Raw genomic sequence first — 56028 nt, 5'->3', positions numbered from 1 at the left:
GCGCCAGGTCGGCCATTCCTTTTTCACATCGATAGTAGCGGTGCCGGTGAATTCCAGACCTGCCTTGCCGACACCGCAGCCATAGCGGATCGCTTTGCGTGGTTCGGTGACATAGTAAAGATAGAATGAACGGGGGGCGACCAGCAGCTGCCCGGGCAGGAACTGCTTTTTGATGCGCACGAATTGCGGTGTCGGATCATACTCGACCGCTTTCTTGGCGCTGGCGATGCCCGGCAGCAGCGTGGCCGCTGTTCCGGCCAGAAAAACTCGGCGTGTAAACATCGAAACCCTCATCAATTGACCAATGAAACCCAAGATCCAGTTTCATCATGATATGTTATTTGGTCAATTCTGGGGCAAGCATCACGCATCCGTGATGTGATCAATCGGCCACCTGAAACGGCAGCAGTTGAACAAAAGGGTGAGGAATTTCCCTCACCCTTTCAAGAGCTTATGCAAGCTGGATGTTGTCGGCGCTCTCGCGGCCGTCACGACCCGAACGCAGTTCGTACGTGACTTTCTGGTTGTCGGCCAGACCGGTCAGGCCCGAGCGTTCGACGGACGAGATGTGGACGAAGATGTCCTTGCCGCCATCTTCGGGCGCAATAAAGCCGTAGCCTTTAGTGGTGTTGAACCATTTTACGGTGCCTGCTGGCATTTCCGTGTCTCCTGTTTGGTGCTGCCCACGGAGTTGCGGCAGCCTGGCGTCGTATGTCTGTATCGATAGACTGAGCGCCGTAGAAGGAGACAGTAGGTCGAAATAGAAAAACGTTAGCACCCTGCATATGGCATTGAGGTAAGCCTGTGGCAAGAGTGGTTTGTACGGATTGTACTAGTGCCAGAGGGCAGATAGCTTGATTTGTACAAGAATCCGCTGATGGGTTTCAGGCTGATTTTGGCGATGTTTGACAGCATTCTGGGTGCTCTGGTCACCCTGTCTGTTGACGCGCGCGACGGCAGTGAAAAACCCGGATCCACACTTTCCCGGTCGGCCATGCCGAGCGGTCGCCACGTGCCACGCCTGCGCGGGAGGGTGACACTTTTTCGTCGCAGGCACGTGTTCAGGACCAGTGTCATTCTGACCGGTTCAGCGTGGGTTCCCCTCACAACTGACGGTTTTTATTCATAAATCGCTATGTTTGAAAAATTTGCGATCTGGTGCTATACTGCGTGGCAGCTGTGGGGGCGGATATGAAAGCTGTTTATACGATAACCTTGTTGTGCTGGGCAGGAGCCGCGCAGGCCCTGACTGTTCCATATGGGACAGAGGGTTTTATGCCGACCGCGCGTGAAGGCGGGCTCAAACTCTACAACATGTTCGAATTTGAACACGAGCTGAAGGCTCCGGTCTTCGCGAAAGAGAACCCGCGCCGTAATGAAAGACGTCGTCGTCTTGTCGAGCTTGGTGGACCCAAGCATTTGCCCGAGATACTGACTGAACGGACAGAGGTCGTGGAGGAATCCGGGCCTGAGTTCTGCGAGCTGTGGTGCAATGAGCCCGGGTCCGAAGAAACGCCGGTGGACGTGAACGTCTCGGCCGTGCCGCTTCCGGCCAGTTGGCTGCTGCTGCTTGGTGCGCTGACGGGGCTGTTCGGTGTCGGACGGCTGCGTGGCAACCGGTTCGGGTAAGCGCCGCGTCTGCAACCATCCTTGAATGCTGTGATATGGGACACCGGGGGTCGGTGGAGCATGCGACCTGCGGCAGTTGCCTGCAAAGGCGCGTGTTAACCACTTGGTAGTCATACCTGCGCCACCTTGCGCGCATGAGTGATTATCGCCGCGTCCGCATTCCCGGTGCCAGATATTTCTTCACGGTGTCGCTGGCCGACCGGTCATCGGACCTGTTGATCCGCGTGGCCGTACATCTGCGCGCGGTATTTGCCGAAACGCAGCGGGAGCGCCCGTGCTGGTGTGATGCGTTTGTGGTGTTGCCCGATCATCTGCACGCGGTGTGGACCTTGCCGCCGGGCGATGCGGATTATTACACGCGGCGGGGAGCGATCAAGGCGCGGTTCACCATGGGCGTGAACAAGGCAAACCGTAGGCCGGGCTTCAGCCCGGCACCCGAGCTCACGCATCTACCTGTTGTGACCTCTGGCAGATATGCCGGGCTGAAGCCCGGCCTGCGGGCAAGGGGTGATGGGTGCAAGCACCCATCCTACGCTTGATCCAAAGTGCGTTCTGGTTTGACTCTGAGAAACCCTTCCAAAGGCTTGCCTTCCAGTTGCCTGACCAACTTCCGTTTTCTGACACTCCTCAATCTAGTTCCAGTTTGTCTCGGCACGCTGTTTTCATTGACCACCCACCGTCGAATGGTTCACCTTCGAAACGAATTGCGGTACCCGCCCAGTCTATGTTGATTCCACCGAACTCAGCTTTGGCGCAATGGTTTGCTGTTAGTATATTCGCGAGCAAGTGAACCACTGGCTCTGGAAGCTCTTCTACCCCAATGGTTAATGAGAAAATTTGTTTAGACGGAGGCGAGCCGAAGATTGCACCAAAGCGCTTCCCGAGTACGTCACCCCAATACAAATTCGGATCGTCCCCGTCGAGCTCGCTGTTATTAATAGTCAGGGATTCGAACACCGCAGTCGCGTCGACTTGCCCGTCGGGAAGTGCTGGAACGAGAATTGTTTCGGCCTGTCCCGACGATCCAAGAATGGCTGAGATGAACACTGTCGCAATTATCTTTGAGAACAAAGAAAAACTCCTGATTTTGCGTTTCTTTCGCCTGTGGGTGTTTCGAGTGGTGCCGGGCTGAAGCCCGGCCTACCAGTTGGCGTGAAGGGAGCGAGCACTCAACTTACGCTTGCTAAGCTTGTTTGGATTTGTCGGTTCTCAGTAAAGTTTGGTCTCCCCAATAGGTAACCTTGGCTACTGAGCCTACTTCCAATTCGAACCAGCAGTCGGTGTATTCCGCGCCAGGAACGCTGAACGCACATCCATGCAACTGCAGCAATTCTCCATTTGTTTTGACAATTTCCACGATCCAATCTTCGGTTCGGCTGTCATCCGCGAAAAGCAGCTTGTTGGGCGAGAGAGGTCGAAGTGTCAACGAATAGTCGTATTCGCCTATGACGAAATCAATCGTTCTCTCGCCGTCCAGAAAGGGGACGTCTTCAGGTATTCTTTCCCAAGTTATTGACAAAGTTTACCGCGCAAACTTCTTATGCTTCAACCGCTTAGGCTCCAGCGCGTCTGGTCCCAACCGCCGCTTCTTATCCTCTTCGTAATCCTCGAAGTTACCCTCGAACCATTCCACATGGGCATCGCCCTCGAAGGCCAGAATATGCGTGCAAATCCGGTCGAGGAAGAAGCGGTCGTGTGAGATGACGACGGCGCAGCCAGCGAAATCGACCAGCGCGTCCTCCAGCGCACGCAGGGTTTCGACGTCGAGGTCGTTGGTGGGTTCGTCCAGCAGCAGGACGTTGCCGCCCTCTTTCAGCAGGCGGGCCATGTGGACGCGGTTGCGCTCACCGCCGGATAGCAGCGAGACCTTTTTCTGCTGGTCGCCGCCCTTGAAGTTGAAGGACGAGCAATAGGCGCGGGAATTGACCTGCGCGTCACCCAGCTGAATGATCTCGGCACCGCCGGTGATCGCCTCCCACACGGTGTCGTTGTCTTTCAGGTCGTCGCGGGACTGGTCGACATAAGACAGCTCGACCGTGTCGCCCAACGTGATGGTGCCGCTGTCGGGCTGTTCCTGACCGGTGAGCATCTTGAAGAGCGTCGATTTACCGGCACCGTTGGGGCCGATGACGCCGACGATGCCGCCGGGGGGCAGGGCGAAATCCAGCCCTTCGATCAGTTGCTTGTCGCCCATGTGCTTCGACAGGCCCTCGACCTCGATCACCTTGCCGCCGAGGCGCTGGCCGTTGGGGATGACGATCTGGGCGCGGGTCAGCTTTTCGCGTTCGGACTGTTCGGCCAGCTCGTTATAGGCGTTGATTCGGGCCTTGGATTTGGCCTGACGGGCCTTCTGGCCCTGACGCATCCATTCCAGTTCGCGTTGCAGGGTCTTCTGCTTGGATTTGTCCTCGCGGGCTTCCTGCTCCAGCCGTTTGGCTTTTTGTTCCAGCCATGCGGAGTAGTTGCCCTCGTAAGGGATGCCGCGGCCACGATCGAGTTCGAGGATCCAGCCGGTGATGTCATCGAGGAAATAACGGTCGTGGGTGACGATCAGGATGGTGCCCTTGTAGTCGATCAGGTGCTGTTGCAACCAGGCGATGGTCTCGGCGTCGAGGTGGTTGGTCGGTTCGTCGAGCAGCAGCATGTCGGGCGCTTCGAGCAGCAGCTTGCAGAGCGCCACGCGGCGTTTTTCACCGCCCGAAAGGTTGGCAATGTTGGCGTCGTCCGGCGGGCAGCGCAGTGCCTCCATCGACACGTCGATCTGGCTGTCGAGGTCCCAGAGGTTCTCGGCGTCGATCGCGTCCTGCAGGGTGGTCATTTCCTCCATCAACTCGTCCGAGTAATTCTCGGCGATCTCCATGGCAATCTCGTTGAAGCGGTCGACCTTGGCCTTTTTAGCAGCCACGCCCAGCATGACGTTTTCACGGACCGACAGGGATTCATCCAGCTGCGGTTCCTGCGGCAGGTAACCGACCTTGGCACCTTGGGCGGCCCAGGCCTCACCGGTGAAGTCGGTGTCGAGCCCGGCCATGATCTTCATCAGCGTCGATTTACCCGCGCCGTTGACGCCGACAACACCGATTTTCACGCCGGGCAGAAAGCTGAGGTGGATGTTTTCAAAGCACTTCTTGCCACCGGGATAGGTCTTGGAGACACCCTGCATGTGGTAGACATATTGATAGGCGGCCATATCGCGTCCTCTGGGTCGGGGAAATTGAGTTGGAACGCTGGATATCCGAGCGGGGCGGGCGGGGCAAGCTGGTGGTTTTGTGAATTTCGTCCCGTATCTGCATGGGCTAGGTTTGCCGGGCTGTATGAGGGGCATGAAGTGGTGGAACTGGCGGAACTTATATCAGGCTGGGCGAGGCCTGGACGGGTGGAGTGGATTGGCGTCCGGCCCGAGCGGCGGGTTGGGGTGGAGGTGGTGAGGGAGGCGGTGGTCTCGGCCGATGGGCTGGAAGGCGACCGGGGCCGTGCGGGCAAGCGGGCGGTTTCTCTGATCCAGCAGGAGCATTTGGCGGCGATTGGGTCCCATTTGGGGCGGGGGCCGGTTGCGCCCGAAATCCTGCGGCGCAATCTGGTGGTTTCGGGGATCAACCTTGCCGCGCTCAAGGGGCGTGAGGTGCAGGTGGGCGAGGCCGTTTTGCGCTTTACCGTGATCTGTGCACCGTGCAGCCGGATGGAAGAGGCGCTGGGCAAGGGCGGCTATTCTGCCGTGCGGGGGCATGGGGGATGGTGTGCCGAAGTTGTCAGGCCGGGGCGGGTTGCGCTGGGTGACGCCGTGCAACCGATTGATTGACAACGCGGCCCGGTTCTGAACATCAGCAGGTTATGGAGCGGTACGACATCCCATACGCGCGGCCCGGGCAGGTCGTTGGGCTGTTCGGCGGGTCATTCGATCCGCCGCATCGGGGCCATGTGCATGTAACGCGTGAGGCGATGAAGGCCTTTGGTCTGGATCGGGTGTGGTGGCTGGTGTCACCCGGCAATCCGTTGAAAGAGCGGGGGCCTGCGCCGATCGCGCGGCGGATGGCGGCGGCGCGGCAGGTGATGCAGCATCCGAAGGTGGATGTGACGGATATCGAGGCGCTGGTCGGCACGCGGGCGACGGCGGACACTCTGACAGCGCTCAGGCGGCTTTACCCGCAGGTGCGGTTTGTCTGGCTGATGGGCGCGGATAATCTGGCGCAGTTTCATCGCTGGAAAGACTGGCGGCTGATCATGGACACTGTGCCGGTGGGCGTGGTGGCGCGGCCGGGCGAGCGGATCTCGGCCCGGATGTCGCCTGCGGCGCGGGTTTATGCGAAGTACCGGATCGACGGGCAGGCGCGGCACCTTCTGGGGCAGGCACAGGCCCCGGCGTGGTGTTTCGTGAACGTGCCGATGATCGATGTCAGTTCGACCGAACTCCGGACGCGCGGCGAATGGGGCGCAGAAGTGTTGCCGGAATAGCCCCAACGGGCGCATAATCTAACACAGTGGTTGTGTGCTTTTGATCTGTGGGATTTTAATTCGGCTATGGCTGGTCGTTTTTCACGTCGATTGTTTCTGGGGGGATTGGGGGCGTCCTTGATCCCGGCAGCGGGCCTTGCGCAGGCGCCGCTTGTATCGCTGAGGCCGCAGGCGCGCGGGGTCATATTAAGCGGTGCCGAGCGGTTGGTGGCTGCAGCAGGCCTGAAAGGCGAAGTTGTGTTTGCGGTTGCGGATGTGGCGACCGGGGCGCAGCTGGAAGTGTTTGGTGAGGGCGCAAGTCTGCCCCCGGCCAGCGTTGGAAAGGCAATGACCGCGCTTTATGCGCTGGATGTTCTGGGGCCGGAACACCGGTTCGAGACTCGGCTGGTGGCGGATGGCCGGGTCGAGAAGGGCGTTCTGCACGGCGATTTGATTCTGGTTGGGGGCGGCGACCCGCTGCTGGATACGGATGCGCTGGCCGCGATGGCGGCCAATTTGCGCGAGGCCGGGATTATCGAAGTGCGCGGCGCGTTCAGGGTTTACGACGGGGCGTTGCCTTATGTGTTCAGCATCGATCCCGAGCAGCCGGATCACGTGGGCTATAGCCCGGCCGTCAGCGGCATTTCCCTGAACTTCAATCGCGTCCATTTCGAATGGAAACGCGCAGGGAGTGGCTATGACATAACCATGGATGCCCGCAGTGAGCGTTATGTGCCTGCAGTGGATGTCTCGGCCATGCGGGTCGAGGATCGCAGCCTGCCGATCTATACCTATCAGGCAAGCGCGCGGCAGGATCGTTGGACCGTGGCCAAGGGCGCGCTGGGCAATGGCGGGGCCCGCTGGTTGCCGGTGCGCAAGCCCGCTTTGTACGCGGGCGATGTGTTTCGCACCTTGGCGCGGTCGAACGGGATCGTTTTGAAGCGTGTTCAGGTGACACGCCAGAGCGTACGGGGTGTCGATCTTGTGGTGCATCGCAGCGACAGTTTGGACCATGTCCTGCGCGGGATGCTGAAATACTCGACCAACCTGACGGCCGAGATGGTTGGGCTGGCCGCGACCAGGGCGCGCGGTGTTGACCCGCACACCCTGGCGGAATCAGCAGCCGAGATGAACCGGTGGGCCGCCAGTCGTTTCGGCGTGACCGGGATCGCCATGGTCGATCATTCGGGACTGAGCGATGCCTCGCGCATGGTACCGGCGGATTTGGTTGCGGCCCTTGTTGCAACACAGAAGTCGGGGATGTTGCGGCCCTTGATGAAACCTTTTGCACTGACCGACCGGAACGGGCGGCCCGTCAAGAACCACCCGATCAAGGTTGATGCCAAGACAGGGACATTGAACTTTGTATCCGGGTTGGGCGGTTTCCTGACGACTGCGGACGGGGTTGATCTGGCATTCGCGATATTCACCGCTGACGTGGATCATCGCGCCACGATCCCACGCGCGCAGCGTGAGCGCCCGGACGGCGCACGCAGCTGGAACAGCAGATCGCGGAAATTGCAGCGCGCTTTGCTGGAGCGCTGGGGGTCACTTTATGGAAGCTGAAACCTGAAACGCGCCTGAAGCGGGCGTCAGACGGTATGACGCGCCCTGGCCCCGCGCTCGATCGCGGCCGCGTGCAGGCGGTCGATGTTCAGCTCGTACCGGATTTCTTCCAGCAGGCGCAGTTCGGATTCGGCCAGCGTTCCGTCAGCGGCAGCGACGTCACAGGCCAGAGCATAGGCCGTTTCGTTCAGGCGTTCGGGCAGGTTGTCCCGGATCAGGCCAAACAGCGCATCCAGCCCGTCTTCCTGTTCGAACAGGTCAAACACGATCTGCGACACGTGGCGCATCCGGTCGATGTCGTACCCGGCGAAGACCGGCAACATGTTCACGGCGACCTCGATCTTGACCAGCTCGGCAGTTCGGATGTTTTCGTCGGAGGCCGAGATCGCAACCATGATCGCCACAAGGCAATCCTGTGGGGACATCGGGTGGGGAACTTGCTCGGTCATTCGGTGCATCCTGCTTGGGGTTCGTCAATGGCGCAGGATAGAAGGGGGGCAGGGCAGGTTCAACATCTTGTTTTGCCCCAACTGTGCGGCAGGTTGAACCGGTCAGGTGTTCATAATCGCCATACCGCTGAGCAAAAGGCCCGCCCCGATCCAATAGCGCAGCCCCAGCGTTTCCCCGAAGAACAGCCACGAGGCGAGGGGGACCAAGACAAAGCTGAGGGCCATGAACGGATAGGCCTGCGACAGCGGCACATGCCTGAGGACGTAAATCCAGAGTATCGTTGCAGTGCCGTAAATCGCCAGCGCGACGAGCAAGAAAGGGTCGAGCAGGGTATGCAACAGCCCCATCGCACCGGTCGCGGTGCGACCCTCGATCCGCCCGCCAGCGAGTTTGAACAATACCTGTCCGACCGAAATCATGACAGGTGTCAGAAGCAGCCCGGTCCAGACCAGTGCTGTGGGTGCGGTTGCGCTCATGCAGCCTGATCCTTGAGGGGCTTTCCGGTGGATTCCTCGGCCGGTCGATCCTCGCAGTAATAGATGTCACGCCCGATATCCTCGCAGGTGTGAAGGCTGGGGCTGGGATGCACGGCGCGCAGAAAGCTGTGGGTGTAGGGAAAGAAATTGAAATGCGGGTTGAAGCTGTAGCGATATTCCCGTTCGCGCGGGACCACGATGATAACCCGCTTGCGCGCGACCCGGCGCAATTCAGCGATGGCACGGCGGTAATCCAGCAGATGTTCGATCACATGGGTGCAGATGACCGTGTCGAAACTGTTATCCTCAAAAGGCAGGTCTTCGATCCGGGCGGCAACATATCTGATGTTTTCGATGGCTTCAGCGTCATCGATAACGAAATCGACACCGGTCATGGCCGTGATGTCCAGGCGCAGGGCGCGGATGCGTTGCAGCAGAGCCCCGGTGCCGCAGCCGACGTCGCAGATGCTGTTGCCAACAATGTCGCTGGCGATCCGGTCAATGCAGGCGTCGGAATTGTCAGTACCATCATGCACGCGCGGGTGTTCCCGGTAGAGCGTTTCGTATTCTTCGTCCGTCAGAAAAGGCGCGCGTTCGCGGAACGCTGCCAGCCGGGTAATGTGTTCCCCCCAGACACGGCGCGCAAGCCAGTGAAAAGCGGCGCTGTCGCGAAGGATCGGCGGGACGATATCCTCGAGCACAAAGCGGATTAGGTTGCTGGTTTCGCGTCGCATCTAGTTTCCTTTGGTCCCGGGGAGGTTTCCCGGCGTCTTTCTATCGTAGCACCGCAGTGCAAACACGTGAAATATCCGGGTCAGGTCAAAGCCTGTCGCCCGTGTCTTTTATGTTTCGCGCGCCAAACCCATCTTATGAGTGTGGCTGGAGTAAGGCTTGCGGATGGAAAAACCGGTACGGGATTGCGGACGCTCCTGGCGTGGATCAGAGGCTGAGGGCGGGCAGTACAGTCATTTAGCGGCAAAACCCCGTGACAAGGCGGTTTTCCACGGGTTCCGGGCAGTTAAAACACGGGTGCTTTATTGACTCATGCTGCACTGGCACAATAGGAGGAGCCGGTCGGGTTGCGTGGTGCAGCCGCGACCGTTTCCCCAATGGAGCACATTGAAATGTCTGAACTGCGCGAAACCGCGATGTCGTCCAAGGCCTGGCCCTTTGAAGAGGCGCGCCGGTTGCTTAAACGCTATCAGAAAGGTGCTCCGGAAAAGGGGTATGTGCTGTTTGAAACCGGATACGGCCCGTCGGGCCTGCCGCATATCGGCACGTTCGGCGAGGTGGCGCGGACCACGATGGTCAAGCGCGCCTTTGAAGCGCTGTCGGATATCCCGACCAAGCTGATCTGTTTTTCGGACGATCTGGACGGGATGCGCAAGGTTCCCAGCAACGTGCCGAACCCCGAGGCGCTGGAAGAGCATTTGCAGCGCCCGCTGACCTCGGTTCCTGATCCGTTTGGCGAATTTGACAGCTTTGGCGAACACAACAACGCGATGTTGCGCCGGTTCCTTGATACCTTCGGGTTCGAATACGAGTTCTACTCGGCACGCGACTTTTATCGCTCGGGCCAGTTCGACGAGATTCTGAAGCGTGCGGTTGAACGCTACGACGACGTGATGGCCATCATGTTGAAAAGCCTGCGGGAAGAACGCCAGCAGACCTATTCGATCTTCCTGCCGATCCACCCGGAAACCGGGCGGGTTCTGTATGTGCCGATGAAAAAGGTCTGCGCCGAAACCTATACCGTTACCTTCGATGATGAAGACGGCAAGGAATGGACCGTTCCCGTGACCGGTGGCAACGTGAAGCTGCAATGGAAGCCGGATTTCGGGGCGCGCTGGGCGGCACTGGGCGTTGATTTCGAGATGTACGGCAAGGAACACGCGACCAACGAAAAGATCTATGACGGGATCTGCCGGGCCTTGGGTGGCCGCGCGCCCGAGCATTTCAGCTATGAGCTGTTTCTGGACGAGAACGGACAGAAGATTTCGAAATCGTCGGGCAATGGTGTGTCGATTGACGAATGGCTGACCTATGCGCCGACCGAGTCGCTGGCTTATTTCATGTACCAAAAGCCCAAGACGGCCAAGCGGATGCATTTCGACGTGATCCCGAAAGCCTATGATGAGTATCATCAGCAGCTGCGCGCCTATCCGGGGCAGGACCTGAAGGCACAGTTGAACAACCCGGTCTGGCATATTCACGGCGGCGACGTCCCTGAATCGACCCTGATCGTTCCCTTTGCGATGCTGCTGAATCTGGCATCGGTTTCCGGTGCCGAAGACAAGGAGGCGCTGTGGGGCTTTATTCGCCGCTATGCGCCCGAGGCAACGGCAGAGAGCCATCCCGATCTGGACAAGGCTGCTGGTTTCGCCGTGCGGTACTTCAACGATTTCGTCAAGCCGACGCGCAAGCATCGCGCGCCGACGGATCAGGAGCGCGAGGCGCTGGAAGCTCTGAAAGCGGCGCTTGAGGCGTATGATGGCCCGACCGAGGATGAAGCGTTGCAATCGGTGGTCTATGCCATCGGCCGCGAGCGGTTTGATCCAATGAAAGGATGGTTCTCGGCGCTTTATGAGGTGCTGCTGGGGGCCTCGCAAGGGCCGCGCTTCGGGGGTTTTATCGCGCTTTACGGCGTGCCCGAGACCATCGCGCTGATCGACAAGGCACTGGCCGGAGAGCTGGTCTGATTTGACCTGAACCGGCATGGGGCTATCCTTGGCACAGGAGGTGGCCCCATGCGTCGATTATTGCTTGCATTATCCCTGAGCGCCGGGCTGGCGTCGGGCGCGTTTGCGCAGAGTGCCGAGATCGAGGCCAATATCGCGGCGCAGATACAGGCCTTCCGGGCGGATGACTTTGCGACCGCCTTCACCTTTGCCAGCCCCAGCATCCAGCGTCTGTTTCGAAACCCCGACAATTTCGGCGCGATGGTGCGCAATGGCTATCCCATGGTCTGGCGTCCTGCCGATGTGCGTTTTCTGGAACTGCGCGAGGTTGATGGCGCGCTGTGGCAGAAGGTGATGATTACGGACGGTAACGGGCGGGTGCATCTTCTGGACTATCAGATGATCCCGCTGACGGAAGGCTGGAAGATCAACGGGGTGCAACTGTTGGGTGCCGCTGACCCTGCGGCCTGAGGCAACACCACCGTCACGGTGATATGAGCCGTGATTAATTCCTTTTCGATATCCAGACTGTCGCGTTCGGGGCGGACCTGAACACGGGGTTTGGACGCGTCGCCGGATTTGCGCGACGCGATTGGGAAAGGGTTTTCAATGAACAAGGCAATCACCGACGGCATCGTGTTCATGCCGCCTCAATTCGCGAATGGTCTGACGGTTTGGTCTGCAGGGGACGGAACACCCGGATCGCCCACATATGGCGGGTCCGGCACGGGCGTATTTGTTCCGGCGGATGCGGATTTTGCCGGTTGTCTTGAAATCCTGAAGGTCAACACAACGCAGCAATTGCGTTACATGGGGCAGACGCCGATTCTGCCCGGTTGCTATTTGCAGATCAAAGCCCGGGTCAAGGCGATCAGTGGCCCGTTGCCGTCGGTGCGTATTGCAGCCTGGGCCGGTGGCGCGGGTGATGTGCACGTAGCCGGTGTTGTGGAGCAAGGGCCGGCCACCCAGCTGTCGGGCTATGGCACGATTCACGAGATCACCGCGATTGTCGGCACCGGCCAGCGCCCGGGCGTGGACATGCCCTGGGGGCTGGCCGCCCTTTACGGGCATTTCGGCCTGGATATCGAAGGGGCCAACGGCGCGCTGGTGCGCGTCGATGATCTTGAGATCACCGATGTCACCGGGTTCTTTCTGCGCGAGATGATCAGCCTGGTCGACGTACGCGACTTTGGTGCGGTTGGTGACGGTGTGACGGATGACTCGGTTGCGTTTGAGGCGGCGGATCAGGCCGCCGGTGGCCGCCGGGTCTTTGTTCCGCAAGGCACCTATCACCTTGCGGAGAACACCAGCATCGATGCGGAGATTGAATTCGAAGGCACCGTCACCATGCCGGATGACAAGATGCTGTTGCTGACCAAGGATTTCCATCTGCCCGCATATATCGAGGCGTTCGGAGATGAGGAGCTGGCCTTCAAGAAGGCGTTTCAGGCGCTGCTGAACAATTCGGACCACGATTCGCTGGATCTGGGCGGGCGCAAGATTTCCGTTTCCGCGCCGATCGACATGGCCGCTGCGGTTCCCAACAAGCAAAGCGGCTTTTCCACGCGGCGCGTGATCCGCAACGGGCAGTTCGATGTCAAAAGCGGAACCGCCTGGGACACAGAAACCTTCACCTCTGTCGCCACCTATGACCCCCTGGACAAGACACGTCTGACCAATGTCGCCAATGTGGCCAATATTCCCGTGGGATCGCTGGTTGAGGGCAGTGGTGTCGGGCGTGAGGTTTACGTGCGCTCGAAGAACATAGGCGCCGGTGAGATGACCCTGAGCGCGCCCATCTATGACGCCGCCGGTACCCAGACCTTTACCTTTCAGTCGTTCAAATACCTGCTGGATTTCAGCGGTTTCGATACGTTGCGGAAGTTCGGCATGGAGCAGATCGAGTTTCAGTGCAACAGCCGGTGCAGCGGCATTCGTCTGGCGGCCTCGGGCAGTACGTTTTCGTTGAAAGACTGTTTTATCAGTCGCCCGAAGGATCGGGGCCTGACCTCGACCGCGACGGGGTGCAAGGGACTGCTGATCGACAATTGCCAGTTCCTGTCCTCAGAAGAGGCGCTCGACGTGACGGACCGGAACTCCATCGGGCTGAACACCAACTCGAACGATGTGAAGCTGCGTCACAATCAGGCGGTGCGGTTCAAGCATTTTGCCGTTCTGGGCGGTGGCACCAATTTGGTTCTGGGCAACCATTTCTTTCAGGGCGACGGCATCCCGCAGGGGGTCCGTACCGCAGGGCTGATCATGATCGGCACCTACAACACCTCGACCATTGCCGAGAACTATGTCGACAACTGCTTTATCGAATGGACCAATGAACGGGATGCGGCGCCCACCTATACCAGCGGGTTTTCGTTCAGTTCGATGAGCATCACGGACAATATCTTTTTCTCGAGCGATGCACCGGCCTGGTTCAGCTATATCATCATCCGCCCCTATGGTGCTGGCCATTACCTGAATGGCGTGACGGTGACCGGCAACAAGTTCCGCGCCACCAGCGGTTCGATCGATCGGGCGGAACGGGTCGATACATCTTTTGCCGATCTGGACAATAACAGGCATTCGAACGTGACCTACGAGAACAATACCTATCACGGGATTGCCAAGAGATCATCGAACCCGCTGCGCGTCCGCAGCCAGCAGAACTCGGTCGCGAATGTCTGGTCTGTTTCGGCAAACGGGGAATTGCCATTTGGCGGCAAGGCGCGCGGCTGCGATGGGGTCACTGCCATCGGGTCGCTGACCGGGGTGTTCAACAACCTTGTCTATTCGGCCCCTCATGTTTTGACCGAACAAGGGATCAGTGGCGACAGTCTTATTCTGCGCTGGCCGGATCACCTGAAAGGCGAAGTCTCGGTCACGATGCGCATGGAGCGTTGAAGCAGCGGCTGGCCGCCCATTTCGGGTGGCCAGCCGCCTGACAAACGGGCGCAGAAAAGCGCGGATTGGCGCAGCGGCAAGGAAATAGGCGACGTTTTAATCTGATGTGCTAGGCTTGGGGAAAGAAATGGAGAATCCCGATGCCGAAAATCGCCAAAAACGCCAATGTTCAGACAGTTATCACCACGTTTGAAATGACGCCCGGCACCTGTCAGGACCTTTTGGAGGCGCTGACCGACGCCTATTCCGAGTTCATCTCGAAGCAGCCCGGCTTTGTTTCTGCCGGGCTTCATGTGAATGATGCGCAAACCCGGATTGCCAACTATTCGCAATGGCAACGCCGCGAGGATTTCCTGGCCATGCTGCGGACCGCCGAGATGCGCGACCGCAACCGCAAGATCAACGAGCTGTGCAAGAGCTTTGAGCCGGTCATGTATGACGTTGCAGAGACATTTGGCTCTACCTGACCTGAATCAAAGCCTGCCGTACATGTCTGTTTCAAAGTAAGCCTGCAAAACGGAGGCGCATGCTATGTATCACAACATTCTCGTTCCGATCTCTTTCGATGCTGAAAGAGACACGTCCGGGCCGTTGAAACTGGCCCGGGTTCTGGCCACGCCGGACGCGCAGGTCACATTGCTGCATGTGGTTGAGCATATTCCAAATTATGCAATCTCGTACATGCCGTCCGAATATCTGACCGAGGCCCGAAAGGCGATTCAGTCAGAGCTTGATACGCTGGCGTCGCAATTGCCGAATGCCACGGGCGTCGTGATCGAAGGGCATTCCGGCCGGACCATTCTGGACTGGGCCGAGGCGCATCACCCGGACCTGATCATCGTGGCCTCGCACCGGCCGGGGATGCAGGATCTGCTGCTGGGATCCACCGCGTCCCATATTGTGCGCCACGCCCCTTGCGCGGTGCATGTGGTCCGGTGACGGTCGGACATCACTGACAGTAAGCCGCGTTGTGCCTGTGCGGGCGGCGGTTTCGGGCCGGGCCAGATTTTTTGAACCCGGTGGAACTGTGTTGCCTCGGCTTTGCCACATATTGCCCTTATGGGTCTGGGCATGTTGTTCAAGAAACCAACGCAGGAAGCACCTGACCTGAACCCGCGCTCGGCCAAACGACACCAGCGCGCCGAGGCGGCGCGGCGGCAGGCGCTGTCCCCGCTGAGGATACTGGTCATGGTTCTGCTGCTGCCGCTGACGACCGCGCTGATTGCCACGGGCGTCTTTCTGCGCACCTCGGGCTATGAGCGGGACGAGGCGGTGATCCACCTGATCGCGCTGGCGGGATGTGATGCGACACAGGCCATGGGGATCGGTCCATTCCGCGCTGGGCAGCCGGGATATCATGAGCGCAACGACCCGGATGGTGACGGGGTGGCCTGCGGGTATGCCGAGCTGGAGCTGCCGCGCGCGACCACCGTGCAGGCGCAAGACCAGCTGAAGCCGCGCGAACGGTCGGTGGGAAGCGCCAAGTTCGTGCGCCCCTGAATTCGGGGGAAGGGTTTAGCCTTTCATCGCCTGTAGCAGTTCCAACAACCCTTTGCGGTCGTCGTCACTGGCATAATCGCCGGTGGCCAGCCGTTCGGCGATTCGCAGGCGCAGGCGTTCCTGTTGGGTGCGGACCTCTTCCCCGGCGGTTTCGGCCAGCGTCTTCATGATCACCGCCACGGCCTGTTGGCGCTTGGTGGTGGGGTTGGCGATATAATCGACAAGGCTCTGCTGGCCGGAATCGAGGATGTTTTCGGCCAGATCGCGCAGTTGGTCACCATTGGGCAGCAGCGGGGCGGGGGCCTGTTCGGGGGGCAGGATTTCCGGCAGGTTGCGTGGAACCTCGGCCAGAGCGTTCGCGCCATCGACAAAGGCTTCGGTGATCATCCGCGTGATCTTGATCGCGCGCGGGTCCTTGAACAGGGCCGAGGCGATGGCCACGCCGTAATCGGTATAGACCCACGGATTGACCCGCCGCCCGCCGCGGCCTTTGGGTTTTGAGATCACATTCTGTGATTGCAAATCGGCAACCTCGGCATCGGTCAGCTGAAAGCGGTAGCCTTCGAACAGGTCGGTGTTTCGCGAGACGGCCTGATTGAAGGCGCTGACGGATTTTCCGTAGAACTGCGCCAGATCCTCGGCCAGCACCACACGGGTGCCGCGCACCCTGTGAATGGCGTTTTGCACCTCATGCGCGCTGGGCAGGTTTTTCGGGTTCGTCATGGCAGCCGTTTGGAATCACAATTTGTGATTTCAAACGTGGAGGAGGGTGGGGCGGGGTGCAAGGGTGGAGTGTGGGGATCTCCTTGCCCAAAACCTGATAAACCGCGTGCTCAGCCGGGCGTATTGCGCAGATAGGCAAAGCGATAGGCAAGCGCGACGCCGCCCGCGCCGCCGACAATATTACCGATCGTGACCCAGAAGAGGTTGCCCATGGCCGCGCCCAAACCGAAATCGGCGCCGGCAAGCGCGCCCTGCGGCAGCAGGTACATATTGGCGACCGAATGTTCGAGCCCCAAGAGGACAAACGCCGCAATGGGCCAGAGTACTGCCATGATCTTGCCCGCCACCGATCTGGCCGCAAAGCTCAGCCAGACGGCAAGGCAGACCAACGCGTTGCACAGAACGCCGCGCGCAAAGGCTTGGGTGGCCGAGAGGTCGGCCTTGCCATTTGCGATTGCTGATGCGGTGGCCCCCATGGGCCCGTCCAGCAAGCCGGTTGCAGCGAAGGCCAGAGCCAGCGCGATGGCCCCGACCAAATTCCCAAGGTACACGAGGCCCCAGTTGCGCAGCAGGGCGCGCGGCGAGATTTTCCGATCCACCGCCGCGATGGTCATCAGGGCGTTTCCGGTGAACAGCTCGGCCCCGCCGACGACCACAAGGATCAGGCCCAGCGAGAACACGACGCCACCCAGAAACCGGGCCGGTCCAAACCCCGGGTCAACGCCGGTCATGACCATGGTGAAGGCGGCCCCGCCGAAGCCGATGAACACGCCCGCGAGTATCGCCAGAGTCAGCGTCTGGCCGACCGTGAGATGTGCCTTGGCAACGCCAGCGGTTTCAACCAGTTCAGCGATCTGGGCGGGTTTGTAGGCGTCTATGCCGGTTGGGTTCTGTGTTTGCATGGGACCCACTTTGCCGACGCATTCGCGTTCCGACATTGATTGGGATCAAGCACCCATCGGTGCAAAAACAACCGCACTGGGGGTGAGGCTGCAACCCTGAAGGGACAGCCGCCCGGATGCAGTGCGGTGTATGGTTGAAAATCGGCGCAAATCGCCGGTATCAATGCGAGATTTCGGACCGTCGTGCTAGGGTACGCGCGGCGGGGCCGTTCCGGCCGTGATACATGGCAATTTTGCCAGACGACGGAGGAAAGTGATGTTTGCACGAATTACCCAATACAAAATGAAGCCCGGTACGCGCGAGGCGGCAACGGCGAAGATGAATGAATTGAAATCCGACATCATGGGTATGCCCGGCATGCACAGTTTTACCAATGTGATGAACGAGGATGGTTCAGGCTATGTGATCTCGGTGGTCGAAAGCGAGGCGACCTCGAACGCAAACGCGCCCAAAGTGGCAGAGCTGTGGGGCCATTTCGCTGAATTCATGGAAGGCCCGCCGACGCCGGTTGGGTACGACGTGATTGCCCATTGGGATAAGGGGTAACAGTTAGGGCGGGGGCTACCCGCCCATTTTCTTACTCAGCCTTTAGTGTGAGGGATGGGGTTTCACCCCATCACGCGAACTGCGCCTCGGAGTGATGAATTAGAGACCCCATCATTATAACTGCTAAACACACTCATCCTACCGCATTAACCTGTCAGAGCACGAAGGTCTGCCGCTAAGGTTTGTGCCTCCGAAACCAAGGAGTTTAGCGATTCGAGTTCTTTTTCATACAATGCTATTAGTTCCTGCACTGATAGGTTTTTGAGGAACAGCTCGCTACCTAAATCACTAAATCCCGCCTCTGTAGCTGCCAAATTGACATAGAAAACAACGACGCGTTTTGCGTGTTCGCCAAGAATGCCAATGTCCGCTTGGTGGAGGCGATAGATGCTATTCAATTCGCCAGGACCATGTTCATTCGCTCGGTTATCAAGGCGTATAAAGTCTAGTTCTTTTTGAGGTTCAGGCTCTGTCAGACCGATGATGTGTTGGATTGCTTGTCCCCTCCAATCTCTTCTTTTTTCAATCTCAACAATCGCTTCCAGTTCACTTGCTATTGCAGCGGCGACTCTGGAAACATTGCGGGCTTGGATATCGGATGTCCGAGACTTGGAGAATTTGTGGGAGAGCCAGCTACCTATCGCTGTTCCTAGCAACCCACCGCCAAATCCCATCAGAGCAACAATAAGTTCAATCGACATAAAAGATGCTACCTCTTCCTCCGCTTCACATTCCCACCCCTTTGCCCCGGCCGTCCAGCCGTTGAGCGTCCGCGCGTTTTCACGGCGTCTTCCGAGGCTTTCTCGACCGCCCATTGGCGGGCCATGGGGTCGTCGGCGATGGCCAGGTCGACCGCTTCCAGACGTTTGATTTCATCCCGGATGTTGGCGGCCTCTTCGAATTCCAGATTCTCGGCGGCTTTGCGCATCTGGTCGCGCAGCCCGTTCAGGTGCGCCTCGAGGTTGGCGCCGTGCATCGGTTTGTCGATGGTGGCGGTGACGCGGTTCATGTCCACGTCGCCCTCATAAAGCCCGGCCAGAACATCCTCGACATTCTTTTTCACGGTCGCGGGCGTGATACCGTGTTCCTCGTTATAGGCCATCTGCTTGGCGCGGCGGCGGTCGGTTTCGGCCAGCGCGCGTTCCATCGAACCGGTGATCTTGTCGGCATACATGATCACCCGGCCCTCGGCGTTGCGCGCGGCGCGGCCGATGGTCTGGACCAGCGAGGTCTCGGACCGCAGAAAGCCTTCCTTGTCGGCGTCCAGAATGGCGACCAGCCCGCATTCGGGAATGTCGAGCCCTTCACGCAGCAGGTTGATGCCGACCAGCACGTCGAAGGCGCCCAGACGCAGGTCGCGCAGAATCTCGATGCGTTCCAGCGTGTCGATATCGGAATGCATGTAGCGGACCTTGATACCCTGTTCGTGCAGGTATTCGGTCAGATCTTCGGCCATGCGTTTGGTCAGCGTCGTGACCAATGTGCGATAGCCATCGGCGGCGACCTTGCGCACCTCGTCCAGCAGGTCGTCGACCTGCATCGACACGGGGCGGATTTCGACCTGCGGGTCCAGCAGGCCGGTGGGGCGGATCACCTGTTCGGTGAAGACACCGCCGGTCTGGTCCAGCTCCCACGCGGCGGGGGTGGCCGAGACGAAGACGGATTGCGGGCGCATGGCATCCCATTCCTCGAACTTCAAAGGCCGGTTGTCCATGCAGGACGGCAGGCGGAACCCGTGTTCGGCCAGCGTGAACTTGCGCCGATAGTCGCCCCGGTACATGCCGCCGATCTGCGGTACGCTGACATGGGATTCGTCGGCAAAGACGATGGCGTTGTCGGGGATGAATTCGAACAGGGTCGGGGGCGGCTCGCCCGGTGCGCGGCCGGTCAGATAGCGCGAATAGTTCTCGATCCCGTTGCAGACGCCGGTGGCCTCGAGCATTTCCAGATCGAAATTGGTGCGCTGTTCCAGCCGCTGCGCCTCGAGCAGTTTGCCTTCGCCGACCAGCTGGTCGAGGCGCATCCGCAGTTCTTTTTTGATTCCGATGATCGCCTGCTGCATCGTCGGTTTCGGCGTCACATAGTGGGAATTCGCATAGACCCGGATATGGTCCATCGTGTCGGTCTTTTCGCCGGTCAGCGGGTCGAATTCGGTGACCTGTTCCAGTTCCTCGCCGAAGAAGGACAGTTTCCAGGCGCGGTCTTCAAGGTGGGCGGGCCAGATTTCCAGACTGTCGCCCCGCACCCGGAACGAGCCGCGCTGAAACCCCTGATCGTTGCGGCGGTATTGCTGGGCCACCAGATCGGCCATCACCTGCCGCTGGTCGTATTCGTGACCGACCTTCAGATCCTGCGTCATCGCCCCGTAGGTTTCGACCGAACCGATACCGTAGATGCACGACACCGAGGCGACGATGATCACGTCATCGCGTTCCAGCAGCGCCCGCGTGGCCGAGTGGCGCATCCGGTCGATCTGTTCGTTGATCTGCGATTCTTTCTCGATGTAGGTGTCAGAGCGCGGCACATAAGCTTCGGGTTGGTAATAGTCGTAGTAGGACACGAAATATTCCACCGAGTTTTCGGGGAAGAAGCCCTTGAATTCACCGTATAGCTGCGCGGCGAGCGTTTTGTTGGGGGCCAGGATGATGGCGGGGCGCTGGGTTTCCTCGATCACCTTGGCCATGGTGAAGGTCTTGCCCGTTCCGGTCGCGCCCAGCAGCACCTGATCGCGTTCCCCGTCCAGCACGCCGCCCGCCAATTCCTTGATCGCCGTGGGCTGATCGCCCGCCGGATTGAATTCGGTATGCATCACGAATTGCCTGCCGCCTTCCAGTTTCAGGCGGGCGCGCACGTCTTCGGCGGTCAATTGGGTCTTGTCGGAATGGGCGTATGGCATAGGCAGGCTCCGGGCGTCAGGCCCTTACATTTGTTCTTATTTTGTCCAACTGCAAGGGCCGATCCGAATTCATTGCGCGCAATGCGGTCTGAGACTGTGCGGGGGTGAGATGGTGTAATGTTCTTGCGTTTGTTTGGCGCGATCCTATCCCAGCCTGATGACAGTTTCTGGCATGAGCTCGCGGGCGAGGGCCGCGACAATTGCAATCTTGCCCCCGGGCGCGCTCTGACGCATAAACGGGCTCAGCCAAGTGAGTACGGAGAGGCGACATGCGCGCACGGATTTACCAGCCCGCAAGAAATGCGATGACCTCGGGGATGGCCAAGACCCGCAAATGGGTTCTGGAATACGCCCCGGCCTCGGCGCGCGAGGTTGATCCGCTGATGGGCTGGACGTCGTCCAGCGACACGCAGGCTCAGGTGCGCCTGAAGTTCGACACGAGGGAAGAGGCGCTGGATTATGCCAAGGCCCACGGTATCGATGCTGAGGTCAGCGAGCCGCACAAGCGCAAACCCAATCTGCGTGCGCGGGGCTATGGCGAGAATTTCGCAACCGACCGGCGTGCCCCCTGGACGCACTGAATGATCGAAATCCGCGAGGCTGACCCGACATCGGACGTATTACGCCCGATTGTCGAGGCGCATTTTGCCCATGGCGAAACTGCGGGACCTGCGGAAAGCAACCACACGATGGACGCCGAAGCATTGGCTGGCCCGGGGGTGCGATTCTGGGCCATTTTTGACGGACAGCAGCCATTGGGATGCGGTGCGCTGAAAGCGCTGCCCGATGGAACCGCCGAAGTGAAATCGGTGCATATTCTGGCGCAGGCAAGAGGGCGCGGGCTGGCGCACGTGCTGATGACGCATCTGGCTGAACAGGCTGGCGCAGAGGGGTGCGAGGCTTTGGTTCTTGAGACCGGGGCGAGCCATCTTCGCGAATATGATGCCGCCCGCAAGCTGTATGAGTCGCTGGGCTATTCCTATTGCGGGCCAATCTTTGGGTATGTTGACGATCCCAACAGCGCATTCATGCGCTTGCCTCTTGAACCCCGCGGGTAAAAACCGCAAGAAGGGCGCAGCGGTCCCTTAGCTCAACTGGATAGAGCAGCTGACTTCTAATCAGCAGGTTGAGGGTTCGAGTCCTTCAGGGATCGCCATTGTCAAACCAGATCAATACCGGACATGCGCCTGCTTTGGTCGGCGCGATGTGATCTTGTGGCTGTTTGGTGTGGTATGAGGGGCTGGACGAGGGGGTCATGCCAGCCCCTCTAAGGGGTCACAGAGTGGTAGTATGTGTTCCTTAAGTACAATCTAACGTGATTCACCGGGCGGCGATATTGGGGGATTCCCGTAGGCTGGCATTTGCGCGGAAAATGCGTGTCGGGCGGGGTAATCCTGTTGAGATCAGACCGGGTTCTTGCGCGGTATTCGCGTTGAGGCTGCGGGAGCCGCTGGCAAAACCGGGGGCGATGCAAAAAATATATTGCAACCGGTTGCAAAGAAAATCATTGTTACGCACAACAACAAGATTCGGGAGAGCTGCATGTTGAGGGTCGGATTGCTGGGTGCCGGGCGTATTGGGCGTGTTCATGCGCAGGCCATATCTTCCCATCCGGGGAGCAGGTTGTGTGCCGTATCCGATGCGCTGCCCGAAGCGGCAGCCAGCCTGGCGCGTGAATATGGGGCCGAGGCACGCAGTTCAGAAGAAATAATCGCTGATCCCGAGATTGACGCGGTTCTGATTGCAACGCCGACGGATACGCATTCCGACCTGATCGAGGCGGCCACGGGCGCTGGCAAAGCCGTTCTGTGCGAAAAGCCCGTCGATCTGAGCCTTCAGAGGGCGCAAGACTGTCTGACAGCCGTCGCGGGGCGCGGCAAACCTGTCATGATCGGGTTTAACCGGCGGTTCGATCCTAATTTTGCAGCTTTGAAGGCCGGTTTGGACGCAGGTGAAATCGGCAAGGCCGAACTGTTGTCGATCACGTCATTTGACCCGGCACCGCCTCCGGTCAGCTATGTAAAAGTGTCCGGAGGACTGTTTCGGGACATGATGATCCACGATTTTGACATGGCGAACTTTCTGATGGGGGATGTGCCTCAGACCGTCACGGCGGTGGGATCGTCGCTTGTGGATGCGGAGATCGGCGCGGCAGGCGATGTGGATACGGCTGTGGTCACAATGACTTACGCAGACGGCCGGATTGCGGTCATCAAGAACTCGCGCCGGGCGGCCTATGGCTATGATCAGCGGGTCGAGGTGCTGGGTTCGGAAGGGTTGTTGCAGGCGCATAACATGCTGGAAAACACCGTCGTGAAATCGACGGCAGATGGCGTTGTGGGCGCAAAGCCGACTTATTTCTTTCTGGAACGCTACATGCCGGCCTATCGCGTGGAATGGGCCGCATTTGTTGATGCCGTCAGCGGCGGTTCCAACGTTCCCGTCACGTTGCAGGATGGTGTGGCGGCGCTGGCGATGGCCGAGGCCGCGACCCTGTCAGCGCAGACGGGAAAGCCCGTCCGGATGGAGGAAATTTTGAAACCGGTTGCAAAATGACCAAAATTCTTCAAACTAACGACAGCTCGGCCCTGCGCCGCAGCCACTGAGATTCGGCACAGCCGGATGATTGGGGCCGGTACCCCAACAGAAGATCAGACTGAACCAATGGGAGGAAACTGAAATGAAGAAATTCGTTAAAGGTGCACTTGCCGCGGGGGCACTGGCCCTGGCTACACCCGCTCTTGCGCAGGACATCGTGGTCGTATCGCATGGCCAGGCCAATGACGCATTCTGGAACGTCGTGAAGAACGGTGTTGAACAGGCTGGCAAGGATGTCGGTGTGAATGTGGAATACCGCGCACCGGAAACCTTCGACATGGTGGCCATGTCGCAGCTGATCGACGCTGCGGTGAACCAGGAACCTGATGGCCTGATCGTTTCGATCCCGGATGCGGATGCGCTTGGCCCGTCAATCGAACGTGCCGTTGCCGCAGGCATCCCGGTGATCTCGATCAACTCGGGGTCGGATGTGTCGAAACAGCTGGGTGCGTTGCTGCACGTGGGTCAGGACGAGTTTGACGCCGGGAAAGCTGCGGGTGAACAACTGGCTTCGATGGGGGGCAAAACCGCGATCTGTGTGAACCACGAAGTGGGCAACGTTGCGCTGGACCTGCGTTGCGCAGGTTTCGCGGAAGGCTTTGGCGGTAATGTCGAAGTTCTGCCGACCTCGAACGATCCGTCGGAAATCGAGTCGAAGGTCTCGGCTGCTCTTGCTGCTAACGAAGCCGTCGATACGGTTATGGCGCTGGGTGCAAGCTCGGCCGGTGAGCCGACTGTTGCCGCTGTCAAAGCGTCGGGCCGTGATGTGAACGTTGCATCCTTCGACCTGTCGGCCAACTTCCTGCAATCGATTGCGGATGGCGACGCGGCCTTTGCCATTGACCAGCAGCAGTATCTGCAAGGGTACCTGTCGGTGAACTTCATGGGCCTGCACGCCAAATACGGCCTGATGCCCGGTGGCAACGTTCCTTCGGGTCCGAACCTGATCACTCAGGACAAGGCCGCGCAGGTGATCGAGCTGTCCGCGCAGGGCATCCGCTGATCCATACCGCAACCTGAACTAAACGGGGCGGCGCGGTGGCGCCGCTCCCACCCAAGTGGGAGGAAACGATGAGTGACTCAGCGCAAATCGCCGGGGACGAAAGGGTCAAGAAAGAACCTTTCATGACCAAGCTCATGAAACGGCCCGAACTCGGTGCGATGGCCGGTGTCGTTCTGGTGGTCATCTTCTTTGCCATCACAGCAGACGATTCGATGTTTACCCTGGCCGGGGTCATGAATTTCATGACACCTGCGGCACAGCTGGGCATTCTAGCAATCGGTGCGGCCCTTCTGATGATCGGTGGTGAGTTTGATCTGTCCATCGGATCGATGGTGGCGTTTGCGGGCCTGTTCTTCGGCGTCTGCGTGGTGACATGGCATCTGCCACTGATCATTGCGATCCCCATGACATTTGTATTCGCGGCATTCGTCGGAGCAGTGAACGGCAATATCGTCATAAGATCTGGCCTGCCGTCCTTTATCGTGACGCTGGCTTTCCTGTTCATTCTGCGTGGCTTGTCCCTTGTTGGCCTCAAAGCGGCGACCGGAGGGTCGACCCAGTTGCGCGGTGTGCGTGACGTGGTTGAAAACGACTGGCTGGCGCCGTTCTTTTCGGGCGAAGCCTTTGGCAGCCTGTTTGCCTGGCTGGCGGCCAATGGCATGATTGACACCTTCAAAAGCGGAGCACCCAAGGTGCCCGGCGTTCCGGTCGAAATCCTGTGGTTCATCGTGCTGGCATTGGCCGCCACCTATGTGTTGCTGCGAACCCCGGCGGGGAACTGGATTTTCGCGGCGGGCGGTGACAGCACTGCGGCATCGAATTCCGGTGTTCCCGTGAGCAAGATCAAGGTGTCTCTGTTCATGCTGACTGCCTGTTGCGCTGCACTGGTGGCCATCATTACGGTGATCGACGCGGGCTCGACCGACGCACGGCGTGGTTTCCAGAAAGAATTCGAGGCGATCATCGCTGCCGTGATCGGGGGCTGTCTGCTGACGGGCGGATATGGCTCGGCCATCGGGGCGTTCTTTGGTTCGATCATCTTTGGCATGGTTGTCATCGGACTGACCTATACGGATTTCGATCAGGACTGGTTCCAGGTGTTCCTGGGCGCAATGCTGCTGATTGCCGTTCTGTTCAACAACGCGATCCGCAAACGCGTAACCGGGGAGCGCTGATATGACCGAAGATACCAAGTTCCACCACGGCGATGCGGCGGGCGATCAGGCCCCCATCGTGGAAATGAAGGATATCGAGAAGCACTTTGGCAACATCATCGCATTGGCGGGCGTCAGTTTCGACGTCAAACCGGGTGAATGCCACTGCCTGCTGGGCGATAACGGCGCGGGCAAGTCGACCTTCATCAAGACCATGTCCGGGGTACATAAACCCACCAAGGGCGAGATCTTTTTCGAGGGCAAGCCGTTGCATTTTGACACTCCGCGGGATGCGATGGAGGCAGGCATTGCGACCGTGTTCCAGGATCTGGCGATGATCCCGCTGATGAGCGTCACGCGCAACTTTTTCATGGGGCGCGAGCCGACCAAGGGTAAGGGTCTGCTGAAACGGTTCGATGTTGAACACGCGAATGAGGTCTGCATGGAAGAGATGCGCAAGATGGGCATCAACCTGCGCGGGCCGGATCAGGCTGTTGGCACCTTGTCTGGGGGGGAACGGCAGACCGTTGCCATTGCCCGCGCCGTGTATTTTGGTGCCAAGATCCTGATCTTGGACGAGCCGACCTCGGCCCTTGGTGTGCGCCAGACTTCGAACGTTCTGGCCACCATCGACAAGGTGCGCAGTCAGGGCGTCGGCGTGGTTTTCATCAGCCACAACGTGCGTCACGCGCTGGCGGTGGGTGACAGGTTCACCGTTTTGAACCGGGGCAAGACGCTGGGCACAGCAACGCGTGGCGAGATCACGCCAGAGCAGTTGCAGGACCTGATGGCAGGCGGTCAGGAAATGGCCGAGCTAGAAGGATCGCTGGGCGGTACGGTTTAAAGTACAGAACTTGGATGCCCCAATGGGGCATCCATCGGGCGGTGGCACGTGACGCCACTCTGTTTTCAGGCTTTGATACAAAAGCTGGCACCTTCGCAAATGAGAAAACCCGCAGGCCGCCAAAGGCGGAGCTGAGTTGAAAGGGATCATGATGAGCAAGACAGTCCGACTGACCGCGGCGCAGGCTCTGGTGCGCTATCTGGGCGCGCAGATGAACGAGGCCGGAGAGCCCTTTATCGCAGGTGTCTGGGCGATCTTCGGCCATGGCAACGTGGCCGGTCTGGGCGAGGCGTTGCACGGTGTGAAAGACAGCCTGCCCACCTATCGCGGTCATAATGAGCAGACCATGGCACATTGCGCGATTGCCTATGCTAAGCAGTTGGGGCGCAGGCGGGCGATGGCGGTCACTTCGTCCATCGGGCCGGGGGCCACCAACATGGTCACCGCTGCGGCGCTGGCCCATGTGAACCGCCTGCCGGTTTTGTTGCTGCCCGGTGACGTGTTCGCCACGCGTGGTCCCGACCCGGTTTTGCAGCAACCCGAAGTGTTCTCGGACGGAACCATCAGCGCGAATGACTGTTTCAGACCGGTCAGCCGCTATTTCGACCGCATCACCCGGCCGGAGCACCTGTTGACGGCGCTGCCGCGCGCCTTCCGCACGATGACGGACCCGGCGGATTGCGGTCCGGTGACGCTGGCCTTTTGTCAGGATGTGCAGGCCGAGGCTTATGACTATCCCGAAAGCTTTTTTGAGCCGCGCGTCTGGTATCAGCGCCGAATTCGTCCGGATGAGGGTGAACTGACACGGGCCGTGGCCGCGATTAAGGCAGCCAAGCGCTCTGTAATCGTGGCCGGGGGCGGTGTGCATTATTCGGACGCGACCGCCGCTTTGCAGCGCTTTGCCGAGGCGCACAATGTGCCGGTGGCCGAGACGCAGGCAGGTAAATCCGCGCTGGCCTGGGATCATCCGCTGAACCTTGGTCCGATTGGCGTCACCGGCGGTGAGCCTGCCAACGATATCTGCGCCGAGGCGGATCTTGTGCTGGGCGTCGGCACCCGTTTTCAGGATTTCACCACCGGGTCTTGGGGATTGTTCGCGAACCCAGAGCGGGAATTGATCAGCCTGAACACCGCCGCCTATGACGCGGCAAAGCACGGCGCGATGCCGCTGCAGTCTGACGCCCGCGTTGGGCTGGGTGAACTGAGCGACGCGTTGGGCGGTTACCGCGCGCCTGATATGCCTGCAACGCTGAAGTCGGAATGGTTTGCCAAGGTCGACGCATTGACCGACGCGCCCGCAGACAGCAATGCGCTGCCCACGGATATGCAGGTAATTGGTGCCGTGCAGCGGGCGGCCAATGAAAACACCGTTGCCATGTGTGCCGCGGGCACGATGCCGGGTGAGTTGCACAAGCTGTGGAAGGCACCGCGCTCCGGTGCCTATCATATGGAATATGGCTTCAGCTGCATGGGGTATGAGATCGCCGGTGCGATGGGCATCAAGATGGCCCAGCCCGACCGCGACGTGATCTGCTTTACCGGCGACGGTACTTACATGATGGCGAACTCGGAAATGGCGACGGCGGCGATGATGGGGATTTCGTTCACCGTTGTGGTCACCGACAATCGCGGCTTTGGCTGCATCAACCGTTTGCAGATGGGAACCGGCGGGGCCGAGTTTAACAACCTGCTGGATCACGCAATCGGCGGCGAAAATTCGGTGATCGACTTTGCCAAACATGCCGAAGCAATGGGGGCGACCGCGCTCAAGGTCAGCTCGATCACCGAGCTTGAGGAGGCACTGGCCAAGCGAAGTGACATCAAAGGCCCCTATGTGGTGGTGATCGACACCGATCCCTACCCATCGACCGAATATGGCGGAACGTGGTGGGAAGTGGCGGTGCCCGAGGTCAGCATCCGTCCGGAAGTAAACGAAAAACGTGCGGCCTATGAGGTCGCCATCAAGGAAAGAAACACGAAATGAGCGTGAAGATCGGTATCTCTCCGATTGCCTGGCAGAATGACGATCTGCCGGACCTGACCGCAGCCTACACGATGGAGCAGGCGCTGAAAGAAGCGCGCGAGATCGGCTATACCGGTGTTGAACGGGGCCAGCGGATGCCCGGCGACACCGAAGGGTTGCGCGCCTATCTGGACGCAAACGACATCGCGCTGTGTGGCGGTTGGTGTTCGGGCAGTACTCTGGTCAATGACCTTGAGGCCGAGATCGCCATCGTGCGCGAGCAGGTGGAACAATTTGTTGCGCTGAACAGCCCCTGCATTGTTTACGCCGAGTGTTCAAATACCGTTCAGGGGCAGATCGGAACACCGGTCAATGACCGCCCGAAGCTGTCCAAAGACGAGGTTCTGGCCTATGCGGGCAAGCTGACCGAGCTTGCCAAATGGATGGCAGATCAGGGTATGCCGGTGGCCTATCACCATCATATGGGCACGATCATCGAAAGCGAAGAGGATGTGAACTGGCTGATGCAAGGTTCAGGCCCCGAGCTGAAGCTGTGTTTCGATACGGGTCACTTGCTGTTTGGCGGTGGCGACGTGATGGCCACGCTGAACCGTTGGGGCGACCGGGTGCATCACGTGCATTTCAAGGACATCCGCCCAGACATCGTGCAGGACACGCGCGAGAACAATCGCAGCTTTCTGGATGCCGTAATTGCCGGCGCATTCACCGTGCCGGGTGATGGCTGCATCGACTTTCAGGCCGTAGCCAACGCGTTGAAAGCAATGGATTACAGCGGCTGGATCGTGGTCGAGGCAGAGCAGGACCCCGCCAAGGCGCCGCCCTATGAGTACTCCAAATTGGGCTATGACCACATCGTCGAGGTTTGCGGCAAGGCAGGGTTGGAGATCACCGTTTAATCACCGCCCCTCGGGGCAACACCGAAGCCATGAAAGAGGAGTTTGTCATGGTACATCAAGACCTTGGATATGTCGGCTATTTTGACCGGGAATCCTGTGATCTGGATGAATTCAAGGTGTTGACTTCGCAAAACCTGACAACCGGTGCGGTTCCTCATGCCGCATCGGTGCAAAAGAACGTTCCGATCTATGATATGCACGCTCTGCGCCCGGCGCTGGAGAAGGCAGATCAAAGAAAAGCGCTGCTGGCGGAATGGGCAGGCGTGTTGGACAAATCTGCGGGTGTGATCGTTCTAAAAGGCGCATTTGCGGATACGTCCGTGATCGACCGGGCGACGGCTGTGTTCCAGCAGATCATCGTGGAAGAACGTCAGGGCGGGGCCGGAGAAGGCGACCACTTCGCGGCCTCGGGCGCGAATGACCGGATATGGAACGCATTGCAGAAACAGTGCTTGCGCGACCCCGAGGGCTTTGCACTCTATTTCGGGAATGTGGCCATTGCAGCGGCTTGCGAGGCGTGGCTGGGGCCGAACTATCAAATGACCGCGCAAATCAATCAGGTGCGCCCCGGCGGCAAGGCACAGCAGGCGCATCGGGATTACCATCTGGGCTTTCAAACCGCCGACAGCGCCGCCCGGTATCCGGCCCATGCCCATCTGGTGACGGCCTCGCTGACCTTGCAAGGCGCGGTTGCGCATTGTGACATGCCCGTGGAAAGCGGCCCAACCAAACTGTTGCCGTTTTCGCAGCTTTACGCGCCGGGATATCTGGCCTTTCACGATGCGGCACACCGGGCGTTTTTTGAAGAGAAATACATTCAGTTGCCCCTTGCGAAGGGGGATGCGGTGTTCTTCAACCCGGCGCTGTTCCACGCTGCCGGGGAAAACAGCAGTACGGATATTCAGCGGATGGCGAACCTGTTGCAGGTCTCATCCGCTTTTGGCCGCGCGATGGAGATGGTTGACCGGCAGTCCATGTCGCAGGCGGTGTTTCCGTCGCTGGTCGCCCTGAAACAACGCGGGGCGCTGAGTGCGGCAGAGCTGAATGCGGCGATTGCCGCAACGGCTGAGGGCTATCCGTTCCCGACAAATCTGGACACCGACCCGCCGATTGGTGGCAATGCGCCTGAAAGCCAGGCCGGCATATTGCACCGGGCCGTATCGGAAGGGTGGGCCGAGGCCCGACTGTCCGAGGCGCTTTCGGCCCTGCAAGCACGGCAAGCGGCCTGAGGGCGATACAGGCGGGCCGTTTAGGCCAGTCCAATAAGGAGAACAAGAATGGCAGATCTGCTGAAGAAGCCTATTGGAACCCGTGGCAAGGTACATGACATCACCCCGGACAGTGCCGGATGGCGATATGTGGGTTTTGGGCTCTATCATCTGCAAGCAGGCGACAGGGCGGCCGAGGCGACAGGAGACCGCGAAGTCATTCTGGTGATGGTCGAAGGAAAGGCGCGGATCACCGGGGCTGGGCAGGACTGGGGCGTGTTGGGCGGTCGGATGAACGTGTTCGAAAAGACACCGCCGCATAGCCTGTATCTGCCCAACGGAACCGAGTGGGAGGCTGTGGCGGAAACCGATTGTGTTGTGGCGGTCTGCTCGGCCCCGGGCAAGGGCGGCCACAAAGCGCGCCGGATTGGGCCGGATGGCATCACCCTGACCGAACGCGGCAAGGGCGTGAATACGCGATATATCAACAATATCGCGATGGAGAACGAGGATTATGCCGACAGTCTGCTGGTGACCGAGGTCTTTACGCCCAATGGGCACTGGTCCTCTTACCCCAGTCATCGACATGATGAGGATGATTTTCCCCGCATCACCTATCTGGAAGAGACGTATTATCACCGCCTCAACCCGGCCAACGGGTTCGGAATTCAGCGGGTCTATACCGATGATGGCCAGTTGGATGAGACGATGGCTGTCTCCGATGGCGATGTTGTGACTGTTCCGCGCGGCCATCACCCTTGCGGCGCGCCCTATGGGTTTGAGATGTATTACCTGAACGTCATGGCGGGCCCCCTGCGCAAATGGCGGTTTGCCCTGGCCCCTGAGGTCGAATGGATCATGGAGCGTGACGGATGAGCCAAGACTTCGCCAATTACCCTAGCCTTGCGGGCAAAACGGTTATCATCACGGGCGGGGCCGGGGGAATTGGTGCGGAAACCGTTCGCGCCTTTGCCGCGCAAGGGGCGAAGGTCGGGTTTCTGGATATCAATGCGGATGCGGGCCTTGCTCTGCTTGCGGAACTGGACGGTGAACACGCCTTTGCGCAATGTGACCTGCGCGATATCGAAGGGATGCGGGCCGCGCTGGAGCAACTGGTCGAGGAGTTGGGCGAGGCGGATGTGCTGGTCAACAACGCCGCCCAGGATGACCGTCACGACTGGCGCGAGGTGACGCCGGACTATTGGGATGAGCGGATGGCGACCAATATCCGCCATATGTTCTTTGCCATTCAGGCTGTGGCCCCGGGTATGATCGCCAAGGGCTCAGGTTCGATCATCAATATCGGATCGAATTCCTGGTGGGAGGCCGGGGCAGGTTTTCCGGCCTATGCCACCGCCAAATCGGCGGTGCATGGCCTGACCCGCACCATGGCGCGCGAATTGGGCGATCACCGCATTCGTGTGAACACGGTGGTGCCGGGCTGGATCATGACCGAGCGCCAGAAGAACCTCTGGGTTACGCCCGAAGCGCTGGCCAAACAGGTCGACCGCCAATGCCTGCCCGATCCGATTGAGCCTGTCTATGTCGCGCGCATGGTGCTGTTTCTGGCCTCGGATGACGCTGCCATGTGCAGCGCGGGCAACTTCATGGTCGAGGGGGGGTCGATCTGAGGACGAAAGCGCGCGTCAACGTTGCGGCGGCGCGCCAAAGGCACGGATGACCATGCGCGCGGCGGCTTCGACCGGATCGTGGGTTTCTTTCAGGATGGTCACGCGGTCAAACCGTTCGGGATCGCGATTGACAGCGTCTCGCAGGGCATTGCCGAAGGCCATGCGCAGCTCGGTCCCGATGTTGAACTTGCAGATTGAGGTTTCGCGGGCCAACTTCATACGCTGATCTACCGGCACACCCGATCCGCCATGAATGACCAGAGGCACTGTGGTCAAGGCGTCGATCTCGGCGATGCGGGCTTCGTCCAGACCGCCTTCCTTGTTTTGTTGCAGGTGGACGTTGCCGACCGATATCGCCATGGCATCCACACCGCTTTCACGTGCGAACTGGGCGGCTTCTGCCGGGTCGGTGCCGTTTGATCCTTCACCGCCCGAGTACCCGACAAAACCAATCTCGCCTTCGCAGGAAATCCCTGCCGCATGGGCCATCTCGGCAATTGCGGCGGTTTCATCGATGTTTTGCTGCAGGGGTTTGCGCGACCCGTCGAACATCAGGGACGTAAAACCGCTGTCGAGCGCGATCTTGCAGTCTTCGAACGTATAGCCGTGATCCAGATGCGCAACGACCGGAACCGAAGCGTTTTCGGCGAGATGCCGGAACATCTTGCCCAGTACAGGCAGCGGAGTGTGGTCGCGGCAGCTGGGTCCGGCTTGCAGGATCACGGGCGCATTCTCGGCCTCGGCCGCGGCCACATAGGCGCGCATATCTTCCCAGCCGAGTGTGACCAGCCCGCCTACGGCATAGCCCTGTTCATAAGCGGGTTGCAGGACGTCTTTCAGCGTGACGAGGGTCATTTGAATTTCGCAATCATGTCTTTGATGCCGGGAATGGTTTCGATCTGATAGGCATGTGTGGGCTGGAAATACTGCACCAGAGAACGCTGGGTCAGGCCGCCGAGAATGGTGAAATAATACATCTCGTACCCCGGCAAAACGCAGCAGGGGTGATAGCCCTTGTCGATGCAAACGGTCGATCCATCCACGATGTGATAGGCGTCACCCGGCTGGTTATCTTCGCGCTGCAACATCTGAAGGCCCGAGCCCCAGTTGGGCTTGAACCGGAAATTATAGGTCTCATCGTGGCGGGTTTCGTCCGGCAGGCGGTTGGTGTCATGCTTGTGGCTGGGAAAGCCCGACCAGCCGCCCTGACCGACGGTGAACAGCTCGCTCACCAATAGGCGGCCGACCTTGTCGTGGTGCTTTTGGCCAAGGATGTGTTTGATTTTGCGGTGAGTTTTGGTGTCGTCGCTGCCATATTGCACAAGGTCGTGTTCGCGCACATCGAACGGGTCCAGCACCTTGTCATATTTCGCACCGGCAATGAACACTTCGGTCGCGTCAGAAAGGCAGACCATCTGCACCTTTGCGCCGACGGGTACGTAGACGCCCTCGGGCTCGCCATCCCAGACATCTTCGCCCCGGTTGCCCAGCCTGGGGAAGGAAACGCCTTCGACATCCACATCGACGCTGCCGGTTGCAGGGACGATGCAGGTCTCGTAGCCCGGCACCCGGTATTCGAACGCCTCGCCTTTTTTCAGTTTGACGATGTTGAAATAGTTCAGCGGAACGGTCGGATCGCCGGCGTCAACGATGGGCTTGTTCTGATTGTCATGGGGCGCGATATGCATGGGATACTCCTATGTGGTCAGACCGGAGTGAGAGGCGAGGAACGCGTTCAGTTCGGGGGTCGTGGGCATAGCGGGGGCGCAGCCGGGTTTGGATACGACAATAGATGCGCAGGCGGAACCGCGCATCACCGAGTCTTTCAGCGAGTGCCCCGCCGCGATCGAAGCCAGAAGCCCTGCCATGAAACTGTCACCGGCCCCGACGGGCTTGATAGCGTCCACTGGGTAGATCCCGGTTTTGATTTCTTGCCCATCCGCCAGCGTCACGGCGCCTTTTTCGCCCATCTTGTAAATGACGACCCGGCCCGGTTTTTTGGCGAGGTCCTGTGCCTTGGCAAAGCCCTTTTCCAGACCTCCGGCCATGAAGCCGAACTCTTCATCATTGCCGACAATCAGGTCACTGGCTTCGCCCGCACGGGACAGAACGTCAGCGGCAATTTCCGGCGAAGGCCAGCTGTAGGGGCGGTAATCAACATCGAAAATGATCGGAAGACCAGCTTTGCGCGCATTTTCAAACCCTCGGAACGTGGCGCTGCGCGAGGGTTCGGATGCAAAGACGGTGCCAGCCGAAATCAAGGCCGAGAAGGATGAGTAATCAACCCTGTCCACATCCGCGTCAGTAACCTGAAAATCGACCGCTCCGTTGCGGTAGATGACATTCTGAAAGTTCTCGGTCCGGCTTTCATACAGGGCCAGAGAGGTGCGATACTCGCCCCCCAACACGCGGATATAAGAGGTATCTACCCCGTAATGTTGCAACCGGTTGAGGCAGAACCGACCAATTGCATCGTCCGAGATGGAGGTGATCAAGGATGCCTGGCTGCCCAGCTTGACCAGACCGGCACAGATATTCGCGGACGAGCCGCCAAGATCGGCATGGAACGTATCGGCCTCTTCGCTTTTGACACCGACCGGGCCTGCGTAAAGGTCCATACCCGCACGCCCCAGAACGGCAAAGCGGTTTCCTTTGATACCGTCTATCAAAGCGCTCACGTCATGTCCTCCGGCAAAGTGGGTGGGCAAAGTTTGGACCTTGCGTTGAATCGATTCACACGATACTGATTTTGCAACCGGTTGCAAACACAATGTGCGAGGCCATGGCAGATGCCTGAAATCGGAGTGGGAATCGTGGGTGGCGGTTATATGGGCAAGGCCCATTCCGTCGCGATGTCGGCCGTCGGAGCGGTGTTCAACACGGCGTTGCGCCCCCGGCTTGAGGTCATCTGCGCGTCGAGCCCGGACAGTGCCGAACGCTACCGGGCGGCCTATGGATTTCAGCGGGCAACCGATGACTGGCGCATGTTGGTTGAAGACCCCAAGGCCGAGGCAATCGTGATCGCCTCGCCTCAGTCAACACATCGTCAGATTGCCGAAGCGGCTTTTGCCTTGGGCAAACCGGTCTTGTGCGAGAAACCACTGGGCGCATCGCTTGAAGACAGTCGGGCGATGGTTGCCGCGGCTGAGGCTTCGGGGGCGGTGAACATGGTGGGGTTCAACTATATCCGCACACCCGCCAGCCAATATGCCCGCCAGTTGATTGCAGATGGCGCGATTGGTGACATCACGTGGTTCCGGGGCGAACATACCGAGGATTTCTATGCAGATCCGCAGGCCCCGGCCACCTGGCGCACCACCGGTATGGCCAACGGCACAACCGGCGATCTTGCCCCGCATATGGTCAACGGCGCATTGGCCTTGGTCGGGCCCATTGCGCAGGTGATGGCCGATGTTGAGACCGTTCACAAAACCCGCCCCGGTGGTGCGGTAACAAATGACGACCATGCCCAGATGATGTGCCGGTTCGAAAACGGGGTCATGGGAAGCCTGTATTTCAGCCGCGTCGCGACGGGGCGGAAAATGGGCTATGCCTATGAAATATCAGGTACAAAAGGCGCGCTCCGGTTCGATCAGGAGGACCAGAATGCGCTGTGGCTGTACAAGCGCGAAGGGCCCGAAGCCGCGCGCGGGTTCACCAAGATCCTGACTGGCCCCGCGCACCCGGATTATGAGCCCTTCTGTCAGGGTCCGGGTCACGGAACCGGCTATCAGGATCAGATCATCATCGAGGCCAAGGACTTTTTACAGGCCATCCATACCGGCGAGGCGATCTGGCCCACGTTCCGCGACGGGCATGAGGTCAACCGCGTGCTGGCCGCTGCGCTGGCCTCGTCCGATCAGCGGCAGTGGCAGGACATCAGCGATTTCTGATCGCTCTACATGACAATTCCAATGAGAGACAATGACCATGGCTAAGTTGAGATGGGGCATGATCGGGGGTGGTGAAGGCAGCCAGATTGGCCCCGCGCACCGCTTGGGGGCACAGGCTGACGGGCTGTTTGAATTTGCAGCTGGCGCGCTGGATCACCGGCCCGACGTGGGCCGCGAATACGCGCAGCGATTGGGTGTTGCTGCCGATCGTGCCTATGGCGACTGGCAAGAGATGCTGGCGGGCGAAAAAGACCGCGAGGATCGGATTGATCTGGTAACCATCGCGACGCCCAATTCGACCCATTTTGAGATTACCAAGGCCTATCTTGAGGCAGGCTTTAACGTGTTGTGCGAAAAGCCGATGACCATGACGGTTGAAGAGGGCGAAGAGATTGTGCGCGTGGCCGAAGCCTCGGGCAGGATCTGTGCAGTGAACTACTGTTATTCCGCCTATCCGATGGTGCGTCAGGCCCGTGCGATGGTGCGCGCAGGCGATATCGGCAAGGTGCGTCTGGTGGTGACCAATTTCAGCCACGGCCATCATGGCGACGCCACAGATGCGGATAACCCGCGCGTGCGCTGGCGCTATGACCCTGCGACGGCCGGGGTTTCAGGGCAGTTTGCCGATTGCGGCATCCATGCGTTGCACATGGCCAGTTTCATCTGTGACGATCAGGTGAAAACCCTGTCTGCCGACATGGCCTCGACCATCGTCAGCCGTGAGCTGGAAGATGATGCAATGATCAACTTCCGGATGGAGGGCGGCACGGTTGGACGCCTTTGGACGTCATCAGTGGCGATCGGGCGGCAGCATGGCTTTGACATTCAGGTCTTTGGCGAAACCGGTGGGCTGCGGTGGGCGTCCGAACAGCCCAATCAGTTGATCTATACTCCGGTCGGCGGGCGTACTCAGATCATCGAAAAGGGTGAGGGCGGTCTGCACGACGAGGTGCAACGCCTGTCGCGTGTCGCCATTGCGCACCCCGAGGGTTTTCCGCTGGCGGTCGCCAACATCTATTGCGATCTGGCGGATGCGATCCGTGGTGAAAGACGCGACGGTCTGCCCGGTGCGGCAGATGGGCTGCGGTCCATTGCGGCCGTCCACGCGGCTGTTGCGTCGGGCAAGGCCGATGGCGCATGGCAGGACGCGCGCCCGCCGATGTTTCGCTGATCAGGGGCGGGGCCGCAATGTGCCCCGTTCGATCACGCGGCAGGGGAAAATGCGGGCCTCGGGATAGCGCTGAGGCTCTTTCAGCATCTCAACGACCAGATCGACGGATGAAGTGATGATCTGTTTGATCGGCTGGTGGATCGTTGTCAAGTTAACGCTTTCCCAGCGCGACATCTCCATGTCGTTCAGACCGATGATTCCAATGTCCTGACCCGGTTTCAGCCCGTGATCGGCCAGTGCGGACAATGCGCCAACAGACAGGATGTCATCGCCGCAGAAATACGCCTCGGACGGGGTGTTGGCCAACAGGCGCAACATTTCGGCGCGGCCGGCCTCGAAGGAATAAGCCCCTGCGAAACAATGGCTTACTTCGATATCGGGGTGGTCTGCCAGTTCTTCCATGAACCCGCGATACCGGTCAAGTGCCGAGGTTGCATCTTCGGGCCCGCCCAGATAGCCGAGACGCTTGTATCCGCGCGCCAAAAGCTCGCGCGCGGCCATGCGCCCGCATTCGACGTTGTCGATTCCCACCACATGCACTTCGGGCGAGGTGGCCGAGCGGCCAAATGTATGCACCACCGGTACGCCCGCATCGTGGAACGCCTTGGCAAAGCTGGGCGGCAGCGTCGAAGACGCAACGATCGCCGCGTCAACCGAATACTGGCGCAGCATGCGGACCGAGTTTGCGGGCTCGGTCTCGTCCGTCAGGTTCACAATCAAAGGGCGTAGCCCGCGTTCCTGCAAGGCGCGGGTGAACTGATCGAACACCTCAAGAAAAATAGGGTTGTGAAAGTTGTTCGAAATCAACCCGATCAGTTTGGTGCGCCCGGTTGTCAGGGACGAGGCGAGGGCATTGGGGCTGTAGCCAAGCTCTCGCGCGGCCTTTTCAACTTTACTGCGTGTTTTTGCAGAGACCGAGGCGCCTTCGGTGAAGGTGCGCGACACCGCAGATCGCGATACGCCAGCCAAGGCGGCGACGTCTTTCAGGGTCACGCTCACGCAGTGCGGCTCCGGTCGTTGATGGTCAGAGATATCAAGGTGTTTTGCATCAGAGCTTCATTATGCACCATCGCAAAAGTCTTGCAACCGGTTGCAGGTCGCACTTGGCGGACGAGATCATCGACAGCCACCTATGTTTATGAGCGAATGGCGGGAAAGGAAAGACCGGTACGGGCGACAGTTTTCGCAAGAAACACCAAGGATCGAACGCTACCGGTTACACTCCTAAAATCTTAGCGAAAGGCAGGACATTCCTCCATCCAGCTTTGCGCAGTCGATGTTGTCGATTTCAACGACCTCATACCCTTCACGATCTAACATCTCAGCTGTGCGTGGGAAGCCAGCGGCCATCAGCACCAGATTGTTGAAGCGGATCGCATTGGCGGCAGCTTCCTCTCCGTCCGCAACATGCAGCACCCGGTAGCCCTCGAAACAGCCCGAGGCATCCAGCCGTCGGGTCGACAGTATTGTTTCGGCGTCCATCAGTGAACAATCTGTCTTGAAATGTAAGACGCCCTCGGGCGTGAACACCTCGCGCAGTTTGTGCCCCCACTCCGAGGTGATTTTCGCCAGCTCGGCGACACCTTCCGCGTCGGTACGGTCTGACCGGCCCACCAGAATTTCGCGACCGGTAACAAGGATATCTCCACCCTCGATATGGCCGGGGCCCTGGATTTCCAGAACCGTATCGTAGCAGCCGTGAAGGGTCGGTGCCATTTCAGCCACTTCACCCATCCGCGAAGGTGCGCCAGGTCGCATCAGTATCGCACCTTGCGGCAGGCAAAGGGCTGTATCCTCAACAAATTGTGCGTCGGGAAACGCGTTCAGGGGATCCAGTTCGATTACCTCGGCCCCGGTGCTTCTCAGTGCTGCCACATATGCCTTATGCGCCGCTGTCATCCCGTCGAAATCCGGGTTTCCGATATCTTCTGCACGCAACCCGCCTGCAATAGTCGGAGCCGGACGGCGGGTGATGGCGCGGGAAAACTCAAAGGTTGGGTCTGACATGTTTCAATCTTTCTGAGCTGCGAATTTCGGAGTGGTGACTTCGATCATTACCGGCCCGTTCTGGGCGGCAGTTTGGCGCAATGCCTGCGCGACAGCCTGCGGTTCAGCTGGAACCGAAGCGAATGGAATGCCGTATGACTTGGCCGTTGCTGAAAAATCGGGAGGCGAGGGATCACATCCTATGACTGTTACGCCCGCATCCTGCATTGACGTGGCGATTTCCTGGTATCCGTGATTGTTCCAGATCACGAAGGTGACCGGCAGGTCTTCGTCGACTGCGGCCAAAATTTCAGGCAGAGAAAACTGCGCGCCTCCATCGCCCGCGATGCATATCACACGTGCTGTGGGATCGGCGACCGAAGCGCCGATGGCTGCGGGGATTCCATAGCCCAGTGCGCCGTACCCAGTTGCCGCGTTAAACCAGCCTCCGGCCCGGTCGTGGTCGTAGAAAAGATTGCCGGCATAGATCGGTTGGGTGGAATCTCCGACCATTAGCGCGTTCGGGAGCGCAGAACGCATTGCGTTGAGGATTTCCACCTGTTTGCGATAGTCCGGACCAATCTCCGCCCAGGCGGCGTCACGTGTTTTGCCTGCACGTTCCGTACCGTCGCTTTGCTTTGGCTTGTGCGATAAAGCGTCAACCAGCGCTGATACAGCCAAGTTGACGTCACCTTGAATGATGAGCGCTGCCTCATGTCGCGTCAGTTGCTCGCTGCATCGATCAACCCGTATCAACCCTGACATTTCAGCAATTTGGCCGGTGGCATACATATCATAGTCGGTTGGCCCCAACTCAGTTCCCAGTGCAAGGATGCAATTGGCGCTTTCTATCAAGCCGCGTACCGCGTTCAGGCTGGGGCTGGCCGGAACGGTCAGTGGATGCCTGTGCATCAGGCCGCGCGCGTTGACGGTTTGCACCACGGGGGCATCCAGAGCTTCGGCCAGTGCCTGCAATCCAGCCTCTGCATGCTTTGCGCCGCCGCCCGCCAGAATGACAACGTTCTTCGCTTTGGCCAGTTGCTTTGCGGCTTGGGTGATTAAAGCCGGGTCAATCGGTGAGACCGAGACAGGCGGTTCGACCGGTGTTTCCTGATAATCTGAAGCTGCGATATCCAACGGAACTTCGATATGCACCGGTCCGGATCGACCGTTGGCGAGGGTGTGGAACACGCGGTCCAAGACCGGGTCCAGAGCGTTGGTGGCGGAAACTTGTTCGGACAGCAACGCAACGGTCCTGGCCAGTCCCAACTGGTCTGGCAATTCATGCAGATGCCCTAAACCCCTGCCAAGAGATGCGGTTTTGTTGACACCGGACACCACCAGCATCGGTATTGAATCCGCGCGGGCCTGCGCCATCGGCGTCAATGTATTGGTCAATCCAGGCCCGGTGATCACAAAGGCCACACCCGGTTTGCCTGACACGCGCGCATAGCCGTCGGCCATAAACCCTGCACCCTGTTCGTGTCTGGGTGTAACGTGACGAATGCCCGAGCCTGCAAGCCCGCGGTAAAGCTCGACCGTATGAACGCCCGGAATTCCGAACACGCAGGTCACATCCTTTTGGCGAAGCCTTGCAACCAATGCTTCGCCCACGGTCATTTCACTCATGCAACCTCGCGTGATTTTCTGTTGGCGTGATCGATGAGGCGGGACACCGCAGTGGCAAAGTCGGTGTCACTGATCGTCAGGGCCACTCGCACCCAGTCTTTCAAGCTGTCCCCAAAGGCGGATCCCGGCATGACAGCCACCCCGGTCTGCAACAAGTCCCAGGCATAGGCTTCGCCGTCCAGCCCGGTGGCGGAGACGTTGATCATCGCGAACATTCCCGCCTGAGGCCGGTGAACGGTCAGATCCGTTTCTGCTTCGAGGCGATCAGCCAAAAGCGTGGCGCGCGCTGAAAAACGGGCGGCCATGCCGGAGGCAACCTCGGACCCGTCGCGGATCGCCTTTTCAGTCATATCGGCGATAAAGGGCTGATTGCCGAAAAGCATGGTCTCGGAATAGGGCAGTAGCGCTTCGCAAAACGCGGCTGGCCCGACACACCAGCCACTGCGGAACCCCGGCGCGGCATGTGATTTCGAGATGGATGATACGCCTATGACACGATCCGCCAGTTCCGGGTCTGCCAGTGGCGACACAAATCTGGCCCCGTCAAAGATCAGTTCTTCATAGACCTCGTCCGAGATAATCCACAAATCATGCGCAATCGCGAGCTGTCCGATCTCGGTTAACTCCTCGGCGGTCAGGATCGCGCCCGTTGGGTTGTGTGGCGTTGTCAGAAGAATGGCGCGGCTGCGCGGTGTTACGCGTGCGGCGATATCTTTGGCCTGCATGCGAAACCCGTGTTCCGGGCGCAGAGGTACGGGCACCATTTCCGCCCCGGAAGCACGCACGACCCCTTCGTAGGTTGCATACATCGGATCACCGACCAGAACTTCGTCACCGGCCTCGGCAACGCCGGCCATGGCAGCGAACAGTGCGGTCTGCGTTCCGGGAAAGCACAGAAAATTCTCGGGCCCGAAAACACGTCCGCGGGAAGCCGAGTAACGGGCGGAAAGCGCGTCAAGCAAGCCAGCTTCGCCACGGCCATTGGAGTAGCCCGTTCGCTGGGCCCGCAGTGAGGTTACGGTGGCTTCGACCAGCGCGTCCGACACCGGCACGTCCGGTTCACCTATCGTCATTTCGACGATGTCCGCTCCGGCCTTGATAAGGTCGCGCGCTTTCAGATGTACGCCCCATTTGGCGCCACCCAAGCCCGCTAACCGTTCTGTCACAGATGTGGTCTTCATGGTTGTTCCACCTCTTTGATCAATGGGATACCGACGATAGCACTGACGGAATCTAATCCGATCTGCGCCAATTGACCTTCGGAAAATTCATCTGGAAGCGCACCGCCTTCCAGCCAAAGACCATCGATAACCGCGTTGCAGGCAATGGCCAGTTGCACGGCTTGCGGCGTGGTGACTGGACGTCCGGTTTCTTGCAATGCGGCGACGATCAGCTTTTCAAGCTGATCCCGGAAATAGTTATAGGTTTGCTGGTGGATGCGTTGCATTTTCGGATCACGCTGCACCTTGTTCAGGAAGCCGGCCCACAAGGCCACAGCGCTTGGATCAACGATTGGCGGTCGCAGCGACGCATCAACGAAGTTGGTCAACTGAGATACTGCGCTGCCTTTCCCTGACGACGCAGCTGTCTGATCGGTCAGCGTATTCATGTGATGTTCGTACGCAGCCTGAACCAGTTCCTCCTTGGATGAGAAATAGTGCCGGATCAGCCCTTGGGTCACGTTCGCGCGGGCCGCGATCTGACGCACAGTGGCACCCCGAACGCCCATCTCGGCAATCAGGTCCAAAGTCGCCAGGATCAGCGCCTCGCGCCGAAACTCGGCAGATTCACGTGTAAATTTACGGCTGTCGTCCTGCACGTCCGGGCCATCCATGGTACGGAATTATTATACACTTGCATAATTGCGAGATTCGAGGCTTACTGCAAGCTGAAATCAGAAGATTCTTGGATATGGACACAGCCAAAGCAGCAACACCCGCACGCGAAGCAACCACGTCTGAAGAGGCGATAAGGGTTGAGGACCTGCACAAGTCTTTCGGCACGCTGGAGGTTTTGAAAGGTGTCTCGCTGACAGCAAGCAAGGGCGATGTCGTTGCAATCATCGGGGGCTCAGGCTCGGGCAAATCCACGATGCTGCGCTGTATCAACTTTCTGGAAACACCAAGCTCGGGAAAGATCACGATCGGCGGTGAGCTGGTTGAAATGCATGCCGACGGCAGCCCCTCGAACCGCCGCCAGATTGAACGTATCCGTACACGGCTGGCGATGGTTTTCCAGCAGTTCAACCTGTGGACACACCGTACGCTTCTGGAAAACGTGATCGAAGTGCCGGTGCATGTCCTCAAGGTGCCGAAGGCAGAGGCTATCGCGCGGGCGCATGAACTGCTCAAGAGGGTGGGCCTCGGCGACAAGGCCGACACCTATCCGGCCTATCTGTCAGGCGGTCAGCAACAGCGCGCTGCCATCGCACGCGCGCTTGCGGTGGATCCTTCCGTAATGCTTTTCGATGAGCCAACTTCAGCGCTTGATCCAGAGCTTGTAGGCGAAGTTCTGACCGTAATCCGGGATCTTGCAGCGGAAGGGCGCACAATGCTGCTTGTGACCCACGAAATGAAATTTGCGCGCGAAGTCGCGAACCACGTCGTCTATCTTTTCGAGGGCCGCATTGAAGAGCAAGGCCCACCTGCCGAGGTCTTCGGAAATCCAAAGTCAGAGCGATTGAAGCAGTTCCTTAGCTCGGTCGCCTGATCCAGAAAAACAACATAATGAACCAAAGGGAGTAACAAAATGAACGTCAAAAAACTGCTCGCGTCCGGTCTCGCCGCCGCTGTCCTTTCGGCTGGTGTTGCCAGTGCAGAAGAGGTCAAGATCGGCATCGCGGCCGAGCCTTATCCGCCCTTCGCGTCGCTGGACAGCTCAGGCAACTGGGTTGGTTGGGAGATCGATGTCATCAATGCAGTTTGCGCTGCCGCGGAACTTGACTGTGTTATCACACCGGTGGCCTGGGACGGTATCATCCCCTCGCTGACCGGACAGCAGATCGACGCCATCATGGCCTCGATGTCGATCACCGAGGAACGGTTGAAAACCATTGATTTCAGCGATCCTTACTATAACACACCTGCGGTTATCGTTGCCGATAAATCGATGGATATTGAAGCAACTCCGGAATCGCTGGCGGGTAAAGTCATTGGCATTCAGGCTTCGACGATCCACCAAGCCTATGCGCAGGAATACTTCAAGGATTCCGAACTGCGCGTCTATCAAACTCAGGATGAGGCCAATCAGGACCTGTTTGCCGGTCGGATCGACGCCACACAAGCTGACAGCATTGCGATGGCCGATTTTGTGAATTCGGATGCCGGTGCTTGCTGCGAAATCAAAGGTGCCGTGAAGGACGATCCAGCCATTTTGGGGCGTGGTGTCGGTGCGGGCGTCCGTAAAGGGCAGGATGACCTGCTTGCGGCGTTGAACAAGGGCATCGCGGCAATTCTTGCCGATGGCACGCACGAGAAGATCACGTCGAACTATTTCTCGACCAGCATCTACTAAGCCGTTGCCGTGACCGGATTTCTGGAATCACTAGGTTTGGCGCAGAGCGCAGAGCTTTTGTCGCTCTCGCCACCGGGGTGGGGGGCCAATCTGCTACGCGGATTGTCCCACTCCTTGCAGATCGCTTTTGGCGCATATGCACTGGGCCTCGTGATCGGATTGTTCGGAGCCTATGGCAAACTTTACGGCGGGAAGGTCACGCGCGACCTTCTTGCCATTTACACGACCGTGATCCGGGCCGTGCCGGAACTGGTCCTGATCCTAATCCTGTATTACGTGGGATCCGATATTATCAACAAAATATCTGCTGCCATGGGTGGTGGCCGGGTTGAGATCAACGGCGTTGCCGCAGGCATTTGGGTGCTGGGCGTCGTTCAGGGCGCGTATGCGACCGAGATTCTGCGCGGCGCCATTCAGGCGGTTCCGCCCGGTCAGATCGAAGCGGCGAAATCCTACGGAATGCCGGCCTTCATGACCATGCGGCGCGTCACGATCCCCGCCATGATGAGCTTCGCCGTACCTGGTCTGGCCAACCTGTGGCTGATTGCAACCAAAGACACAGCATTGCTGGCTGTAGTCGGTTTTAACGAGCTGACGTTGGAAACGCGCCAGGCGGCCAGCAGCACGCGGGCCTACTTCACCTTTTTCTTGGCGGCGGGCTTCCTTTATCTGATGGTTACGCTGTTTTCGGGTGGGATCTTTGCGCGGATTGAGAAATGGGCCCGTCGCGGCCAACCCGCTCTGAACGGAGGCAGCAGATGATCGACCTCAGATCTCTGATGCAACCTCATCGTATCGTGATGATGCTGATCTTTGCCGGGATCGTGGTTTGGTGCGCGATGACATTGCGGTGGGACTGGATACCCAATTATGCGCCGCTTGCATTGCAGGGAATCTGGACCACGCTCTGGCTGCTGGTTGTCACGATCGTTCTTGGTTTTTTACTGGCTGTACCCCTTGGGTTAGCGCAGGCAGTTGGGCCATGGTACCTTGCGGCACCCGCAAAGGCGTTCTGTACCATCATTCGCGGCACGCCGCTGCTTTTGCAGCTTTGGCTGCTGTATTATGGCCTCGGCTCTCTGTTTCCGCAGTTTCCATGGATACGATCGTCTGATCTTTGGCCGTACTTGCGTCAGGCTTGGCCCTATGCGGTCCTGGCGTTGACACTTTCTTATGCGGGTTACGAAGGTGAGGTCATGCGCGGAGCCTTCAAGGGCGTTGCCAAAGGACAGCTGGAGGCGGCCAAGGCGTTTGGTATGCCAAGGCTGACGATGTTTCGCCGTATCTGGTTACCACAGGCAATCCGCAATGTTCTGCCGACTTTGGGTGGTGAAACCATCCTGCAATTAAAGGCAACACCACTGGTCGCCACAATAACCGTGGTTGATATCTATGCCGTGTCGTCACGTGTGCGCGCCGATACGTTTATCGTCTACGAACCGCTTATCCTGTTGGCCGTATTCTACATTCTCGTAGCGGGTGTAATTGCCTTGGTTTTCCACTGGCTGGAGGTGAAGGTTCTGGGAACCGGACGCCGCAATGGGCCCATCGGATAGTTCTAGCAAGAAGCCGAAGGAAACTTGCTCTGCGATTAGCGAAGCGGTTATTCGATGAATTGCTCCTAGCGACCGAGATTGCAGGCTTAAGCGTAAAACAGGTGTTTGAAACGGGATCAGAAAGGTTGATTTCGTTCGCGATCCGTAAATTCAACGCGTTTGTGGTACAGCATCTAGGGTAGCTGCACGACAAGAGGGCATGATTGCCAGCGCGGCCATAGGTGAGAGGAACCGTTTGGCGCGATTATTGGCCAGCGACACAATTTGCGTGGTGCTAAGACAAGAGTCTCAACATCAATGCCGATCGGGTACTACCACTTTGGTTGTCTTACGTTGGTAGAATATTGTGGTTCATCCTGAACAAATTGGTGGGATCGTACTTTCCTTTGATCCTGGAAAGTTTTTCGCCGTTCACACCATAAGCGCCGGTCATGTGATCGGCTTGGTCTTCAGGCATGAAGTTCACATAGGCACTGCCTGTTGAGTATGGTTTCATCTGTTCGTACAGCTGGCGTGCCCACCCGATGCAGGTGTCATCCTTGTCAGGGTCCTCCCATCGTGTGTGGACATTCATAATGAAATGCGCAGATCTTTGCGGGTAGGCGGTAGAAGCAGGCTCAACGCGGGCCATCGCGCCACCGACATGAGCAATGAAAACCTCGCAAGCGGGATCAGGAAGAGTGGAAATCGCGTCCAGCAGGTCCGTGATGGCGGCCGGGGGCAACGTATTGAAGTCATGACTTTTCCAATAGTTGCGGACGCCCGGCGACAACAGGGGATCAAACGCCGCCTGCCAATCCACGAACCTGTGCGGTGAAATGACATCCACAATCGGCTCACCCAGCGCGCGCAAGGCCGACATCGCTTTTTCACCCTCATCCATCGGGCCGCTATAGCACGCCGCGAAAATCAGCACCTCGCGCCCGTGCCAATCTTCCGGCAGGAACGGGAGTGGCGGCGCTTTTCGCATCACGCTCCAGACGGTGAGCTCATCGGGGGAAGTGTCTGCAATGGCCACAAACGCGGAAAGCAGCTCTGGTGCCTTTTCGATCGGGTGCACGATCAGGCCGGACAGGATATCGGGCCCAAGATCATGCAACTGGAATTCGAATGAGGTGACGACACCGAAGTTTCCGCCACCACCACGAATGGCCCAGAAAAGTTCCGGGTGGCTCGTGGAAGAGGTGGTGACAATCGCGCCATCCGCCGTCACGACTTCTGCCGACAGAAGGTTGTCGATCGTCATGCCGAATTTCCGCGTCGTCCAGCCAAAACCACCACCCAAGGTCAGCCCTGCGATGCCGGTTGTCGAGTTGATGCCTGTGGGGACAACAAGACCATGGGCCTGTGTTTCGCGATCAACGTCTCCAAGCAACGCACCGGGTGCAACGCGGACAGTTTTGCGGGCAGGGTCCACGTGAACCGAACGCATCTGGGACAGATCCAGCATGACGGCCTTGTCCGCGACGGCGTGCCCTGCAATCTGGTGTCCACCTGATCGAACGGTCATCATGAGGCCTGCTTGTCGGACGAAGTTTATTGCCTTCTGGACATCGCTTGCCCCCAACGCACGGATCACGAAGGCGGGGTAACGCTCGAACATGCTGTTCCAGGTAATCCTGGCTTCTTCATATTCCGGGGTCCCCGGCAGGTAGACCCCTCCGCGCAGTGAGGCATCAAGCGCGTCCAAATCGCCTTGATCCACAGTCGCGATACGTCCGTCGAGTGCTTTCAGGTCAAACATGCTTAGGCCTCCCTTGTTTCAGGAAAGGTTTCGCGCACGGCTGCCTCGTGAGTTTGTTATTGCCCTGAGAAGGGGATACTTGGTTGTGGGGGAAAGCTGGTCGTCAGGCAAATAGTCCCGGATCGATCCGATCTACCGGCGTGATGACATCGGCAGGAATGTTTAGACGCTCGGCCGCTTTTCGCAGGCTTTCTTCATCCGGGGCTTCGTAAAGGCAGTATGTTTTGCGCTTATCTGCGCTGAGGAAGGAAAAGATCCATTCAATGCCGACTTCGTCGTTGATTTCTTTGATGTGAATTTTGTCGTTGTCGCTGATATTCAGCTGTTCCGCAAAATTTCGTTCAATGATGTATCGTGGCATTATGCCCCCCAAGCATTTTCCGGACCTTAACTGGCTACCCCTTCGAGCTTTGACTTAAGGGAAACCATACTCAATTTCTGTGATATTGCCAACGCTTCCCCTTCCAGTTGAAACGCCAGTTCCAAATCGCTGGGGCGGCCCTGTTGTCTGAGTGCTGATGCATACGCTGCCTTGGAATGCGCAATCCAAGGTGGGCAATTCATCCGCGTGTCAATCTCGATGGCTTTCCGGAACATCTTCCCGGCAATTTCCCAGTCTTTCAGCACCGTTGCCAGTCTCCCCAAGCGTCTGGCTGCGGCACCTGTGCAGACTGTGGTTGCCCCTGCGGTGATCGTCAGGTCTTCGTAAGGTTGCAGCATACTGTAAAGCGTCTGGGCATGACCCGGATGCCCGACAGCCACGCAGATGTCAGCAAGATAGGACAGAGTTGTTGAATACATGGCATCTGGCGGTAGGTCGAAGCCGTTTTCCGCCATTTCATTCAGTATTCTTTCAGCCGGTTCCGTGTATCCCAGTTCGGCTGCGATAAGGCCAAAACCCGGCTTCCACGAGATGTCTTCGGGGCTGTCGGTCATCAGTTTCTTGATCACAGGCGCGACCTCGTGCAGGCGGTTCTGCTCGCGGCGGATGGTAAACATCTGAACGCCGAAAACGCCCTCGACATGTTCGCCGTGCGTTTTTCGACCGATCTTGACCGCTTCAGTGGCGTGCTTTTCAGCCTGAACAAAGTCGCCGTCCATGATTGCAACCATGGCGCGTGCGTGTTTTTGAACCCAATAGAGTTGCAGATGATTGTCCTTTTCGGAAATCGCTGTCAGCAATTCGAGTGAGTTGTCCAACAGGTCGCGGTCGGCCATTTCAGCGCCGACAAACAGGCTGAGCGTCCGGTCGCGGCCCTGATCAATACTGCCAAGGTGTTCCGCTACCTGATGCATGGCGTCCAGGTTTTCACGCCAATGTCGTGCCTCTTGCCCGTTGCGCGCAACGAATGGCGCCCCAAAATGCATCATCATTACCGAAAACTGGGATTTATGATCCCCAAGCTTCGCCGCCAGTTCCATGGATTGCTGACCAAAGCGGGTGCCTACGGAAAACTGGCCGACAAACATATACGCCCGCGCAAGTTGGCTCATCAACCGGCACCGCCTGACTTCGTCATTGTCAGACAGGTCTTTTAGCGCCTTTTCACAAAGGTCAATCGCTTCGTGATGTCGCTTGCTCGTCATCATGCACGAGTCAGCAAAATGATTGGCTGCATCGGCTGCCAGCTCCACATCGTGGAGTTTCTGGGCAGCGGTAGATGCACTTTTCAGAACCGCTATCGCCTCGGACAACTGACCCTGGCTGTCATGGCTGCGGCCAACCAGGATCATGCCCCTGACCATTTCCGGGCAGGTTTCCGAGTTCAGCTGCTTAGCCGCTTTGAGCGTCTCCTGCGCATTAGTCATCGCTTCCTGGCTCGCTGACCGGGCCAACGCCATTTCAGCCGCAGCTTCCCATTTGTCGAATGCGGCGCGCCATTCTTCTGCTTCTGACAGATGGCGGGCCACCAGCTCGGGCCGGCGTTCGATTTCAGCAGATCGCATCGCGATCAGTGCGCGGGCAACGTCTGAATGTTGCTGCCTGCGGGTAGAGCTTAACATGGATTGATATGCCGTATCGCGGATAAGGGCATGGCGGAACACGAAATGCCCGCGGTTGTTTCCGCTTTCAAAGATCAGTCCCGTTCGCGACAGTTCTTCGAGGCGAAGATTGATATCTGCGCGTTCCAGCCCCATCGCGGCACTTAACAAATCTGGTTCAAATTCCCGCCCAATGACTGACCCCGTCAACGCGACCTGTTTGGCCTCGGGCGAAACTGCATCAAGCCGCGCCATCAAGGCGCCCTTCAGCGACGATGGTATGCGGACTTGTCCCTGCTCATCTGCATTCACGATCGCCTGGGTCAATTCTTCGACAAACAGGGGCACACCGTCAGTCTTTTCGATGATCGTCGCGATCAAGGCATCGTCCGGGTCCTTGCCAGTGATATTGCGGACCAGATCCGAGACATCAGCAGAACCGAACCGGCGCAGCAGGAGTGTTTGAACATGCGTGTCCCCGTCATCGCGGGCCAGGTCCCACCCGGGTCTGTGGGTCATCAGGATCATCAGGGGAAGATCGGTGCAAATCGCCTTGAACCGCTCCAGCAGGGCTTGCGTCGAGGGATCGATCCAATGTGCATCCTCAACACACAGAATAACCGGGCGCACGCTTGCCCGGACCTGCACCGTATGGATCAGGGTTTGGATCGTTATGTCGCGTTGCTCCTGCGGCGACATCTCGAGAACTTCACGAGCCAGTGCGCTGCGCGGCGCGACCAGCGCTGCAAAGACAGGCAGAACCTGTTCCCAGTCCAGACCTTCCCGGCCTTCCAGCAGCTTCCTGACATGCTCCAGAATTTGATTGTCATCAAAATCCGGTTCAACACCTGCATCCTGCGAGATTCGCTGGGTGACCGGATGAAAGGGGCTGCTGGTCAGATAGGGAGAGCAGTTCAGCCTTATCACATCGGCCTGTCCGGTTGCCGTGACATCCGCAAGAAACCCCTCAGTCAGGCGCGATTTTCCTATTCCCGCCTCACCCGACAGCAGAACCACCTCACCATTACCGCTTTGGGCGCGCTGCCACGATTGCAACAGGATACCCTTTTCGTAGTCCCGGCCAATCATGGTACTGTCGGCGTCATCCTTGTACGACGCGCGAAACCGGCTTTCCGCGCTGCGTTCCGATACGACCTTCAACAAGGTCCGAGGGTCTTTGAACCCCTTCAATTGAGTTGATCCAAGGGTCTCGAACTCGAATATCCGGTGCAAGGCGGCTTCGGTTTCTTCCGCAGACAAAACCACCGAGTTCGGCAGGCCGTGTTCCTGTATCCGCGCCGCCAGATTGACCGCCGGCCCGGTCATGGCACCTTCCTCGTACGAGTTTTCGCCGATCGTGTCGCCGACCACGACATCGCCGCTCGCGATACCCAGTCTGACCGACAAACGCTCACCGTCAGGAGTGTTGAGCTCTTCAACCCGGTGGACGCACTCAAGCCCCGCCTTTATTGCGCGAATGGCGTGATCTTCGTAGGCTGTTGGCCAGCCGAAAAACACAAGAAGACCGTCGCCAAGGTATTTCGCAACATAGCCACCATACCTGCTCACTGCCCCCGCGACGGTATCCTGATAGTTCTGTAGCAGATCCCGCATGTCTTCGGGATCAAAACGGTTGGTCAGCTCTGTCGAGCCGACCAGATCCGCAAACAAGACTGTCAGATGACGCCGTTCAGCCGCGGGCGCGATGGGCTTTTTCGTCGGTGCAGCTTCGCCCTGCACGACATCAACGGCGGATGGCCGAGTATTCTCGCGGGTGGGCTCTCCTGCGGCAGGCGCTGATGAAGACAGGTGACTAGAGCCAGCCAAATCCTGAACTGCCGCAAGGATGATCTTTCGGTGACCAAGACTTACCCCAAGCTCTTTCAGGTCGTCGCCTGTCAGCAGTGGCAGAACCCGCGCATCAATGTCGTTTACCGCAAAAACATCTGCGTACTGACCCAGTCCGAGGTCGTTAAGCCACGTGTCCATTTCATCCGACATATTCGGATCATGCTGAGATACGCGTCACTAATCAAGAAAACGCTATTTAAACTGCCGGGCGATCAATGCGCAGCGGACACGGTTTCATGCGCAGCATAGCAATAGATGCCAGTCGCGTAAGACCTTGATACACTGTGGGGAAAGGATGGTGGGTGATGAGAGACTCGAACTCCCGACATCTTCGGTGTAAACGAAGCGCTCTACCAACTGAGCTAATCACCCGTGACGCTGCATGTAGCCAAGCCAGCGGGCGTGCGCAAGAGGGTCTGTGAGATTTTTATTCCGCGATGGGTTGCGGATAGGAAATGCCGCCCCCATCAACGCGTGCCTGGGGTGACCACAGGTTGACGAGGCTGGCCGGGGTGGGTTGCCAGCGCCTGATCTGGATCAGCGGGTGTAAAAGATCAAAGGCGCTTGCAAGCGCCCTATGGCCTCCGATATGCCCGAAGAGACTGCAACTTTCCGGTCGGGAGCACACATGATCCTACCCTTCGCCTGCCGTATCTGGATGGTGGCACTGGTCCTTGGCGCATTTGTGCTGGCTCCGGTCCGAGCCGGGGCAGAAGGGGTTTTGGTTTTTGCCGCAGCCAGCCTCAAGACCGCTTTGGACGAAATCGCGACGGAATACACAGAGCGGACGGGTCACGATGTCACCGTGTCCTACGCAGCGTCTTCAGTGCTGGCGCGTCAGATTCAGCAGGGTGCGCCTGCGGACATTTTCATCTCTGCCAATGCCGACTGGATGGATTATCTGGAACAGCAGGGCTTGTTGCAGCCTGGGACACGGTCGGATTTGCTGGGCAACAGTCTGGTTCTGATCGGCGCTGCGGGGCGTCCTGTTCTGGGTGACATTCGGGTGGTTCATGACCTCAGGGCCGAGCTGGGCGAAGGCTTTCTGGCCATGGCGCTGGTCGATGCGGTGCCCGCCGGTATCTACGGCAAGGCGGCTTTGCAGGGGCAGAACCAGTGGGAGGCGGTGCAGGACCGAGTGGCACAAACCGACAATGTGCGCGCTGCGCTGGCCCTTGTGGCAACGGGTGCCGCGCCTCTGGGGATCGTTTATCGATCGGATGCGCAGGCGGAACAGCGGGTCAGTGTTGTGGCCAGTTTTCCCACCGACCTGCACCCTCCGATCATCTATCCGGCGGCGATGACAGGTAATGCCACAGGTGCGGCGCGGGCTTTTCTGGATCATCTGCACGGCGATGCGGCTTTGGCAATTTTTCAGGAGCAGGGATTTTCCCTGCCGGGCGGGTGATCGCGTTGGAGTGGTTGGGCCCCGCTGAAGCTGAAGCGCTGAAGCTGTCGCTGCGCGTGTCGTTCTGGGCGACGCTGGCCACTTTGCCGTTCGGCATTTTTGTTGCCTACATTCTGGCCCGCTGGCGGTTCCCCGGGCGGCAGGTTCTGAATGGTCTGGTGCATTTGCCTTTGATCCTGCCGCCGGTAGTGACGGGGTATCTGCTGTTGCTGACTTTCGGCATTCAGGGGCCGTTGGGGCGGTTTTTGGCCGAGTTCGGCATTGTGGTCGCCTTTCGCTGGACTGGGGCCGCGCTGGCCGCAGGTATCATGGCGTTTCCGCTGATGGTCCGGGCGATACGTCTGTCGATCGAGGCGGTTGACCCGAAGCTGGAACAGGCTGGGGCGACGCTGGGGGCGTCGCGGCCTATGGTGTTTCTGACCGTAACCTTGCCGATGATCCTGCCCGGTGTCATCGCCGGGGCCATTCTGGCCTTTGCCAAGGCCATGGGTGAGTTTGGGGCCACGATTACATTCGTGTCGAATATTCCGGGACAGACGCAGACATTGCCATCGGCTGTTTACGCCTTTTTGCAGGTACCGGGGGGCGAGGCTGCTGCAACAAGGCTGGTCCTGATCTCGATCGTCATCGCCATGGGCGCGTTGCTGCTGTCGGAATATGTGGGACGGCGCGCCGCCGCGCGGGTGGCCGGATCATGAGCCTGTCTGTTCGTTTGCACCATCAGCTGCCGGGGATCGATCTGGAGGTTAGTTTTGACGCCCCACCCGGTGTGACCGTGCTGTTCGGGCGCTCCGGGTCGGGCAAGACCACAATTGTCAACGCGGTGGCCGGATTGCTGCGGCCGCGCGCGGGCAGGGTGGCCGTGGATGACTGGGTGTTGTTTGACACCGATAGAGGGCATTGGCTGCCGCCGCACCGGAGGCGGTTGGGCTATATTTTTCAGGAGGGGCGGTTATTCCCGCATCTGACCGTGCGCCAGAACCTTGCCTATGGCCGCTGGTTCGCCCCCAAAAGCGCGCGGCGTGAAGATCCGGAAAAGGTCATCGAGATGCTGGGGATCGGCCACCTTCTGAACCGCCGTCCAGCCGGGTTGTCAGGGGGCGAAAAACAGCGCGTGTCGATTGGCAGGGCGTTGCTGGCCAGCCCGCGACTAATCCTTGCAGATGAACCGCTTGCGGCGCTGGACGAGGCCCGCAAGGCGGAGATCCTGCCCTATTTCGAGCGTCTCAGGGATGAGGTGTCTGTCCCGATCCTGTATGTGACCCACTCGGCCGACGAGGTGGCCCGTCTGGCCACATCGGTTGTCGCTTTGCAGGATGGCAGGGTCGTCCGCCACGGCCCCGCGTCCGAGGTTCTGTCTGACCCGACTGTGGCACCGGCAGGTGTGCGCGCGATCGGTGCCGTGCTGGAGGTGCAGGTGCTGAAGCACCACACCGACGGGTTGACCGAGCTGAACGCAAATGGCGCGCGTCTGTTTCTGCCACGTATCGGGCAGGAAGTCGGCACGCATCTGCGAATTCGCATTCCAGCGCAAGAGGTGATCCTGTCCGTCCAAAAGCCCGAGGGTCTGTCGGCATTGAACGTGCTCAGCGGGACGGTCGACTCGATCCGGTCGGGCGAAGGTCCCGGTGCGATCGTGTCGGTCAGGACACCGGCAGGGACTGTTCTGGCGCGGGTCACGCGCCGGTCGGTTGCGGCGTTGAACTTGCAGCCGGGCAGCACATGCCATGCCGTGATCAAGACGGTTGCGCTGGCCCCGCAGAATGTCGGTGGCCGCATCGGGAACGGCACCTGACCTCAGGCAAGTGCGCGGGCTTCGTGTTCCAGCAGGATAAGGCGCGCGGCGCGTCCAAACCCCTGATAGCCAGAGGAGGGACGGTCGGGAAATATTGCGGCCAGTTCCTGAAGCGCGTCGGATGAAAGTGTATGTAGCGCCTCTTCCCCCAGAAACAGGCTTTCTGCTTGTGCTCCATCCGCCGAAAGGATTTCGTGCCGATCCAGCAGGATGTGCAAATACTCGACCGTTTCAACCGAGGTATCGAGCCCTATTCCAGGCCATCGGCACAGGTGCTTGGCGGCAACCAGCGCTTCAGCGGTTCCGAAAAGCAGCTCAACCCAGGGGCCCTTCACCAGAATACGGTGCTGCTGAGACACCAGCAGGTCTCGCGCGGGGGTGTTAGGCCCCAGACTGCCTGCCGAGATGCGAACGGGCCGTATCGCAGGTTCGGTGCGCAATCGGTCGGGCGGGATCGTGCTGCTTTCGATCCAACGAACAGGTTGCAACCCGTGATCGGCTGTCGCCACCTTGTCCCCGACGTTCAGGGACTCGATGGCACGGGGACCGTCCTCAGCCTCGATCAGGGTTCCAGCTGCGAAACAGGCGCCTTCGATCCTTATGACCACTTCGACCGGATCCGGAGAGCCGGTAAACGGAAGTGTGACAGGACCGGTTTGCGTTGTCCCTGAGACGCTGATGAAGAAGGAGTCAAAGACAACTTCACCATTGTCGAGGCTGTCGAAATACGTCGGATCGACCGTATAGGTCCACTCTCCGGTATTTGGGTCTATCGTCGCGGTGCCGTTGGCAGGAGGTGTCGCAATCGTCCAGGTTTGGGTCAGCGGCGTGAAGTTTCCGTTGTTCAGGGTGGGTTGCCCCATCGCCACATTGGGTGGGGACCCGGTCACGTCGCCGGTCAATTCACCAGTGATCGGAACTGAAACCAACTAGACCTCGCCTTGTTGCAACACCCGCTCAAATTCCTTTTTTCGGTACAGGCGCATATGAACCTCGCCTGCTTCGTCCCGCGTCCATTCGACAATCCGGTTGCGTGTCATGTCGCTGTCCATTCGGTTGGTGCGCACGCGCGGATGCGGGATCTCTTGCTTGAGGATATCAACAATCTGACTGGTCTGTCCAAACGGCGCGACAAGGTCGATGATCCAAAAGGATGACCCGCTGGTAAAATCCTTGTCCGTCAGAGAGGTTTCTTTCACCGCATAGCGATACTCGGCCTCGGGGCTGAGACCGGCAAAAGTGACAAATCCGCGGGGAAAGCCATTCTGTCTGAAGATCTGGTATTGGCCTATTTTGTTGAAAAACTCGGGCTTGATCGGTTGGTAAGTTGCTGATTCAATTCTTCCTAAAGGGAGGGATCAGCCATGATGGGACCGAGACAGGAAGCGCAAGCGTCGCTGTTTTACGAGTTCTCGCTGGAGGATCATGTCCCGCAAGACCACCTTTTGCGCTCGATTGACCGGTTCGTCGATCTGGGCAGCATTC

General features: G+C 58.9%; 56 protein-coding genes and 2 tRNA genes (1 of these 58 only partly in view). 33 read left to right on the top strand and 25 right to left on the bottom strand.

All coding sequences use genetic code 11. The annotated features are described in order from the left end of the window. Together ACR0BK_RS07105 and ACR0BK_RS07100 are read right to left on the bottom strand one after the other, a co-directional pair. Positions 1-282, bottom strand: the 5' portion of a protein-coding gene (locus ACR0BK_RS07105) for a L,D-transpeptidase (protein WP_209506382.1). It extends 273 nt beyond the left edge of the window; only the first 282 of its 555 coding nucleotides appear in the window; the start codon lies at positions 280-282; the stop codon falls past the left edge of the window. A gap of 169 nt (positions 283-451) precedes the next feature. Further along, positions 452-658 (bottom strand): cold-shock protein, encoded by a 207-nt coding sequence (locus ACR0BK_RS07100; protein ID WP_209506380.1) that lies wholly within the window; start codon positions 656-658, stop codon positions 452-454. A 533-nt stretch (positions 659-1191) separates the two neighbouring features. On the opposite strand from ACR0BK_RS07100, the gene ACR0BK_RS07095 reads away from it, so the two are divergent. Continuing rightward, positions 1192-1629 carry a hypothetical protein gene (locus tag ACR0BK_RS07095; protein WP_480518543.1) on the top strand — a complete coding sequence of 146 codons (438 nt, stop codon included), beginning with the start codon at positions 1192-1194 and terminating at the stop codon, positions 1627-1629. 134 nt (positions 1630-1763) lie between these two features. Next, positions 1764-2168, top strand: coding sequence for an REP-associated tyrosine transposase (locus ACR0BK_RS07090; RefSeq protein WP_480518545.1), 405 nt, complete (start codon positions 1764-1766; stop codon positions 2166-2168). A gap of 88 nt (positions 2169-2256) precedes the next feature. Here the strand turns inward: ACR0BK_RS07090 and ACR0BK_RS07085 are convergent, their stop codons facing one another. Further along, positions 2257-2700, bottom strand: coding sequence for a hypothetical protein (locus ACR0BK_RS07085; RefSeq protein WP_480554173.1), 444 nt, complete (start codon positions 2698-2700; stop codon positions 2257-2259). A 451-nt stretch (positions 2701-3151) separates the two neighbouring features. Beyond that, positions 3152-4819: an energy-dependent translational throttle protein EttA gene (ettA, locus tag ACR0BK_RS07080; RefSeq protein ID WP_480518551.1), complete on the bottom strand. Its 1668-nt coding sequence runs from the start codon at positions 4817-4819 to the stop codon at positions 3152-3154. Between the two features lie 234 nt (positions 4820-5053). Between ettA and ACR0BK_RS07075 the strand changes: the two genes are divergently transcribed. The 3 genes from ACR0BK_RS07075 (at position 5054) to dacB (ending at position 7626) form a co-directional block, all read left to right on the top strand. Continuing rightward, positions 5054-5428 (top strand): MOSC domain-containing protein, encoded by a 375-nt coding sequence (locus ACR0BK_RS07075; RefSeq protein ID WP_480554172.1) that lies wholly within the window; start codon positions 5054-5056, stop codon positions 5426-5428. Between the two features lie 32 nt (positions 5429-5460). Then, positions 5461-6081, top strand: coding sequence for a nicotinate-nucleotide adenylyltransferase (locus ACR0BK_RS07070; protein WP_209507910.1), 621 nt, complete (start codon positions 5461-5463; stop codon positions 6079-6081). A gap of 66 nt (positions 6082-6147) precedes the next feature. Beyond that, a complete protein-coding gene (gene dacB / locus ACR0BK_RS07065; RefSeq protein ID WP_480554171.1) occupies positions 6148-7626 on the top strand; it encodes a D-alanyl-D-alanine carboxypeptidase/D-alanyl-D-alanine endopeptidase in 1479 nt (492 codons plus the stop codon). 26 nt (positions 7627-7652) lie between these two features. Here dacB and ACR0BK_RS07060 read toward each other — a convergent pair whose 3' ends face one another. The 3 genes from ACR0BK_RS07060 to ACR0BK_RS07050 all read right to left on the bottom strand — a co-directional run bounded on the left by ACR0BK_RS07060 (position 7653) and on the right by ACR0BK_RS07050 (position 9286). After that, the gene (locus ACR0BK_RS07060; RefSeq protein ID WP_480518559.1) at positions 7653-8075 is read right to left on the bottom strand and encodes a tellurite resistance TerB family protein; all 423 of its coding nucleotides are present in this window, start codon (positions 8073-8075) and stop codon (positions 7653-7655) included. A gap of 102 nt (positions 8076-8177) precedes the next feature. Further along, complete coding sequence (locus ACR0BK_RS07055) at positions 8178-8552, bottom strand: EamA family transporter (RefSeq protein ID WP_480475244.1); 375 nt, start codon at positions 8550-8552, stop codon at positions 8178-8180. Continuing rightward, the gene (locus ACR0BK_RS07050) at positions 8549-9286 is read right to left on the bottom strand and encodes a class I SAM-dependent methyltransferase (RefSeq protein WP_480518561.1); all 738 of its coding nucleotides are present in this window, start codon (positions 9284-9286) and stop codon (positions 8549-8551) included. The genes ACR0BK_RS07055 and ACR0BK_RS07050 overlap by 4 nt, the downstream gene beginning before the upstream one ends. Before the next feature lie 390 nt (positions 9287-9676). On the opposite strand from ACR0BK_RS07050, the gene ACR0BK_RS07045 reads away from it, so the two are divergent. From ACR0BK_RS07045 to ACR0BK_RS07020, 6 genes are all read left to right on the top strand, one after another. Next, the gene (locus ACR0BK_RS07045) at positions 9677-11251 is read left to right on the top strand and encodes a lysine--tRNA ligase (RefSeq protein ID WP_480475248.1); all 1575 of its coding nucleotides are present in this window, start codon (positions 9677-9679) and stop codon (positions 11249-11251) included. 48 nt (positions 11252-11299) lie between these two features. Next, positions 11300-11701, top strand: coding sequence for a DUF4864 domain-containing protein (locus ACR0BK_RS07040; protein WP_480475250.1), 402 nt, complete (start codon positions 11300-11302; stop codon positions 11699-11701). 138 nt (positions 11702-11839) lie between these two features. Beyond that, positions 11840-14128, top strand: coding sequence for a glycosyl hydrolase family 28-related protein (locus ACR0BK_RS07035; RefSeq protein ID WP_480554170.1), 2289 nt, complete (start codon positions 11840-11842; stop codon positions 14126-14128). Positions 14129-14268: 140 nt separating this feature from the next. Further along, on the top strand, positions 14269-14595 hold the full coding sequence (locus ACR0BK_RS07030; protein ID WP_480554169.1) for an antibiotic biosynthesis monooxygenase family protein: 327 nt from the start codon (positions 14269-14271) through the stop codon (positions 14593-14595). A gap of 64 nt (positions 14596-14659) precedes the next feature. Further along, on the top strand, positions 14660-15067 hold the full coding sequence (locus ACR0BK_RS07025; RefSeq protein WP_480475256.1) for a universal stress protein: 408 nt from the start codon (positions 14660-14662) through the stop codon (positions 15065-15067). A 102-nt stretch (positions 15068-15169) separates the two neighbouring features. Next, entirely contained in the window at positions 15170-15628 is a 459-nt protein-coding gene (locus tag ACR0BK_RS07020) for an excalibur calcium-binding domain-containing protein (RefSeq protein WP_480554168.1), read from the top strand. 15 nt (positions 15629-15643) lie between these two features. Here ACR0BK_RS07020 and ACR0BK_RS07015 read toward each other — a convergent pair whose 3' ends face one another. Both ACR0BK_RS07015 and ACR0BK_RS07010 read right to left on the bottom strand, forming a co-directional pair. After that, a complete protein-coding gene (locus tag ACR0BK_RS07015; RefSeq protein WP_480545946.1) occupies positions 15644-16351 on the bottom strand; it encodes an ORF6N domain-containing protein in 708 nt (235 codons plus the stop codon). 110 nt (positions 16352-16461) lie between these two features. After that, positions 16462-17289: a formate/nitrite transporter family protein gene (locus ACR0BK_RS07010; RefSeq protein WP_480554167.1), complete on the bottom strand. Its 828-nt coding sequence runs from the start codon at positions 17287-17289 to the stop codon at positions 16462-16464. Between the two features lie 220 nt (positions 17290-17509). On the opposite strand from ACR0BK_RS07010, the gene ACR0BK_RS07005 reads away from it, so the two are divergent. Then, entirely contained in the window at positions 17510-17800 is a 291-nt protein-coding gene (locus tag ACR0BK_RS07005; RefSeq protein WP_209507883.1) for an antibiotic biosynthesis monooxygenase family protein, read from the top strand. Between the two features lie 146 nt (positions 17801-17946). Here ACR0BK_RS07005 and ACR0BK_RS07000 read toward each other — a convergent pair whose 3' ends face one another. Both ACR0BK_RS07000 and uvrB read right to left on the bottom strand, forming a co-directional pair. Continuing rightward, positions 17947-18501, bottom strand: coding sequence for a hypothetical protein (locus ACR0BK_RS07000; protein ID WP_480554166.1), 555 nt, complete (start codon positions 18499-18501; stop codon positions 17947-17949). 8 nt (positions 18502-18509) lie between these two features. After that, positions 18510-20696, bottom strand: coding sequence for an excinuclease ABC subunit UvrB (gene uvrB / locus ACR0BK_RS06995; protein ID WP_480554165.1), 2187 nt, complete (start codon positions 20694-20696; stop codon positions 18510-18512). 269 nt (positions 20697-20965) lie between these two features. Here uvrB and ACR0BK_RS06990 point away from each other — a divergent pair, with 269 nt between their 5' ends. From ACR0BK_RS06990 to ACR0BK_RS06935, 12 genes are all read left to right on the top strand, one after another. After that, positions 20966-21277 carry an ETC complex I subunit gene (locus ACR0BK_RS06990; RefSeq protein WP_480518575.1) on the top strand — a complete coding sequence of 104 codons (312 nt, stop codon included), beginning with the start codon at positions 20966-20968 and terminating at the stop codon, positions 21275-21277. Then, a complete protein-coding gene (locus tag ACR0BK_RS06985) occupies positions 21278-21754 on the top strand; it encodes a GNAT family N-acetyltransferase (protein ID WP_480518577.1) in 477 nt (158 codons plus the stop codon). Positions 21755-21775: 21 nt separating this feature from the next. Continuing rightward, positions 21776-21852: transfer RNA gene (locus ACR0BK_RS06980), tRNA-Arg, on the top strand. A 386-nt stretch (positions 21853-22238) separates the two neighbouring features. Continuing rightward, the gene (gene iolG / locus ACR0BK_RS06975; protein WP_480554164.1) at positions 22239-23252 is read left to right on the top strand and encodes an inositol 2-dehydrogenase; all 1014 of its coding nucleotides are present in this window, start codon (positions 22239-22241) and stop codon (positions 23250-23252) included. Between the two features lie 124 nt (positions 23253-23376). Continuing rightward, positions 23377-24297: a sugar ABC transporter substrate-binding protein gene (locus ACR0BK_RS06970; protein WP_267364100.1), complete on the top strand. Its 921-nt coding sequence runs from the start codon at positions 23377-23379 to the stop codon at positions 24295-24297. A 68-nt stretch (positions 24298-24365) separates the two neighbouring features. Further along, on the top strand, positions 24366-25472 hold the full coding sequence (locus ACR0BK_RS06965; protein ID WP_480475272.1) for an ABC transporter permease: 1107 nt from the start codon (positions 24366-24368) through the stop codon (positions 25470-25472). A 1-nt stretch (position 25473) separates the two neighbouring features. Further along, entirely contained in the window at positions 25474-26295 is an 822-nt protein-coding gene (locus ACR0BK_RS06960) for an ATP-binding cassette domain-containing protein (RefSeq protein ID WP_480475274.1), read from the top strand. 151 nt (positions 26296-26446) lie between these two features. Beyond that, a complete protein-coding gene (gene iolD, locus ACR0BK_RS06955) occupies positions 26447-28279 on the top strand; it encodes a 3D-(3,5/4)-trihydroxycyclohexane-1,2-dione acylhydrolase (decyclizing) (RefSeq protein ID WP_480554163.1) in 1833 nt (610 codons plus the stop codon). Further along, positions 28276-29175, top strand: a complete 900-nt coding sequence (iolE, locus tag ACR0BK_RS06950) for a myo-inosose-2 dehydratase (protein ID WP_480518582.1) — start codon at positions 28276-28278, stop codon at positions 29173-29175. Before iolD ends, iolE begins: the two co-directional genes overlap by 4 nt. A gap of 47 nt (positions 29176-29222) precedes the next feature. Further along, a complete protein-coding gene (locus ACR0BK_RS06945) occupies positions 29223-30404 on the top strand; it encodes a phytanoyl-CoA dioxygenase family protein (RefSeq protein WP_480554162.1) in 1182 nt (393 codons plus the stop codon). Between the two features lie 48 nt (positions 30405-30452). Further along, positions 30453-31259, top strand: a complete 807-nt coding sequence (gene iolB, locus ACR0BK_RS06940; RefSeq protein WP_480554161.1) for a 5-deoxy-glucuronate isomerase — start codon at positions 30453-30455, stop codon at positions 31257-31259. Then, entirely contained in the window at positions 31256-32014 is a 759-nt protein-coding gene (locus tag ACR0BK_RS06935; RefSeq protein WP_480518589.1) for an SDR family NAD(P)-dependent oxidoreductase, read from the top strand. Before iolB ends, ACR0BK_RS06935 begins: the two co-directional genes overlap by 4 nt. A gap of 15 nt (positions 32015-32029) precedes the next feature. Here ACR0BK_RS06935 and ACR0BK_RS06930 read toward each other — a convergent pair whose 3' ends face one another. The 3 genes from ACR0BK_RS06930 to iolC are packed head-to-tail and all read right to left on the bottom strand — an operon-like array spanning position 32030 to position 34692. After that, positions 32030-32869 carry a class II fructose-bisphosphate aldolase gene (locus ACR0BK_RS06930; RefSeq protein WP_480518591.1) on the bottom strand — a complete coding sequence of 280 codons (840 nt, stop codon included), beginning with the start codon at positions 32867-32869 and terminating at the stop codon, positions 32030-32032. Continuing rightward, entirely contained in the window at positions 32866-33702 is an 837-nt protein-coding gene (locus ACR0BK_RS06925) for a 5-deoxy-glucuronate isomerase (protein ID WP_480518593.1), read from the bottom strand. Before ACR0BK_RS06925 ends, ACR0BK_RS06930 begins: the two co-directional genes overlap by 4 nt. A 9-nt stretch (positions 33703-33711) precedes the next feature. Beyond that, entirely contained in the window at positions 33712-34692 is a 981-nt protein-coding gene (gene iolC, locus ACR0BK_RS06920; RefSeq protein WP_480554160.1) for a 5-dehydro-2-deoxygluconokinase, read from the bottom strand. A 111-nt stretch (positions 34693-34803) separates the two neighbouring features. On the opposite strand from iolC, the gene ACR0BK_RS06915 reads away from it, so the two are divergent. Together ACR0BK_RS06915 and ACR0BK_RS06910 are read left to right on the top strand one after the other, a co-directional pair. Next, positions 34804-35907: a Gfo/Idh/MocA family protein gene (locus tag ACR0BK_RS06915; protein WP_480554159.1), complete on the top strand. Its 1104-nt coding sequence runs from the start codon at positions 34804-34806 to the stop codon at positions 35905-35907. Between the two features lie 37 nt (positions 35908-35944). Further along, positions 35945-37078 (top strand): Gfo/Idh/MocA family protein, encoded by a 1134-nt coding sequence (locus ACR0BK_RS06910; RefSeq protein WP_480554157.1) that lies wholly within the window; start codon positions 35945-35947, stop codon positions 37076-37078. Here the strand turns inward: ACR0BK_RS06910 and ACR0BK_RS06905 are convergent, their stop codons facing one another. From ACR0BK_RS06905 to ACR0BK_RS06885, 5 genes are all read right to left on the bottom strand, one after another. Continuing rightward, positions 37079-38077: a LacI family DNA-binding transcriptional regulator gene (locus ACR0BK_RS06905; RefSeq protein ID WP_480518600.1), complete on the bottom strand. Its 999-nt coding sequence runs from the start codon at positions 38075-38077 to the stop codon at positions 37079-37081. 225 nt (positions 38078-38302) lie between these two features. After that, a complete protein-coding gene (locus tag ACR0BK_RS06900) occupies positions 38303-39085 on the bottom strand; it encodes a dimethylarginine dimethylaminohydrolase family protein (protein ID WP_480518602.1) in 783 nt (260 codons plus the stop codon). Positions 39086-39088: 3 nt separating this feature from the next. After that, on the bottom strand, positions 39089-40693 hold the full coding sequence (locus ACR0BK_RS06895) for a 5-guanidino-2-oxopentanoate decarboxylase (protein WP_480554156.1): 1605 nt from the start codon (positions 40691-40693) through the stop codon (positions 39089-39091). Beyond that, positions 40690-41874, bottom strand: coding sequence for a pyridoxal phosphate-dependent aminotransferase (locus ACR0BK_RS06890; protein WP_480554155.1), 1185 nt, complete (start codon positions 41872-41874; stop codon positions 40690-40692). The genes ACR0BK_RS06895 and ACR0BK_RS06890 overlap by 4 nt, the downstream gene beginning before the upstream one ends. Next, on the bottom strand, positions 41871-42527 hold the full coding sequence (locus tag ACR0BK_RS06885) for a TetR/AcrR family transcriptional regulator (protein WP_480475304.1): 657 nt from the start codon (positions 42525-42527) through the stop codon (positions 41871-41873). Before ACR0BK_RS06885 ends, ACR0BK_RS06890 begins: the two co-directional genes overlap by 4 nt. A 77-nt stretch (positions 42528-42604) precedes the next feature. On the opposite strand from ACR0BK_RS06885, the gene ACR0BK_RS06880 reads away from it, so the two are divergent. From ACR0BK_RS06880 to ACR0BK_RS06865, 4 genes are read left to right on the top strand one after another with little or no spacing between them, the layout of a single operon-like run. Further along, the gene (locus ACR0BK_RS06880) at positions 42605-43402 is read left to right on the top strand and encodes an ABC transporter ATP-binding protein (protein ID WP_480475306.1); all 798 of its coding nucleotides are present in this window, start codon (positions 42605-42607) and stop codon (positions 43400-43402) included. A gap of 39 nt (positions 43403-43441) precedes the next feature. Continuing rightward, positions 43442-44206: a transporter substrate-binding domain-containing protein gene (locus ACR0BK_RS06875; protein WP_480475308.1), complete on the top strand. Its 765-nt coding sequence runs from the start codon at positions 43442-43444 to the stop codon at positions 44204-44206. A 9-nt stretch (positions 44207-44215) separates the two neighbouring features. Continuing rightward, entirely contained in the window at positions 44216-44968 is a 753-nt protein-coding gene (locus ACR0BK_RS06870; protein ID WP_480475310.1) for an ABC transporter permease, read from the top strand. Further along, positions 44965-45762 carry an ABC transporter permease gene (locus ACR0BK_RS06865; RefSeq protein ID WP_480475312.1) on the top strand — a complete coding sequence of 266 codons (798 nt, stop codon included), beginning with the start codon at positions 44965-44967 and terminating at the stop codon, positions 45760-45762. The genes ACR0BK_RS06870 and ACR0BK_RS06865 overlap by 4 nt, the downstream gene beginning before the upstream one ends. Before the next feature lie 328 nt (positions 45763-46090). Here ACR0BK_RS06865 and ACR0BK_RS06860 read toward each other — a convergent pair whose 3' ends face one another. The 4 genes from ACR0BK_RS06860 to ACR0BK_RS06845 form a co-directional block, all read right to left on the bottom strand. Beyond that, the gene (locus ACR0BK_RS06860; protein WP_480554153.1) at positions 46091-47506 is read right to left on the bottom strand and encodes an FAD-binding oxidoreductase; all 1416 of its coding nucleotides are present in this window, start codon (positions 47504-47506) and stop codon (positions 46091-46093) included. 103 nt (positions 47507-47609) lie between these two features. Next, positions 47610-47867: a DUF4242 domain-containing protein gene (locus tag ACR0BK_RS06855; protein ID WP_267366859.1), complete on the bottom strand. Its 258-nt coding sequence runs from the start codon at positions 47865-47867 to the stop codon at positions 47610-47612. A 26-nt stretch (positions 47868-47893) separates the two neighbouring features. Beyond that, a complete protein-coding gene (locus tag ACR0BK_RS06850) occupies positions 47894-51490 on the bottom strand; it encodes an adenylate/guanylate cyclase domain-containing protein (RefSeq protein ID WP_480554152.1) in 3597 nt (1198 codons plus the stop codon). 146 nt (positions 51491-51636) lie between these two features. Beyond that, a tRNA-Val gene (locus ACR0BK_RS06845) sits at positions 51637-51712 on the bottom strand. Between the two features lie 256 nt (positions 51713-51968). On the opposite strand from ACR0BK_RS06845, the gene modA reads away from it, so the two are divergent. Genes modA through modC form a run of 3 tightly spaced genes read left to right on the top strand, consistent with a single transcriptional unit; the run spans position 51969 to position 54543 of the window. Further along, positions 51969-52748 carry a molybdate ABC transporter substrate-binding protein gene (gene modA, locus ACR0BK_RS06840; RefSeq protein WP_480554151.1) on the top strand — a complete coding sequence of 260 codons (780 nt, stop codon included), beginning with the start codon at positions 51969-51971 and terminating at the stop codon, positions 52746-52748. A 5-nt stretch (positions 52749-52753) separates the two neighbouring features. Then, positions 52754-53446: a molybdate ABC transporter permease subunit gene (gene modB / locus ACR0BK_RS06835; protein ID WP_480476900.1), complete on the top strand. Its 693-nt coding sequence runs from the start codon at positions 52754-52756 to the stop codon at positions 53444-53446. After that, the gene (modC, locus tag ACR0BK_RS06830; protein ID WP_480554150.1) at positions 53443-54543 is read left to right on the top strand and encodes a molybdenum ABC transporter ATP-binding protein; all 1101 of its coding nucleotides are present in this window, start codon (positions 53443-53445) and stop codon (positions 54541-54543) included. The genes modB and modC overlap by 4 nt, the downstream gene beginning before the upstream one ends. Positions 54544-54545: 2 nt before the next feature. Here modC and ACR0BK_RS06825 read toward each other — a convergent pair whose 3' ends face one another. Further along, entirely contained in the window at positions 54546-55472 is a 927-nt protein-coding gene (locus tag ACR0BK_RS06825; RefSeq protein ID WP_480554148.1) for a Hint domain-containing protein, read from the bottom strand. Then, entirely contained in the window at positions 55473-55835 is a 363-nt protein-coding gene (locus ACR0BK_RS06820) for a toxin-activating lysine-acyltransferase (RefSeq protein WP_480554291.1), read from the bottom strand. Positions 55836-56028 lie beyond the last annotated feature (193 nt).

This window comes from Ruegeria sp. AF1 (assembly GCF_056542125.1).
The sequence above is the reverse complement of the archived record's forward strand: the minus strand, read 5'-3'. Positions and strand labels throughout refer to the sequence as shown.

Excerpts from the sequence above, each read along its gene's own strand:
- ACR0BK_RS06915 (WP_480554159.1), top strand. The coding sequence starts at position 34,804 with ATGCCTGAAATCGGAGTGGGAATCGTGGGTGGCGGTTATATGGGCAAG.
- ACR0BK_RS07055 (WP_480475244.1), bottom strand. The coding sequence starts at position 8,552 with ATGAGCGCAACCGCACCCACAGCACTGGTCTGGACCGGGCTGCTTCTG.
- ACR0BK_RS07035 (WP_480554170.1), top strand. The coding sequence starts at position 11,840 with ATGAACAAGGCAATCACCGACGGCATCGTGTTCATGCCGCCTCAATTC.
- modA (WP_480554151.1), top strand. The coding sequence starts at position 51,969 with ATGATCCTACCCTTCGCCTGCCGTATCTGGATGGTGGCACTGGTCCTT.
- ACR0BK_RS06850 (WP_480554152.1), bottom strand. The coding sequence starts at position 51,490 with ATGTCGGATGAAATGGACACGTGGCTTAACGACCTCGGACTGGGTCAG.
- ACR0BK_RS06895 (WP_480554156.1), bottom strand. The coding sequence starts at position 40,693 with ATGAGTGAAATGACCGTGGGCGAAGCATTGGTTGCAAGGCTTCGCCAA.
- ACR0BK_RS06855 (WP_267366859.1), bottom strand. The coding sequence starts at position 47,867 with ATGCCACGATACATCATTGAACGAAATTTTGCGGAACAGCTGAATATC.
- ACR0BK_RS07070 (WP_209507910.1), top strand. The coding sequence starts at position 5,461 with ATGGAGCGGTACGACATCCCATACGCGCGGCCCGGGCAGGTCGTTGGG.
- iolB (WP_480554161.1), top strand. The coding sequence starts at position 30,453 with ATGGCAGATCTGCTGAAGAAGCCTATTGGAACCCGTGGCAAGGTACAT.
- ACR0BK_RS07030 (WP_480554169.1), top strand. The coding sequence starts at position 14,269 with ATGCCGAAAATCGCCAAAAACGCCAATGTTCAGACAGTTATCACCACG.
- ACR0BK_RS07000 (WP_480554166.1), bottom strand. The coding sequence starts at position 18,501 with ATGTCGATTGAACTTATTGTTGCTCTGATGGGATTTGGCGGTGGGTTG.
- ACR0BK_RS07045 (WP_480475248.1), top strand. The coding sequence starts at position 9,677 with ATGTCTGAACTGCGCGAAACCGCGATGTCGTCCAAGGCCTGGCCCTTT.
- ettA (WP_480518551.1), bottom strand. The coding sequence starts at position 4,819 with ATGGCCGCCTATCAATATGTCTACCACATGCAGGGTGTCTCCAAGACC.
- ACR0BK_RS06865 (WP_480475312.1), top strand. The coding sequence starts at position 44,965 with ATGATCGACCTCAGATCTCTGATGCAACCTCATCGTATCGTGATGATG.
- iolE (WP_480518582.1), top strand. The coding sequence starts at position 28,276 with ATGAGCGTGAAGATCGGTATCTCTCCGATTGCCTGGCAGAATGACGAT.
- ACR0BK_RS07010 (WP_480554167.1), bottom strand. The coding sequence starts at position 17,289 with ATGTCGGAACGCGAATGCGTCGGCAAAGTGGGTCCCATGCAAACACAG.
- uvrB (WP_480554165.1), bottom strand. The coding sequence starts at position 20,696 with ATGCCATACGCCCATTCCGACAAGACCCAATTGACCGCCGAAGACGTG.
- ACR0BK_RS06985 (WP_480518577.1), top strand. The coding sequence starts at position 21,278 with ATGATCGAAATCCGCGAGGCTGACCCGACATCGGACGTATTACGCCCG.
- ACR0BK_RS06990 (WP_480518575.1), top strand. The coding sequence starts at position 20,966 with ATGCGCGCACGGATTTACCAGCCCGCAAGAAATGCGATGACCTCGGGG.
- ACR0BK_RS06890 (WP_480554155.1), bottom strand. The coding sequence starts at position 41,874 with ATGAAGACCACATCTGTGACAGAACGGTTAGCGGGCTTGGGTGGCGCC.
- ACR0BK_RS07015 (WP_480545946.1), bottom strand. The coding sequence starts at position 16,351 with ATGACGAACCCGAAAAACCTGCCCAGCGCGCATGAGGTGCAAAACGCC.
- ACR0BK_RS06930 (WP_480518591.1), bottom strand. The coding sequence starts at position 32,869 with ATGACCCTCGTCACGCTGAAAGACGTCCTGCAACCCGCTTATGAACAG.
- ACR0BK_RS07095 (WP_480518543.1), top strand. The coding sequence starts at position 1,192 with ATGAAAGCTGTTTATACGATAACCTTGTTGTGCTGGGCAGGAGCCGCG.
- iolG (WP_480554164.1), top strand. The coding sequence starts at position 22,239 with ATGTTGAGGGTCGGATTGCTGGGTGCCGGGCGTATTGGGCGTGTTCAT.
- ACR0BK_RS06960 (WP_480475274.1), top strand. The coding sequence starts at position 25,474 with ATGACCGAAGATACCAAGTTCCACCACGGCGATGCGGCGGGCGATCAG.
- dacB (WP_480554171.1), top strand. The coding sequence starts at position 6,148 with ATGGCTGGTCGTTTTTCACGTCGATTGTTTCTGGGGGGATTGGGGGCG.
- ACR0BK_RS06885 (WP_480475304.1), bottom strand. The coding sequence starts at position 42,527 with ATGGATGGCCCGGACGTGCAGGACGACAGCCGTAAATTTACACGTGAA.
- ACR0BK_RS07040 (WP_480475250.1), top strand. The coding sequence starts at position 11,300 with ATGCGTCGATTATTGCTTGCATTATCCCTGAGCGCCGGGCTGGCGTCG.
- ACR0BK_RS06900 (WP_480518602.1), bottom strand. The coding sequence starts at position 39,085 with ATGTCAGACCCAACCTTTGAGTTTTCCCGCGCCATCACCCGCCGTCCG.
- ACR0BK_RS06880 (WP_480475306.1), top strand. The coding sequence starts at position 42,605 with ATGGACACAGCCAAAGCAGCAACACCCGCACGCGAAGCAACCACGTCT.
- ACR0BK_RS06860 (WP_480554153.1), bottom strand. The coding sequence starts at position 47,506 with ATGTTTGACCTGAAAGCACTCGACGGACGTATCGCGACTGTGGATCAA.
- iolD (WP_480554163.1), top strand. The coding sequence starts at position 26,447 with ATGAGCAAGACAGTCCGACTGACCGCGGCGCAGGCTCTGGTGCGCTAT.
- ACR0BK_RS06935 (WP_480518589.1), top strand. The coding sequence starts at position 31,256 with ATGAGCCAAGACTTCGCCAATTACCCTAGCCTTGCGGGCAAAACGGTT.
- ACR0BK_RS07005 (WP_209507883.1), top strand. The coding sequence starts at position 17,510 with ATGTTTGCACGAATTACCCAATACAAAATGAAGCCCGGTACGCGCGAG.
- ACR0BK_RS07090 (WP_480518545.1), top strand. The coding sequence starts at position 1,764 with ATGAGTGATTATCGCCGCGTCCGCATTCCCGGTGCCAGATATTTCTTC.
- ACR0BK_RS07100 (WP_209506380.1), bottom strand. The coding sequence starts at position 658 with ATGCCAGCAGGCACCGTAAAATGGTTCAACACCACTAAAGGCTACGGC.
- ACR0BK_RS07050 (WP_480518561.1), bottom strand. The coding sequence starts at position 9,286 with ATGCGACGCGAAACCAGCAACCTAATCCGCTTTGTGCTCGAGGATATC.
- modC (WP_480554150.1), top strand. The coding sequence starts at position 53,443 with ATGAGCCTGTCTGTTCGTTTGCACCATCAGCTGCCGGGGATCGATCTG.
- ACR0BK_RS06875 (WP_480475308.1), top strand. The coding sequence starts at position 43,442 with ATGAACGTCAAAAAACTGCTCGCGTCCGGTCTCGCCGCCGCTGTCCTT.
- ACR0BK_RS06910 (WP_480554157.1), top strand. The coding sequence starts at position 35,945 with ATGGCTAAGTTGAGATGGGGCATGATCGGGGGTGGTGAAGGCAGCCAG.
- ACR0BK_RS06965 (WP_480475272.1), top strand. The coding sequence starts at position 24,366 with ATGAGTGACTCAGCGCAAATCGCCGGGGACGAAAGGGTCAAGAAAGAA.
- ACR0BK_RS06925 (WP_480518593.1), bottom strand. The coding sequence starts at position 33,702 with ATGCATATCGCGCCCCATGACAATCAGAACAAGCCCATCGTTGACGCC.
- ACR0BK_RS07025 (WP_480475256.1), top strand. The coding sequence starts at position 14,660 with ATGTATCACAACATTCTCGTTCCGATCTCTTTCGATGCTGAAAGAGAC.
- ACR0BK_RS06970 (WP_267364100.1), top strand. The coding sequence starts at position 23,377 with ATGAAGAAATTCGTTAAAGGTGCACTTGCCGCGGGGGCACTGGCCCTG.
- ACR0BK_RS07060 (WP_480518559.1), bottom strand. The coding sequence starts at position 8,075 with ATGACCGAGCAAGTTCCCCACCCGATGTCCCCACAGGATTGCCTTGTG.
- ACR0BK_RS06945 (WP_480554162.1), top strand. The coding sequence starts at position 29,223 with ATGGTACATCAAGACCTTGGATATGTCGGCTATTTTGACCGGGAATCC.